The 57,671-nt window shown below is 63.1% G+C and carries 45 protein-coding genes and 4 pseudogenes (1 of these 49 running past the window's edge); 23 read left to right on the top strand and 26 right to left on the bottom strand.

Translation table 11 applies throughout. The annotated features are described in order from the left end of the window. Positions 1 to 276: the beginning of a glycosyltransferase family 2 protein gene (locus tag EU805_RS15765; RefSeq protein WP_165351992.1), read on the bottom strand. 1,563 nt of this gene lie to the left of the window's left edge; 276 of the gene's 1,839 nt are visible here — the first part of the coding sequence; it begins with the start codon at positions 274 to 276; its stop codon lies beyond the left edge, outside the window. Between the two features lie 176 nt (positions 277 to 452). Between EU805_RS15765 and EU805_RS15760 the strand changes: the two genes are divergently transcribed. Further along, a complete protein-coding gene (locus EU805_RS15760) occupies positions 453 to 1,793 on the top strand; it encodes a hypothetical protein (RefSeq protein ID WP_129764938.1) in 1,341 nt (446 codons plus the stop codon). Between the two features lie 89 nt (positions 1,794 to 1,882). Next, positions 1,883 to 4,147 (top strand): glycosyltransferase, encoded by a 2,265-nt coding sequence (locus EU805_RS15755; RefSeq protein ID WP_165351991.1) that lies wholly within the window; start codon positions 1,883 to 1,885, stop codon positions 4,145 to 4,147. 306 nt (positions 4,148 to 4,453) lie between these two features. On the opposite strand, the gene EU805_RS15750 is transcribed toward EU805_RS15755, so the two are convergent. The 4 genes from EU805_RS15750 to EU805_RS15735 all read right to left on the bottom strand — a co-directional run bounded on the left by EU805_RS15750 (position 4,454) and on the right by EU805_RS15735 (position 9,490). Beyond that, positions 4,454 to 5,605 (bottom strand): NAD-dependent epimerase/dehydratase family protein, encoded by a 1,152-nt coding sequence (locus tag EU805_RS15750; RefSeq protein ID WP_129764936.1) that lies wholly within the window; start codon positions 5,603 to 5,605, stop codon positions 4,454 to 4,456. 13 nt (positions 5,606 to 5,618) lie between these two features. Next, the gene (locus EU805_RS15745; protein WP_129764935.1) at positions 5,619 to 6,701 is read right to left on the bottom strand and encodes a polysaccharide biosynthesis protein; all 1,083 of its coding nucleotides are present in this window, start codon (positions 6,699 to 6,701) and stop codon (positions 5,619 to 5,621) included. Positions 6,702 to 6,735: 34 nt separating this feature from the next. Next, positions 6,736 to 7,086 (bottom strand): hypothetical protein, encoded by a 351-nt coding sequence (locus tag EU805_RS15740; RefSeq protein WP_129764934.1) that lies wholly within the window; start codon positions 7,084 to 7,086, stop codon positions 6,736 to 6,738. Between the two features lie 130 nt (positions 7,087 to 7,216). After that, a complete protein-coding gene (locus EU805_RS15735; RefSeq protein ID WP_165351990.1) occupies positions 7,217 to 9,490 on the bottom strand; it encodes a glycosyltransferase family A protein in 2,274 nt (757 codons plus the stop codon). A 445-nt stretch (positions 9,491 to 9,935) separates the two neighbouring features. Here EU805_RS15735 and EU805_RS15730 point away from each other — a divergent pair, with 445 nt between their 5' ends. Beyond that, complete coding sequence (locus tag EU805_RS15730; RefSeq protein ID WP_165351989.1) at positions 9,936 to 11,045, top strand: DUF2793 domain-containing protein; 1,110 nt, start codon at positions 9,936 to 9,938, stop codon at positions 11,043 to 11,045. Here EU805_RS15730 and EU805_RS15725 read toward each other — a convergent pair. Then, a complete protein-coding gene (locus EU805_RS15725) occupies positions 11,042 to 12,007 on the bottom strand; it encodes a replication initiator protein A (RefSeq protein ID WP_129764931.1) in 966 nt (321 codons plus the stop codon). The genes EU805_RS15730 and EU805_RS15725 overlap by 4 nt on opposite strands. Positions 12,008 to 12,425: 418 nt before the next feature. Between EU805_RS15725 and EU805_RS15720 the strand changes: the two genes are divergently transcribed. Further along, complete coding sequence (locus tag EU805_RS15720; RefSeq protein WP_165351988.1) at positions 12,426 to 13,805, top strand: AAA family ATPase; 1,380 nt, start codon at positions 12,426 to 12,428, stop codon at positions 13,803 to 13,805. Between the two features lie 130 nt (positions 13,806 to 13,935). Beyond that, complete coding sequence (locus tag EU805_RS15715) at positions 13,936 to 14,961, top strand: ParB N-terminal domain-containing protein (protein WP_129764929.1); 1,026 nt, start codon at positions 13,936 to 13,938, stop codon at positions 14,959 to 14,961. Between the two features lie 64 nt (positions 14,962 to 15,025). Here the strand turns inward: EU805_RS15715 and EU805_RS15710 are convergent, their stop codons facing one another. The 4 genes from EU805_RS15710 to EU805_RS15695 are packed head-to-tail and all read right to left on the bottom strand — an operon-like array spanning position 15,026 to position 19,173. Next, positions 15,026 to 15,697, bottom strand: a complete 672-nt coding sequence (locus EU805_RS15710; protein WP_129764928.1) for an ABC transporter ATP-binding protein — start codon at positions 15,695 to 15,697, stop codon at positions 15,026 to 15,028. Next, positions 15,694 to 17,004 (bottom strand): sugar transporter, encoded by a 1,311-nt coding sequence (locus EU805_RS15705; RefSeq protein ID WP_242494200.1) that lies wholly within the window; start codon positions 17,002 to 17,004, stop codon positions 15,694 to 15,696. Before EU805_RS15705 ends, EU805_RS15710 begins: the two co-directional genes overlap by 4 nt. A gap of 31 nt (positions 17,005 to 17,035) precedes the next feature. After that, the gene (locus tag EU805_RS15700; protein WP_129764927.1) at positions 17,036 to 18,028 is read right to left on the bottom strand and encodes a glycosyltransferase; all 993 of its coding nucleotides are present in this window, start codon (positions 18,026 to 18,028) and stop codon (positions 17,036 to 17,038) included. Then, positions 18,025 to 19,173 (bottom strand): UDP-galactopyranose mutase, encoded by a 1,149-nt coding sequence (locus EU805_RS15695; RefSeq protein ID WP_129764926.1) that lies wholly within the window; start codon positions 19,171 to 19,173, stop codon positions 18,025 to 18,027. The genes EU805_RS15700 and EU805_RS15695 overlap by 4 nt, the downstream gene beginning before the upstream one ends. 183 nt (positions 19,174 to 19,356) lie before the next feature. On the opposite strand from EU805_RS15695, the gene EU805_RS15690 reads away from it, so the two are divergent. The 10 genes and pseudogenes from EU805_RS15690 (at position 19,357) to EU805_RS15645 (ending at position 31,157) form a co-directional block, all read left to right on the top strand. Then, a complete protein-coding gene (locus tag EU805_RS15690; RefSeq protein ID WP_129764925.1) occupies positions 19,357 to 20,481 on the top strand; it encodes a polysaccharide biosynthesis/export family protein in 1,125 nt (374 codons plus the stop codon). A gap of 215 nt (positions 20,482 to 20,696) precedes the next feature. Then, positions 20,697 to 22,109: a CAP domain-containing protein gene (locus EU805_RS15685; protein ID WP_165351987.1), complete on the top strand. Its 1,413-nt coding sequence runs from the start codon at positions 20,697 to 20,699 to the stop codon at positions 22,107 to 22,109. A gap of 30 nt (positions 22,110 to 22,139) precedes the next feature. Beyond that, positions 22,140 to 22,976: an NAD(P)-dependent oxidoreductase gene (locus EU805_RS15680; RefSeq protein ID WP_129764924.1), complete on the top strand. Its 837-nt coding sequence runs from the start codon at positions 22,140 to 22,142 to the stop codon at positions 22,974 to 22,976. Beyond that, positions 22,973 to 23,587: a sugar transferase gene (locus EU805_RS15675; RefSeq protein ID WP_129764923.1), complete on the top strand. Its 615-nt coding sequence runs from the start codon at positions 22,973 to 22,975 to the stop codon at positions 23,585 to 23,587. The genes EU805_RS15680 and EU805_RS15675 overlap by 4 nt, the downstream gene beginning before the upstream one ends. Positions 23,588 to 23,785: 198 nt before the next feature. Continuing rightward, positions 23,786 to 23,950, top strand: a pseudogene (locus EU805_RS15670) (transposase); the annotation flags it as partial. A 95-nt stretch (positions 23,951 to 24,045) separates the two neighbouring features. Then, positions 24,046 to 25,248 (top strand): IS256 family transposase, encoded by a 1,203-nt coding sequence (locus tag EU805_RS15665; protein WP_129764959.1) that lies wholly within the window; start codon positions 24,046 to 24,048, stop codon positions 25,246 to 25,248. A 555-nt stretch (positions 25,249 to 25,803) separates the two neighbouring features. Further along, positions 25,804 to 27,699 (top strand): nucleoside-diphosphate sugar epimerase/dehydratase, encoded by a 1,896-nt coding sequence (locus EU805_RS15660; protein ID WP_129764958.1) that lies wholly within the window; start codon positions 25,804 to 25,806, stop codon positions 27,697 to 27,699. Positions 27,700 to 28,077: 378 nt separating this feature from the next. Next, positions 28,078 to 28,797, top strand: a complete 720-nt coding sequence (locus EU805_RS15655; protein WP_165351986.1) for a capsular polysaccharide synthesis protein — start codon at positions 28,078 to 28,080, stop codon at positions 28,795 to 28,797. A gap of 229 nt (positions 28,798 to 29,026) precedes the next feature. Further along, on the top strand, positions 29,027 to 29,848 hold the full coding sequence (locus EU805_RS15650) for an ABC transporter permease (RefSeq protein ID WP_129764921.1): 822 nt from the start codon (positions 29,027 to 29,029) through the stop codon (positions 29,846 to 29,848). A 142-nt stretch (positions 29,849 to 29,990) separates the two neighbouring features. Further along, positions 29,991 to 31,157: a nucleotide sugar dehydrogenase gene (locus EU805_RS15645; RefSeq protein WP_129764920.1), complete on the top strand. Its 1,167-nt coding sequence runs from the start codon at positions 29,991 to 29,993 to the stop codon at positions 31,155 to 31,157. Positions 31,158 to 31,214: 57 nt separating this feature from the next. Here EU805_RS15645 and tagD read toward each other — a convergent pair whose 3' ends face one another. Further along, on the bottom strand, positions 31,215 to 31,610 hold the full coding sequence (gene tagD / locus EU805_RS15640) for a glycerol-3-phosphate cytidylyltransferase (protein ID WP_129764919.1): 396 nt from the start codon (positions 31,608 to 31,610) through the stop codon (positions 31,215 to 31,217). A 238-nt stretch (positions 31,611 to 31,848) separates the two neighbouring features. Between tagD and EU805_RS15635 the strand changes: the two genes are divergently transcribed. After that, on the top strand, positions 31,849 to 32,640 hold the full coding sequence (locus EU805_RS15635) for a sulfotransferase family 2 domain-containing protein (protein ID WP_129764918.1): 792 nt from the start codon (positions 31,849 to 31,851) through the stop codon (positions 32,638 to 32,640). A gap of 65 nt (positions 32,641 to 32,705) precedes the next feature. Here the strand turns inward: EU805_RS15635 and EU805_RS15630 are convergent, their stop codons facing one another. Together EU805_RS15630 and EU805_RS15625 are read right to left on the bottom strand one after the other, a co-directional pair. After that, positions 32,706 to 33,986: a hypothetical protein gene (locus tag EU805_RS15630; RefSeq protein ID WP_129764917.1), complete on the bottom strand. Its 1,281-nt coding sequence runs from the start codon at positions 33,984 to 33,986 to the stop codon at positions 32,706 to 32,708. 151 nt (positions 33,987 to 34,137) lie between these two features. Beyond that, complete coding sequence (locus EU805_RS15625) at positions 34,138 to 34,632, bottom strand: hypothetical protein (RefSeq protein WP_129764916.1); 495 nt, start codon at positions 34,630 to 34,632, stop codon at positions 34,138 to 34,140. Positions 34,633 to 34,936: 304 nt separating this feature from the next. Here EU805_RS15625 and EU805_RS15620 point away from each other — a divergent pair. Then, positions 34,937 to 36,084: pseudogene (locus EU805_RS15620) on the top strand (IS3 family transposase). Positions 36,085 to 36,330: 246 nt separating this feature from the next. Here the strand turns inward: EU805_RS15620 and EU805_RS15615 are convergent. From EU805_RS15615 to EU805_RS15605, 3 genes and pseudogenes are all read right to left on the bottom strand, one after another. Then, positions 36,331 to 37,104 (bottom strand): phosphoadenylyl-sulfate reductase, encoded by a 774-nt coding sequence (locus EU805_RS15615; RefSeq protein WP_242494199.1) that lies wholly within the window; start codon positions 37,102 to 37,104, stop codon positions 36,331 to 36,333. An 89-nt stretch (positions 37,105 to 37,193) separates the two neighbouring features. Further along, positions 37,194 to 37,748: pseudogene (locus tag EU805_RS15610) on the bottom strand (IS3 family transposase); the annotation flags it as partial. A 241-nt stretch (positions 37,749 to 37,989) separates the two neighbouring features. Continuing rightward, positions 37,990 to 41,385, bottom strand: coding sequence for an AAA domain-containing protein (locus EU805_RS15605; RefSeq protein WP_129764915.1), 3,396 nt, complete (start codon positions 41,383 to 41,385; stop codon positions 37,990 to 37,992). A 402-nt stretch (positions 41,386 to 41,787) separates the two neighbouring features. On the opposite strand from EU805_RS15605, the gene EU805_RS15600 reads away from it, so the two are divergent. Together EU805_RS15600 and EU805_RS15595 are read left to right on the top strand one after the other, a co-directional pair. Beyond that, entirely contained in the window at positions 41,788 to 42,393 is a 606-nt protein-coding gene (locus EU805_RS15600) for a site-specific integrase (protein WP_129764914.1), read from the top strand. A 5-nt stretch (positions 42,394 to 42,398) separates the two neighbouring features. Beyond that, the gene (locus EU805_RS15595; protein ID WP_242494198.1) at positions 42,399 to 42,614 is read left to right on the top strand and encodes a WGR domain-containing protein; all 216 of its coding nucleotides are present in this window, start codon (positions 42,399 to 42,401) and stop codon (positions 42,612 to 42,614) included. 21 nt (positions 42,615 to 42,635) lie between these two features. On the opposite strand, the gene EU805_RS15590 is transcribed toward EU805_RS15595, so the two are convergent. The 9 genes from EU805_RS15590 to EU805_RS15550 all read right to left on the bottom strand — a co-directional run bounded on the left by EU805_RS15590 (position 42,636) and on the right by EU805_RS15550 (position 52,240). Continuing rightward, entirely contained in the window at positions 42,636 to 42,896 is a 261-nt protein-coding gene (locus tag EU805_RS15590) for a hypothetical protein (protein ID WP_129764912.1), read from the bottom strand. Between the two features lie 317 nt (positions 42,897 to 43,213). Next, entirely contained in the window at positions 43,214 to 44,701 is a 1,488-nt protein-coding gene (locus EU805_RS15585) for an aldehyde dehydrogenase (NADP(+)) (protein WP_129764911.1), read from the bottom strand. A gap of 179 nt (positions 44,702 to 44,880) precedes the next feature. Further along, positions 44,881 to 46,095: an AGE family epimerase/isomerase gene (locus EU805_RS15580; protein WP_242494197.1), complete on the bottom strand. Its 1,215-nt coding sequence runs from the start codon at positions 46,093 to 46,095 to the stop codon at positions 44,881 to 44,883. A 32-nt stretch (positions 46,096 to 46,127) separates the two neighbouring features. Then, positions 46,128 to 47,042: a 5-dehydro-4-deoxyglucarate dehydratase gene (gene kdgD, locus EU805_RS15575; RefSeq protein ID WP_129764909.1), complete on the bottom strand. Its 915-nt coding sequence runs from the start codon at positions 47,040 to 47,042 to the stop codon at positions 46,128 to 46,130. An 11-nt stretch (positions 47,043 to 47,053) separates the two neighbouring features. After that, the gene (locus tag EU805_RS15570; RefSeq protein WP_129764908.1) at positions 47,054 to 47,809 is read right to left on the bottom strand and encodes an ABC transporter ATP-binding protein; all 756 of its coding nucleotides are present in this window, start codon (positions 47,807 to 47,809) and stop codon (positions 47,054 to 47,056) included. Next, complete coding sequence (locus tag EU805_RS15565; RefSeq protein WP_129764907.1) at positions 47,806 to 48,651, bottom strand: ABC transporter ATP-binding protein; 846 nt, start codon at positions 48,649 to 48,651, stop codon at positions 47,806 to 47,808. The genes EU805_RS15570 and EU805_RS15565 overlap by 4 nt, the downstream gene beginning before the upstream one ends. 3 nt (positions 48,652 to 48,654) lie before the next feature. Further along, positions 48,655 to 49,467 (bottom strand): ABC transporter permease, encoded by an 813-nt coding sequence (locus tag EU805_RS15560; RefSeq protein ID WP_242494202.1) that lies wholly within the window; start codon positions 49,465 to 49,467, stop codon positions 48,655 to 48,657. 110 nt (positions 49,468 to 49,577) lie between these two features. Next, entirely contained in the window at positions 49,578 to 50,606 is a 1,029-nt protein-coding gene (locus EU805_RS15555; protein WP_129764906.1) for an ABC transporter permease, read from the bottom strand. A 26-nt stretch (positions 50,607 to 50,632) separates the two neighbouring features. After that, the gene (locus EU805_RS15550; RefSeq protein ID WP_129764905.1) at positions 50,633 to 52,240 is read right to left on the bottom strand and encodes an ABC transporter substrate-binding protein; all 1,608 of its coding nucleotides are present in this window, start codon (positions 52,238 to 52,240) and stop codon (positions 50,633 to 50,635) included. 101 nt (positions 52,241 to 52,341) lie between these two features. On the opposite strand from EU805_RS15550, the gene EU805_RS15545 reads away from it, so the two are divergent. Further along, on the top strand, positions 52,342 to 53,094 hold the full coding sequence (locus EU805_RS15545; protein ID WP_129764904.1) for a FadR/GntR family transcriptional regulator: 753 nt from the start codon (positions 52,342 to 52,344) through the stop codon (positions 53,092 to 53,094). A gap of 38 nt (positions 53,095 to 53,132) precedes the next feature. Beyond that, the gene (locus EU805_RS15540; RefSeq protein WP_129764903.1) at positions 53,133 to 54,092 is read left to right on the top strand and encodes a mannonate dehydratase; all 960 of its coding nucleotides are present in this window, start codon (positions 53,133 to 53,135) and stop codon (positions 54,090 to 54,092) included. Positions 54,093 to 54,476: 384 nt separating this feature from the next. On the opposite strand, the pseudogene EU805_RS15530 reads toward EU805_RS15540, so the two are convergent. After that, positions 54,477 to 55,245: pseudogene (locus EU805_RS15530) on the bottom strand (IS5 family transposase). A 798-nt stretch (positions 55,246 to 56,043) separates the two neighbouring features. On the opposite strand from EU805_RS15530, the gene EU805_RS15520 reads away from it, so the two are divergent. Next, positions 56,044 to 56,592, top strand: a complete 549-nt coding sequence (locus tag EU805_RS15520) for a hypothetical protein (protein WP_129764900.1) — start codon at positions 56,044 to 56,046, stop codon at positions 56,590 to 56,592. 118 nt (positions 56,593 to 56,710) lie between these two features. Further along, a complete protein-coding gene (locus EU805_RS15515) occupies positions 56,711 to 57,652 on the top strand; it encodes a hypothetical protein (RefSeq protein ID WP_129764899.1) in 942 nt (313 codons plus the stop codon). Positions 57,653 to 57,671 lie beyond the last annotated feature (19 nt).

The following is a 57,671-nucleotide window of genomic DNA, read 5'->3' as shown; positions in this document are numbered from 1 at the left end:
TGCCGCCTCGATCACCAACGCGTCTATCAGGCCGCCCTCGATCATCTGGCGGGCGTTCCGAGGCGTCAGTGCGAAAGTCGGGGCCTCGAAGCGTAGCAGGTCGAATCCGGCCCGCGATCCGATGAAACCGAAGCGTACCGGCAACCAAGGCGCGCGCTTGGATGCCGGCCAGGCCGGAACTTCGAACTTGGCGCTGGCCTCGATCTGTCCCGGCCTGAACGGCCTGTTGGTCGATCCCATCGTCAAGTGCTGGTAAGGCATGTAGAAGACACTCATGAATAGTTCGCAGCGAATGTTAGAGCAATCCGTATCGAGAGACCAACTATATCTTGCAATACGGGGTCGCTCACCTGAGAACACGCCAATTGCAAATGTCGCCATAACCAAGAGCGGGGAAACAGATGTCACAGGTACCTAAGAGCGCGCGCAGCGGCACTGCGGACGGACAGCGGGTGGTCGTCGTCATCGGCTCCGGTCGCAGCGGGACATCGCTTTGCGCCAAGATCCTGGGCCGGCTCGGTATCGACATGGAGGATACGCTGAACCGCGCCAACGAGATGAACCCCGAAGGATACTTCGAGGACGCCAAGCTGGTGGAAATCAACAAGAGCCTGATATCCAAACTTCTGCCCGTTCCCAGAATGGGCCCCCGCGAGACCTACCCCGCTTCATTGATCTCGGCCGAGGTGGAGGAATTGAAACAGCATTTTTCCGATCGGATTTCCGATGATGACAGGGTCTGGGGCTTCAAGGACCCTCGGGTTTCCCAGTTTCTTCCGATTTACCGCCAGGTATTCCAATCCCTTGGGATCGTTCCGGTTTACGTGTTCTGTGCAAGATCTGCCGACGCAGTCGTGGAATCAATTCGGCAAGCCGGCAACGGCAAACGGGACGTCTCGGAGCAGATATATTTCATTCGCAGTTTTCTGGCCCTGCGGGACTGCGCGGCGAATGCCCATGTCGTCCATTACGAAAAACTTCTGTCAGATCCCGTGGGCGAGATCGACGCGCTGTGGCAGCATGTCGGAGAGCCTGGCAAGCCCTGCCCCCTGAGCGAGGCGGACAGGGCGGACCTGGTGGACGAAAGGCTCAACCGCTCTCAGCTTCGCGCCGTGCCGGTCACCAATCCGATGGCCCTGCGGATCGAGGCCCTTCTCGACACCATGAACGGCACCGATTTCGATCGTGATATGGTTATGTCCGAATTACGGGAAATAGATGGAATTCATTCGGTCTATCAATCATGTCTGGACAGATTCATCGAAATCGGAAAATCCGAACAAAAAGACCAAGACCACACCGCAGAGTTGCAGAAAAACAAAGACCGCGTCAAAGAACTGCAAAAGGACCATGCCGCAGAGCTGCAAAAAAACGAAGGCCGCGTCGAAGAGCTGAAAAAAGACCTCGTCCAGCAAGAAGAACGTCACAAGGCGGCAACGGCTGTCTTGACTGTGGAGTTGTCACATCTGCAGGCCGAAAATGCGCAACTCAACGAAGAGCGTAACAGCGCGATTTCACGCATCCGCTCCGGTGAAGGCCCTCTTTCGGTAGATAAGGATCAAGCTGCGCACATCGTAAGGCGGCTTCGCATGAAACTCGTCAAAGCCCGCGCCGCCCGCGACAAGGCCGTGGAGCGCTCGAAAGCCTCGCAGGCCAAGGCGAAGAACATCGCCAATTCGACAAGCTTTCGAGCTGGTCAGATCCTGGCTGATTCTATCCGACGTCCGGGTCTGCGCACCCTGGCCATGCCACTGCGTCTGGCACGGCTCCGTCGAAATCAAGGATCGAAATGATGTTAGAACCTATGCCATCCGAACACGCGCCCGCGACGCGGCTCCGCATTGCTATTGTCGCCCGTAATCTGGCGATAGGGGCCGGTGGCATGGAGCGCACGGCGGCGAACCTGGCCAATCACCTGGCCGCGCAGGGGCACGTGACAGGAATCGTATTCAAAGGGGACACAGCCTTCCAACCGTCTTATTCCATCCGAGAAGACGTGATCCGCTGTCCCGTCGCCGGGACACCACCCGACTATGTCCAGGAGATCGAGCAGTTCCGCCCCGATGTCGTTGTCGCTCTCTATGCGTCAGCCACTGAAGCGCCTATCATAGTCTCCATTTGCCAGACCGGTATACCGGTCGTCCTCCGCGAAGGCTCCAACCCTGATCGGGTCGTCAATACGAACTGGGCCGGGGTGAAAGGCATCACACCGGAACAGGCCCGTCTGGAGCGGCTGGCCATGATGGCCGGCTGCGCGCGGATCTGTTTCACCCTGCCGCAGTATCGCGACAGCCTGCCGGAAGAACTGCGCGAGGCATCGGTTGCCTTTCCCGACGCTTTCGCCCCGGCTAACCCCGCAGACATCGCACGGCGGTCGGACACCGGGCGGCGGATCTTCCTTAACATCGGGGGGCTGGAAAAGATCAAGAACGTCATGGTCGCCATTCGGGCCTTCGCGGCGATCGCGCAGGATGTGCCGGACTGGGATTTTCACGTTTTCTCGGCCAGTACCCGGAGCGATTCCATTGGCTCCGAGGTCGAGGATTTCATCGCGCGCCATGATCTGGTGGATCGGGTAAAGCTTTTCGAACCCACCTCCGAGATCGGTCGCGAATACGGCCGGTCCCATGTTCATGTGATCGCCTGCAAGGAAGAAGGCCTGCCTGACTGCGTGGCCGAGGCAGCCCGCCATGCCCTGCCCTCGATCGGCTTTGCCTGTTGCGCAGGCACGAACGCGATGATCGTGGACGATCACAACGGCTTGCTGGTCGACTGCGGGGAGGGCGAGATCGACCGCCTGGCCCAGGCCATGCGCCACGCCGCCCTCGATCAGGACGCGAGGGAACGTTGGGGACGCACAGCCTTGGAAGAAAGCCATATCTACGATCCCGAGACGGTGTTCACCGAATGGGACGCGGTGATCGCGGCTGCGGCTGCAGATCGTGCGACCCCCGAGGAGCGGATGCGCAGCCGGTTCGGTGAGGCGGATGCCTGGCGCCGGCTGCGCGCGATCCAGCGCGCCTCCTTCGAAGCCGAACCCTGGCCCGCGCCGCAGACGTCGGATTTCGATTCCGATCCTCCTCTCGTCAGCATCATCGTGCCACTCTTCAACAAAGGGGACTACATCGGCGAAACCCTGTCTTCGATCGCCGCCTGCCCCTACCCCGCCAAGGACGTGATCGTGGTCGATGACTGCTCGACCGATACCTCCTTGGAAATCGCGGCCGACTATTGCGACAGACATGGCTGGTCGCTGATCCGGCACGCGCATAACCAGGGCCTCTCGGTATCACGCAATACAGGGCTCGAGGCCGCGCGCGGGGACTACGTCCATTTCTGGGACGCCGATGACATCTACGCACCGGACGGGATCGAACAGCTGTTGCGCAAAATGCACAACAACGCCGCCGACATTGGCACCGGGCTCGCCACGCGCGACGGTGAGGTCATACCGGGTTATGTCTCCTCCCGGCGCGACGTGGCCTGCGTGACCTACGCGCGTCAGCCCGAGTGTTTCGCCACCGCTTCGTCCTGCTTCAAGGTCTACCGCCGCGCTTTCCTGATCGACAACGACTTGCGCTTCGAGCCGGGCCTCTTCATGCAGGATACGGCCTTCAACCTCTGCGCCTTTCCACTGGCCGAGCGGATCACGATGACGCCCGCCATTCTGGGCGAATACCGGCGCATCAAAAGCTCGGGCAGCAAGCAGATGAACGACGCCCGGTTCGCGTCGGCACTACGGCTCGCGGATATCACGCGGGAGTTCTACACCCGCCAAGGCCTGCATGCTCTCGAGGCGCATCGCCAGACCCGCATCGTAGCGATGGTCTGGGAGGCATTCGTCAGGCGCGCGAACCTCAAGCGTACAGTGATTGCGAACACTCTGACGGTACCGCTGGATTTCAATTTCCTAGGGCAGCTGCGGGACCGGATGGCCGACATGTCGTTTGGCTCAATCATGGATGGACACATTCCTGAAGATATCCATCTCCCCTGTTTCGCGATCCGTGAGGGATATATGATCTGGCTTCCAGAACTTCTGCATGGCCTCAGACCCGAAACCCTGCGCCCCGAACTTCTTGCCAAAACCCCAGACGAGCTTGAAGTGGTCACCAAGCTCTCGAGCGTTCTGCGCCAGCGCAGCTGACCCGGCGATCGGCACCGGGCCGGTAAACCGACAGAACCTATTGATCGAGCGGCTTCGTAACCGGTCGAATGCTCAGCAGGTCAACAGGCTGCACACCCATGGATTGGACAGGTCGGTGCCGTGGCCGTGCACGGTGTAAATCGATGGACCGTACTTTCTGAGGCTCTTTGAGAAAGACCCGGGGACTAAAGTCTCCGGGTCAGCTGTGTGCGTTTTGTCGATGTGACCTATCTGTTCCAGCTCCGGGCTTAGGACCGGATGCGAACGGGGCCGCGGGCCGCCGGTGTCAGTAAGACAGGCCGACGGTCACTTCTTCCACGCCACCCCGCGGAAGATCCGTTCCTGCACGATCTGTTCGCGGTAGCACAGCACCAGCTGCATCATCTCGTCCATGGTCGCATCGGTCAGCTTGTTGGGCTGCAGACCCAGATCGAGAAGACCGGTATGTACGGGATTGTAGTAGTGGTCCTCCATCTCCTTGCGCGGGTTGGGCAGGCTCTTGACCGTGACGTCGAGTCCCAGCCGCTCGCCGGAGGCGCGGACCCGTTCGGCAAGGTCGTTGACAGAGAAGGTTTCGACGAACTGGTTGAGCACGCGCAGCTCGCCTTTTTCGACAGGGTTCTCGACGGCCAGCTGCACGCATTGCAGCGCATCCTTGATATGCAGGTAGCCGCGGGTCTGACCGCCCTTGCCGTAGACGGTCAGCGGATAGCCGGCCGCCGCCTGCACCATGAACCGGTTGAGCACCGTGCCGAAGATCTCGTCGTAGTTGAGGAACGGGAACAGCTGGTCGTCCTCGCCGGTCTCGTCGGTGGACAGGCCATAGACCGGGCCCTGCATCAGGTCGGTCACGCGCAGGCCCCAGACCCGGACGTAGAACCACAGCAGGTCGGTATCGAGCACCTTGGTCGTGTGATAGAGCGATCCGGCGGCGCGCGGGAACAGGAACCGGCCCGAGCGGCCCTTGTGCTCGATGTCGATCCAGCCTTCCTCAATGTCGATGTTGGGGGTGCCGTATTCACCCATCGTGCCCAGCTTCACCAGGTGCGCGTCGGGGGTGTATTCGGCCATCGCCTGGATCACGTTGAAGGTGACGCCCAGGTTGTTGTCGAGCGTCAGCCGTGCGGCGGTGCGGTCCATCATCGAATAGGGCGCAGAGGGCTGTTCGGCGTAGTGGATGATCGCGTCGGGGCGGAAATCCTCGAAGACCGACGAGATGAAGCTCCAGTCGTTCAGGTCGCCGATGCGGACTGCCACATCGTTGCCGGACCGCTCTTTCCAGAGCCGCGCGCGGGCGTCCAGGTTGGGCACCTCGAGCAAGGCCTCACAGTCCACTTCGCGCATCAGGCGACGGCGCATGTAGTTGTCGACGGCCAGGACCTCGTGGCCCGCGGCCGAAAGCTTCATGGTGGTGGGCCAGCCGATGTAGCCATCGCCGCCTAAGATCAGAACTTTCATGTCGTCTTTCGCTTTATGTTGTCTTTTGGGCCAGAAGCCGCGCCGTCGCGGCGGGCAGGACGCCATCGCGGTTCAGCATGTCGCGGATCTCGTTTGCATCCATCAACGGCTGACGGTCCGAATGATAGACCACCTCCGAGGCTGCCATTTCGATGTCGTCATAGGAATAGGTCTGCGCGCGCTGGGACTGGGTATGGCCTGCGGGCAGCACGATGAGGAACTTCTCTCCTTCAAGAAGCCGTCCGGCCTCCTCGTCGGTCGACAGCTCCTCCCACAATTTCTCGCCCGGGCGCGCGCCGGTGACCTTGGTCTCCACCGTTTCGGGATCGACGTCATGCAGTGGTGCCAGATCGGCGATCATCGTGGTTGCCAGATCGACGATGCGCAGCACCGGCATTTTGGTGATGAAGACCTCGCCGCCCTTGGCCAATACCATGCTTTCGATCACCAGATCGGCGGCTTCTTCCATGGTCATCACGAAGCGGGTCATGCGCTCGTCGGTAATCGTAACCGGCCCGCCTTCGGCGATCTGGCGCGTGAAAAGCGGCACAACCGATCCGCGTGACCCCAGAACATTGCCGAAGCGCGTGCAGGCGAACTTTGTCCGGTTCGACTTGGCCTTGAGGAAGTTCATCGCGGTAAACAGCCGCTCGCCCATGAGCTTGGTCGTGCCCATGACGTTGGTAGGGTTCACGGCCTTGTCGGAGGAGGTGAAGATCACCTTCTCGAGGCCATTGGCGATGGCCGCCCGGCCCACGACCTCGCAGCCGCGGATGTTGACGTTGAGCGCCGAGAACGGGCTGCGCTCGCACGACGGGACGTGCTTGAGCGCCGCGGAATGAAAGCAGACGTCCATCCCCGTGAAGGTCCGGCCGATTTCGGCTTCGTCGGTAATGTCGGCAAGGTAGAACTCGAGGTCATTGCGACCTGAGTATTCCATCTCCATGTCGAAGAGTGCGCTTTCGTTGTTGTCGATAACACGGACCATGGCCACGTCGAGCTGCAGCAGCTGCTCCACGATCTCGCGCCCTACGGAGCCCACGCCGCCGGTCACGACAACGCATTTGCCTTTGAAATAGCTTTTCTTATCAATCATCTGGCGGGTCGACTTTTTCATGTTAGGGCTATTATCAGCGTTTGAGGATCCTTGAGAGATTCCGGAGCGGAGCGGTGATCCGCCACGACGTACTGGTCGTCAGCGCCTTGAGCCGTCTCTCGGCGGCTATCCTGGCGGTCTTTTCGTCCTTCAGCTTGTCCTTGAGGCCCTCGACACGTTGCCGGACCTTTAACAAAGTTGTTTCAGCCGTGTCTAGACGGTAGCGCAGCCCGGCCTCGACCCGTTCCTCCAGCGCATCGCGCTCGCGGGCCAGCCTTGCATAAGCCGTGCGTAGATCCGCCGGGCTCGTGACAGGATCGGGATCCGCAGATGGCAAAGTGGCATCATGATCGTGCGCGATGGCGTCCGTCTCTTTTATCGTCATTGGGTTCTCCCGGTATTCTGACAGGGGACCGGACCGCGTACCACGCCGCCATACGCCCCCGGCAGATCGAAGCGGTCGGGACATGTGGCCATGGTGCCTACCCGCCCGTGGATCGTGATCGGCACCAAGCTCATGCGTTCAGCCTGTCGCTCAGGCGGCCGGTCGTGACGGGCCGCAGATCGTCCATGATGATCCGCGCCGCGCTCAGCTTCCAGGTATGCGACGCCTCGTCGGCGCCCCGCTGGACGACCATCGAGATCCCGTCACCACTGAACATCCGAAAGCCGCCCGCGCGCAGTCGCTCCTGCCAGTCGCCATCGGCGGTATTCTTCATCGCCATCGAGAACGGCGGCAGACCCGCTTCGGCATCGCCTGAAAGACTTGCGCCCGAAACCGGCACCGGACCGGCAAGCAGGGAACTGCAGCGCGCAGTCACGCGTTCGCGCCAGACCGTCTCGTCAGGCCCCTCGAAATAGAAGGCTGCCGCCTGTCGGCCAGTTGCATCCGCCTGGCTCGCGCGAAAGTAGCCCGCCGTCTCTTCGAGGTAGGTATCGGCGTAGAAATCGTCGTCGTCCATCTTGACCCAGTAGCGCCCGGTCGCGTCGGTGATCCCGCGGTTGAGGCATTCGCCGACCGTCGCGGTGATCGGCAGGGCGTGAACGTGTTCGTTGTCACGCAGCGCGGGCAGGTCCCGGGGGATCCCGCCGGTATTGAAGACGACGATCAGCTCGGCGTCCGGCCAGCTTTGTCGGCGAAAGTTTTCCAGACAGGCCGGGAAAAGATGCGGTCGGCGCGTGGGCAGCACCACGCTGACACGCGGGCGGTCGAAGCTTTTCGGGAAAGGGTCGCGCCCAAGCAGTGCCGTTCGGTCGGCGCTCGTCCAGACACAGTCCCGCGTTACCTGCCGCCAGAGTGTGCGCCAGCGTCTCTGGCGGACCCAGGACACCCGCATCAGGGTCTGCAGGCGAAGCAGGTCGGGGGCGGAGGCGACGGTATCGAGTCCGGAGAGGATCGGTTCGTTCCCCTCGTAGGCGCCGAAGAGCACCGGGATCGCCCCGGATGCGATGGCGTCGATGGCAATCTGGGCGAGGGCTGCGTCACTGCGCACCGACCGCCCCGGCAAGAGCACCAGGCGCGCGGCCTGAAGCAGCGCGCGCGCACGGGCCGGGATATGTTCGGCTACGATCTCGAGGTCCGGGTTGGTCAGGCGCTTGGACAGGGTCGAGCTTTTGAAACCGTAGGTGAAATCGCACAGCAGCGTGTCGTAAAGCGCCCCCCCGTCGACAAGATCGAAAAAGGTGGGCGACTGCGATATATCGGTCGCGGCGGGCACCAGCATCAGATCATCCGGCCGGTCACCGGGATGTGCCATGGAAACAGAGGCGGGCTCCACCCCGCGCGCGACGATGGCGTCGGGGGCGAGGTCCGACCAGTCCTGCCCCTGCCCTTCCGCGATCACCCGATCCGCGCGGTCTGCCGCCCCGCGCCAGAGCGGCGCCACGTCCGGCAGACCCGTGACCCACAAATGAACCGGGATGCCGCGCGCGCCGGCGGCCTCGAACAGGGCCGCGCCACGCGCCGGCAGATCGCCCCCGAAACCCGCCGAGAACGCCATCTGCCAGTCGTCGCGCGGCGCCGGCGTATCTGCCCCCGCCTCCACGACCACCACGTCCGGCACGAACATGTCGAGCTGATCGTGGACCTCGGACTCGCGGATCCAGATCGTCTCGGCGATGGCCCCGAGCCTGTCGTATCCACGCGGCGACCCGATGAACCCCACCTTGACCGGTGTTTCCGCCCCGGCCCGCTGGCGCGCCGTGCGCAGCGCATGATCGCGCAGTTCCGTCTCCATCGCGTCCAGACCAAGCGCGGCGGACCAATCCCCGCCCCGCGTATGGGCTGCGATCAAGGCCTCGGCCTGATCCGCAGGGGTCCGGATCGGACCGTCCCAGAGGGCAGGCAGATCGCCGGCGTCCTGCCAGACCCGCGCCGCCAGATCCAGCCTGAGCGCGACCTGCCGCTTGAGGTCCCCGAGCAGACGCTGCCCCTCGTCGGCGTGCCAGAGCACCGACAGCGGATCCAGGTTCACGCGATGCAGCGCGACGCCCTCGGGCGGATCCCCGATGGTCAACCGCGCCGCGTCGGGCGGGGCGACCAGAAAGCGGATCGCCGTTGCCGCAACTCTCGCGCTGTCTTCAAGCGGCCCCGCCGGGGCGACCTCGATGTCGAGCGGGCCCGGATCGGTCAGCGCGAGTGCGCCGCAGCCCAACCGCGGATCGAGCGGCCGGCCTTGCGCGTCCGAAAAGACCACGGGCATCTCGCAGATACCGCCGGCGATGTCGGAGACTTTCTGCAGCAGCAGGGTGAGCTGATAGATTTCCCCAGGTCGGACGTCGAACTCCACCGGCACGTTCAGACCGCGTCCCCGGATATTCCCTGGACGGGGCCAGACGAAAAAACGCGGCTCCGGATCCTGGCACTTGAGAATTTCATACCCCCGCTTCCCGGCTTTACGACGATCACCTCCCGAGACCCGATCCCGGTGATATGTCTGTATAGTGGCACAGAACGATTTGCTATCCCGCCAAGGCGGACGTGCGCGGACATTCACTCGGCACAAGCAAATCCCCGTTGCAGCGTCATCCGTGCGCCTCGGATGCGGATGGAAGGAACCGTGGGCGGACCCGTTTGCCAGGCTAGCCGGGTACATCGGGTTGCTTCGGATGGGCTAGACCCTCCCTTCAAGAACGCCCTTGGCGTTGCGCCCGCAGCGCGCGGCACCCTCATCTGCCGTTATCCCCTTTCGACCGACACCTTCGCGCATCCTCACCCCAGCGGAGAGCATGCCCATGACCACCTTCTCCCCTCGTCTCGATCTGCCTTTCATCGAAGGGACACAGGCCCAGAAACACGTGACCCACAACGAAGCCCTCGAACGGCTCGACATTGCCGTGCAGGCCAGCGTGCAGTTGTGGGACGCCACGACGCCCCCCGCCAGCCCGCCCGAAGGCCAGTGCTTTCTGGTAGGGGACGCGGCGTCGGACCCCTGGGCCGGGCACGCAGGCGACATCGCGGCCTTCGCGGGCGGCGGCTGGCTGTTCCTCACGCCACAGACCGGCTGGCGTATCTGGGACGCAGAGGCGGGCGTGCTGAAGCTGCGCACCGCGCAAGGCTGGACGTCCCTGGGCGGTGCGCTCGATCTGCAGAACCTCGACGGGATTGGGGTCAACGCGACCTCGGATGCGACCAACCGTCTGGCGGTGGCTGCGGATGCGACCTTGCTCGACCACGACGGCGGCGGGCATCAGCTCAAGATCAACAAATCCGATACGACCCAGACCGCGAGCTTGCTGTTCCAGTCCGATTTCGCCGGCCACGCCGAGATGGGTCTGGCGGGATCGAACGACTTCAGCGTCAAGGTCAGCGCCGACGGATCCACCTTCACCGAAGCCTTGCGGATCGACGCTGCCACGGGACAGGTCAGCCTGCCCGCGACGCCCACCGGCCCCGCGATCTGCCAGCTGCGCAACAGCGACACCACGACCAACCTGCTGTCGGCGAATTTCACGGATGTGCCGATGAACGGAGTCGAGGACCTCCGCGATACCGCGACGTTCGAACGCGCGGGCGATGGGATCCGGTGCCTGACAGGCGGACGGATCAGGGTCCACGGCCAGGTCATCGGCTCGGGAACCGGCATCGACCGTGCGGCCTTCGACCTTGCGGTGGCGATCAACGGGGTTCGGCATCCCGGAATTGGCCAGTCGTCCTATGCCCGTGGCAACAGCGGCCATTATACCGGCACCAGTTACGTGACCCGCTGGGTGACCGTCGCTGCCGGTGACATCGTCACGCTTCAGTCGCGGCAGGCCGCCACCGACCCCGGACCGCTGGTCATGCTCGACGGCGAATGCCTTCTGGTCACGGAACACCACGTCCAGGCAGCCGGATCCTTCTAGCGCGCCACACGGCCTTTCAGCCAACCCAGGAAGGCCGCGTCCGCGGAGCGCAGGCGCGGCTGACCGGAGGCCACCCAGAAGCCTCGCCACTCCGCCTCCAGCGCGTAGACGTCCGCGCCGGGGGCCAGGGCCCGGGCCCGTTCCAGCGTATCCGATGACAGCGTCGCCCCCGCCTCGGCCGGCACGCCGCGGCGGGTCACCCGGATCAGGTCGCCCGGCTCTTCGGCCAGCGCGTAATCCGGCAGACCGTCGGCCTCGATCATTCGGCGCAAGGCCGCACGGAATACCCGCAAGGGCGCGTCCGAACCTGCCTTTTCATGCAGCGTGGCGACGCTGGCCACCCAGGTCCGCTGGTGGCCGCAATGCTTACGGGCCAGTTCGTAGATCCGCCGCTCGAGCGGTTTGCGCAATCCGAAGTACTCGCGGCTGAGTGTCAGCACCGACTTGGACTGTACCGCGCGGAACAGCCACTCCGACAGGGTCACCCGCACGCTTACCATCCGGCCGCCACGGTTGCGGCGCACGATCTCCCAGGCGTCGATGAGGCCGAAGCCGCTGGTGGTCTCGATGTCGCCGGTGGCGATATTGGTGGTGATGCGCGTACCCGCCAGCCGCTCGAAGGCGTCGCGCAGGCGTGTGTAGCTGTCGCCGCCCGTATCGCGCCGGGTGGCGATCAGCAGATCGTGCGCGGTCAGCGTCAGCGTGCGCGCGATGGCGCGGCCCGCGTTCAGCGCGGCCATCAGCTGGCTGATGCAGTAGATCACGATATCCTTGTCGTGGATCGTGGCGCGCCCGCGGACGGAAGGCGTCACCGTGACCGTCACGTCGCCGCGGGTGTAATGCCGGATCGTCCGGTCAGGCCGGGTCGAGAGCGAGAACATCGGATGCTCCATCGACCCCAAGTCTCCCTTGGGGGCGGCATCGAAAAGATCGCAGACGAAGAAGTCCTGTGCCGTGCTCATGAATGTGCCTGCCGCTCGTGCCGATCGTTGCCAGCCTTGGATTCCCGCTTCGGGGTTTCAGTGACACCCTAGAGTTATCCACAAGCATCTGTAAACGCCCCGTGACGGCGGATCGGAGTCGCAGGCTCGGGGGATCGGAATCGCGCCATCGGGGGATCAGAGTCGCACCAGTGTTTCGGTGACGCCCAAACCCACGAGAATCCAGCGGGTTGCAGAAAGTGCCCAAACCCATAACGACATTCTAACCATATTTAACCCCATGTTTTTTTTTTCTGTCTGCCCACCCCGTGGTAGTAGGATGGTAATCCGCCTTGTTTTCTTGAGAAAAGCACTGCCATGTGCAACCTTTTCTTCCATGTGCGGCGTTTTCGCGTATATTGACCGAAAGCCCGCACATAAGGGTGAACCAGAGGTCCATATGACAGGCACGCTTCCCCCCTATTTCCGCATCAACCCCGATGCCGCCATGGCCGAACTCGAAGGCTCCGTGACGACCGAAGGCTTCGCACAGATCGCCGCCGCCGCCCGGTCGGGACGCGATGATCTGGCCGGTCGCGGTCTAGCCGAAGACGGGCGGCGGCACCTGCGGCTTTTTTCCACCTGGGAGATCACGCGCTACCTGATCCCCGTGGCGCCCGCGCATTTCCGGCGGGTGCTGAAACAGAACCCCGACCTGCCGCAGGGCACTTCGGAGACGGCCGGCGGGGCCAAGTGGTTCACCCTCGACGAAGTGCTGCGCCTGCGGGCCCACTTCGGACGCGAGGGATCGAAGGCCAAGGAATACATCCCCTACCGGCCCGAGGGTCTGCCCGCCAAGATGATCGCCGTGGCGAACTTCAAGGGCGGGGTGGGCAAGACCTCGACGGCGGCGCATCTGGCGATGTCGGCGGCCCTCGACGGCTACCGGGTGCTGGTGGTGGACCTCGACAGCCAGGCCTCGATGACCTCCGTCTTCGGCGGCCGCGTGGAGGACGAGTGGCAGACGGTCTTTCCGCTGCTGGCGCGTCACTATGCGAAACATCTGCAATCCGACAACCAGCGACGGCTGGACCGGGGCGACGCCCCAACCCCGCTGGACGACACGTTGACGGAAAGCCTTGGGATCACCGCGCAGAGCCTCGTGCAAAAGACCCACTGGCCCAACATCGACCTGATCGGCGCCCAGCTGAACCTGTACTGGGCCGAATTCCAGGTGCCTGTCTGGCGGATGCAGGGCCGTGGGTGGAAGCTGTGGGACGCGCTGACCCACACGTTGGAAGCAGACGGGATCCTTGACGAATACGATTTGGTCTTTATCGATACCCCCCCTGCCCTAGGTTACCTCACCATCAATGGGTTGGCGGCGGCGGACATCCTGCTGGTGCCGGTGGGGGCGTCGTTCCTTGAGTTCGATTCCACCGGCCGCTTCTTTGACATGCTGCACACGACGTTCCAGTCCATCGAAGAGGGCGAAAACCTCGCAGCGCGCGCGCTGGGTCGGGAAGAGATGGCGTTCCAGTGGGATGCGGTCCGCGCCATCGTCACCCGTTTCGATGCGGGACAACAGACAGAGATGGCCGGACTGATGCAGGCCTATCTTGGCAAGACGCTGTCACCGCACCGACAGGATTTTACGGCACTCATCGGTCAGGCAGGTGAGCACGTGCAGGGGATCTACGAAGCGGATTACCGCGATTTCAACCGAGAGACTTATGCCCGCGGACGCGAGACCTTCGATGCCACCTATGCCGCCTTCAAGACCCTGTTGTTGGGGGCCTGGCGGCGGGACGAGATTGCGCAACGGGACGCCGCGGAATGAGTTCTATATTACATAATATGTTTCGCATGCGAAACATCATGGATTCGAGATATAATTTTCGCGCACCGCACGGTGGGGTCGGAACGCATTTATTTTGCGGCCCCAAAGAGGCGCAAAAGGAGGACCCGGCATGGCAAAACGCAAACGTCTGACACCACCGGACCCGGCGCAGGGGCGCACCGCCCCGGCATTGGAAACCAAGAGCGCTCTGCCCCGCGGCATGGGAGCGTCTCGGATGCCGATCGCGGATGTGGCACAGGATGCCTCGGCTTCGGCTGCCTTGGCGGAGGTGGCACAGACCCTGACGGATGCGCGCAACGAAGGGCGTCTGATCCAGCGGTTGCCGCTGCACCTGATCGAAGCAGATCACCTTGTACGCGACCGGATGGCGGCGGATGCGGACGAGCTGCAAGTGTTGAAGGACAGCTTGCGCGAGCGTGGCCAGCAAACGGCGATCGAGGTGGTCGCGCTCGAAGGCGGACGTTTTGGCCTGATCTCTGGCTGGCGGCGTCTCGCCGCGATGCGGGATTTGACGTTAGAGACGAAAGACCTTGCGTTCGACACAATACTGGCGTTGGTACGGACACCTGCCGATGCCGCGCACTCCTACGTCGCGATGGTCGAGGAGAACGAAATCCGCGTCGGCCTGTCGTTCTACGAACGCGCGCGGATCGTGGCGCGGGCAACGGATCGGGGGGTATTCCCATCGGACCGTGTAGCGTTGTCCACATTGTTTGCAGCAGTGTCGCGGTCGAAGCGGTCGAAGATCGGCAATTTCGTGGGGTTGGTGCGGGCGTTGGACGGGGTGCTGCGGCACCCTACCCATCTGACCGAGCGCACCGGTCTGGCGCTGGCACAGGCCTTAGGCGTGGATCCCGGGCTGGGTGATCGGTTGGCGACAGCGCTGGAGACCTTGCCAAACCGCGATCCCGGAGAAGAGACAGCTGCCCTGTTGCGGACCATGAACACTCCACCGGCCACTCCGCCGCCTTACGCGCGTGAGGATCGCCCCAAGCTGCCCAGTCAGCGCGAAACGCTGCCGTCGGGTCTGAGCATCCGGATCGAGGCCAACGGTGACATCCGCCTGTCGGGGATCGCGCTGCAAAGCCCGTCCTTCGTGAAGCGGTTGATGGCCGTGATGCGGGACGTGGAATAGAGCCGCATTCAGAACCTTGCGGCAGATACTAACACGCCCATCAGAGCCTGTTTCGCAGTGAAACCTATTCGTCTTCGTCAGAGCCCATGTTCTGGTGGTGCTGGTCGATGGCATCATTGATGTCTTCGAAGTAAGTCATCTTGCCGTCGTCCAGAACGACACCCGACTGGCACAATTTCTTCAGCTGCCGCATCGAGTGGGTGACCACGATGGCGCCGGACCGTTCCATGCGCGCAAGGAAGGCTTCGCGGCTTTTGCGCTTGAAGGCGGCATCGCCGACGGCCGTGACCTCGTCCACGAGGTAGGTATCGAAGGGGATGCCGATCGATAGCCCGAAAGCGAGCCGCGACTTCATTCCAGACGAGTAGTTGCGTACGGGGGCATAGAAGTGGCCGCCCAGTTCCGCGAAGTCCTGCACGAAATCCATCAGCTCGTCGGTGTCGACGCCGTAGATGCGCGCCACGAACTTGGTGTTCTGCGCACCGCTCATGGCGCGGTTGAAGCTGCCCGCAAAGCCTACGGTCCAGCTGACTGTACCACTTTTGGAGATCACGCCTGCATCGGGTGCGACCGAACCGCCGATCATCTTGAGCAAGGTCGTCTTGCCCGCACCGTTACGGCCCAGAAGCCCCACCGAGCGTCCGGTGGGAAAGGTGATGTTGGCGTTCTCGAAGATGGTCTTGCGCCCGCCGCCGGGGGTGCGGAAGACCTTCGAGACGTTTTCGAAGCGGATCATTTTCGGTCGCGGAAGGCGTAGTACACGAGACTGGCAATCGCCCAGATCAGAAAGCAGAAGAGCGCGATCAATCCCAGGATCAGAAACCGCTGGGGGTACTGCGATCTCTCGGCCAGCGTGGGCGTGATGTAGGGGGCCAAGTAGAACGACTGGCGGGCGGCGTCCGCGCGCGCAGTGTCCAGCGCCGTCAGGGCCCGCGCATAGGCGGCCTCGACGTATTCGCGTTCGACGGTCAGCCCTTCGAATTCGGCCACGGTGGTGGCGTATTTCACACCCTCGGGGTCGGTCGATCCGCCGCCCGATCCGAACTTGCGGCGTTCCTCTGCGATACGCGCCTCAATCACGTCGAGCCGGCGGCGGGCCTGTTCGACCCGCGGGTCGGAAGCCCCCGCGGTTTCCGAGATCAGGTCGTATTCGATCAGCGCCGCAGCCTGCTGGGCCTGCAGTGTGTTCAGAAGGCCCATCTGCCCTTGGATGTCGGCGTTGAGGTCCACGATCTGGTTTTCCAGCCGGAAGGCGGTGAAGGCCTCCCGGACTTCCTTCAGCCGTTCGAGCGCCACGTCGAGATCTTCCTGGGCATAGCGGGTGGCATCGGTGCGGGCGATCGAGGAAAGCTCGTTCACCAAGTTGGAGCTTTCGGCGAAGATCGCCTCGGCGATGCGGGTGGCGTCGGCGGGGTCGTAGGCCAGCACCATCAGTTCCATCAGCCCGGTGCCACTGTCGTAGGAGACGCGAACCATACGCTGCCAGAAGTCCACGAGGTCCTCGATGGTGGCGCCGTCGGGATTGAAGGACATCAGCGGGTCGGTGTCCGCGTGCACCGAGTATATCTGCCTGAGATCGAGGGCCACATCGACCTTCCGGACCATTTCCTGGCTGGAGATGTATTCGTAGAGGATATCCGTTTCGCTGCTGGCGGACCCGCCGCCCAGGCCCGCGCTGAGCCCGCCGATCAGATCGGAGGCTGAGGCGGAGTCCTCGCTTCGGACCGTGAAGCCCAGGGTCGAGGCATACTGGTCTGCGGCGCGGGTCCAGAGATACCAGCCGGAAAACGCGACGGGGGCGACGACCATCAGGAAAAAGACCACCAAGAGTCCCCAGTGCCGCGCCTTGGCGCGGGCGGGACGCGCCACGGGGCGGGTTCCGGGCAGGGCAACGCCTGCTGTCTGTTGCGGGGATGCCTCGTCCGAGGTGGACTTCGAGTCTTGGTCCTGTGGGGCCTGCTGGGCATTCGAACTGACCAGGGCCAGTCGTTCGGCGCGGCGTTCGGCCTTTTCCTTCTTGGTCGGTGGGGTCTTGTCGGTCATCGGCGTTGGGCCTTTTCTGCTCGGGCGCAGTCTATGCTGAAATACTGGCCTTGTCAGCGGCTCTTGCAAGGTCGTGTGCGGGATCGTGACGGCCGCGGCGGCCCAGAAGGCCATCGCGGATGCCGCGGCGCATGAGGGTGTAATAGGCGTCGCGCTGCGGACCCTTCGGCGCGTGGCGGCCGCGGCGGGTCCACTGGACGATGTAGAACGCCAGGGCGGCGGGGAACAGCAGGCGGCCCGCGGCCTGGCGGGCGACGGCGACGCCGTTGCGGGTCAGGTAGTAGACCTTCCACACCGGGCGCACCATCAGCCCTTCGGTCAGGGACCGGCAGTCGTGCTCGAAGCGCACCGCGGGGGCGAGCACCACGTCGAGCCCCGCCCGGCGCAGTGCCAGCGAATAAAGCACGTCGTCGCCGTAGATGAAGAGCCCGCCTTCGGGCAGGCCGACCCTGGACACCGCGCGGCGGTTCACGAAGTAGCCTACGAAGGAAGCCACATCGATCTCGGTCGCGGCGGCCTCGGGGGCCAGCGCGCTGTCGGGGACGTGGAAGCTGGAGCGGGTGTCGCCGAAGAGGGTCTTGAGGAACAGGCCCGCGTGCCAGAACGGGTTGCGCGACGGGCGGTTCATCTCGCACACGTCCCCGTCGGGGAAGGTGACGGCGGCGGCGATGCAGCCGAGGTTCGGAAATTGCGTCTCCAACACGGGTGTTTCGCGGCGAAACGTCTCGATCGCGCGCGGCAGGGGGCGGGCGTCGTCGTCCATCAGGACCATCCAGTCGGGATCGAGCGCGTCACGGGCATGGGCCATGCCCGCCTCGAAGCCGCCGGCGCCGCCGGTGTTGTCGTCGAGCGTCAGCACCCGGACCCGGTCGCCGCCTTGCGTGGCGAGCCATCGGGCCGTGTCGTCGGTGCTGGCGTTGTCGACGACGACCACGTGGTCGAGCGCTTCGTCCAGCAGGCGGGGCAGGGTGATCCGCAACTGCTCCAGCCGGTTGTAGGTGACGACGATGGCACAGATTTTCATAGCGGGGCCTGCGAGAAAAGCGGCGGCGTGTCGCCCGACTGGTGCGCGGCAAGGAAGGCGCGCGCGGTGTCGAGCGCCTCCCGGATGGTGACGTCCATGTCGAGGTAGCGGTAAGTGCCCAACCGGCCCATGAAGGTGACGCCCTCCGTTTGCCGGGCGCGGGCGACGTAATCGGCGAGCAGGGCTTTCTCCTCGACCAGGCGGATCGGGTAGTAGGGGGTATCCTCTGGGCCGCAGGCGCGGGCGTATTCACGGTAGAGCACGGATTTCTCGTGGGTTTCCCAAGGGGCAAAATGCTTGTGTTCGGTAATGCGGGTGAAAGTCACGTCAGGGTCGGGATGGTTCATCACCGCACAGCCCTGCCAGTCGCCCACCGCCCGGAATTCTTCGAAGTCGAGCGTGCGGTAGCCGAGGCGCCCCAGCGCGTAGCCGAAGAACCCGTCAAGCGGGCCGGACCAAAAGACATGATCCCAAGACCCCGTGTCTGCAGGGTCGAAAGTCGTCTCCAGTTTCACGGTGATCAGCGGATGGTCGAGGATGTTGGCGACCAATTCGGTGTAGCCGTCGCGCGGCATCCCCTGGTGCGGGTGGGCGAAGTAATTGTCGTCGTAGTTGAACCGTAAGGGCAGCCGCTTGAGGATCGAGGCGGGCAGGTTCGCGGGCGAGGTGCCCCACTGCTTTTCGGTGTAGCCTTTGAAGAAGGCGGCGTAGAGCTCGGGCCCGACGAAGGCCAGCGCCTGGTCCTCGAAGGAGCGCGGCTCGGGGATGTCGGCGGTGAGGGTGGCGACATGGGCGCGCATCTCTTCGGGGCGCAGGGCGGTGCGGAAGAACTGGTTCATCGTGTGCAGGTTGACCGGCAGGGTGTAGACCTGGCCCGCGTGGGTGGATTTCACGCGGTTCTTGTAAGGGTGAAACGTGGCGTGGCGCCGGACGTAGTCCCAGACCTCGTCGTCCGCGGTGTGGAAGATATGCGGCCCGTAGGTATGGACCATGACCCCGGTGTCGGCGTCGCGGGCGGTGTGGCAGTTGCCCGCGACATGCGAACGGCTGTCGACGACCGTGCAGGGCAGGCCCGCATCCGCCAAGTGGCGGGCGACCACGGCGCCGGAGAATCCCGCGCCGACCATCAGGTATCCGTTCGCCATTCCGCAGCCCTTCTCGATCGGTTTGCGCGGCTTTACAGCACCTTGTCGCCGGGGCAAAGGCGGGCTTTGGCAATGCGCGATTGACCCGGAGGTTTGGCCTTGTATCTTGCGCCTCGACCGCTGGGGGCTGGATCGGCACCACCCAAGCCTGTCGGCGGGGACATTTCGGGGGATCCCATCGCGATGAAAGCCATACTGCGTCTTGTGGTTCTGGGGCTCGGCTGCCTGGCGCTCGCGGCCTGCAACCTGCCGCGCGGCGCCGGGTTCCAGTCCGAGGTCCTGGCCGCGCGCGAGGTGGCCATCGACGCCAACGGCGAGCCGGTCTACGACTTTTCCGTCTACAGCGTGACGCGCGACAGCCTGCCCTTGATCGCGAACTGGCCGGGCGGCACCCCGCGGCTGCCCTGGATCGGCAACCAGGCCCAGCCGCAAAGCCTGCTGATCACCCCCGGCGACACGCTGGCGATCACCATCTGGGACGCCGAGGAGAACTCGCTTCTGACCTCGCCCGGTCAGCGGGTGGCGCAGCTCGACGCGGTGCAGGTGGGCTCCGACGGGCGGATCTTCATTCCCTTCGTGGGCAACATGCGGGTGAGCGGCATGGCCCCCGAGACCGCGCGCACCCGGATCCAGGAGATGCTGGTGCCCACGGTGCCATCGGCCCAGGTGCAGCTGAGCGTGGACCCCGGTCGCGGCAATACCGCCAACCTGGTCTCGGGCGTGCGGGCCCCGGGCGTCTATCCGCTGCCCGATCGCAACGTGACGCTGCTGACGCTGCTGGCCCTGGGCGGCGGCGTGCCGGACGACATGGCCAACCCGCAGGTGCGCCTGTTCCGGGGCAGCAGCTCCTACGGGATCGGGCTGGAGCGCCTCTACGAGACGCCGACGCTGGATACCGTGGTGCAGGGCGGCGACCGGGTGCTGGTCGAAAGCGAGGAGCGCTACTTCCTCTCGCTGGGCGCCGCGACCCAGCAGGCAATGCATCTCTTTCCCAAGGCGGAGGTCACGGCACTGGACGCGCTGGCGATCATGGGCGGGGTCGAGGCCTCTCGCGCCAACCCGCAAGGGGTATTGATCCTGCGCGAATACGACCCCTCTGAGGTCGTGCCGGGCGCGCTGCCCACCGCCGAAGGGCCGCCGCAGGAGCGGGTCGTCTTCACCATCGACCTGACCACCGCCGACGGTCTGTTCAGCGCGGGCAAGTTCCACATTCGCGAAGGCGATCTGGTCTATGCCACCGAAAGCCCGCTGGGGGCGGCCAACAACGTGCTGCGGCTGGCGGCCTCGACCCTGGCCCTGGGGCCGTAGGGGGCAGACCGCGGCCTTCGGGCGCGGGCGGAGGGGGCCTGGATCCCGGTCAGATTGTCGCCCATGGCGCAACGGACTGTCCTGCACGGACGGGCGATTGTCAGATTTGCGCCAGATCGCCGCCGCTGACGGGGCGGCTTTGGGCGCTCGGATAAGGCAAGGCGATCCCGGACTGCTGCGGTCCGTGGGTCCCGACCTGACCCGAAGGCTGCCCCATGGCACTGACTGCCGCCGAACAATACCTGCTGGAACTGATCAACCGCGCCCGCCTCGATCCCCTGGCCGAGGCGCGCCGCCACGCGCTGGACCTGAACGCGGGCCTGGCCCCCGGCACCATCGCGCCCGACACGCTGCAGGTGCTGGCCCCCGATACCCGGCTGGAGGAGGCCGCCCTGGGCCACAGCCAATGGATGCTGGATACGAACGCTTTCGGCCACGACGGGGTGGACGGCTCCGACGGCCAGGATCGGATCCAGGCCGCGGGCTACGAGTTCACCGGCCTCTGGAGCTGGCGCGAGAACCTGTCCTGGCGCGGGTCGAGCACCGGCACGCTGGACATGGACGCCGCGATCGACGTGCACCACGAAGGGCTGTTCCGCAGCCCCTCGCACCGGGCGAACACCTTTACCGCCCAGCTGCGCGAGGTCGGCATCGCCCAGGTGTCGGGCCGCTTCACCGAAGACGGCACCGACTATCACACCTCGATGGTGACGCAGAACTTCGCCGCCTCGGGGCCGGAGGTCTTCGTCACCGGGGTGGCCTTCGCGGATGCGGATGGCGACCTGTTCTACGATATCGGCGAGGGGATCGCGGGCCTGGGCATCGAGGCCGCGGGCGCGCGCACCCTGACCGCCGCCGCGGGGGGCTACGGCCTGGCGGTGACGCCCGAAAAGGAGACGGAGGTTTCGGTCTTTGTCGACGATGCGACGCTGGCGGAGCTCGTGATCGACACGCGGCCCGGCAACGTGAAGCTCGACGTGGTGGAGCAGGCCGATGGCGGTCACGCGCTGTTGCTGTCGGGGTCGGCGCAGCTCGGCACCCATGCCTTCGACGCGGTGCACCTGCTGGGGCAGGACGACCTGGCGCTTGGCGGCGGGTCCGGGCGCGACACGCTCTTCGGCAACGGGGGCGACAACCTGCTGTCGGGGGGGGAGGGCTCCGACCGGCTGTCGGGCGGCGCGGGCGATGACACGCTGTGGGGGGAGGCGGGCCGCGACCGGCTGGCGGGCGAGGCGGGGGACGATGTCCTCTACGGCGGTGCGGGCGAGGATATCCTCTACGGCGGTGACGGCGACGACAGGCTCTACGGGGGGGACGGTGACGATCTGCTGATCGGCGGCGCCGGGGCGGACACGCTCTGGGGCGGCGCGGGCGACGACGTGCTGATGGGCGGTGCCGGGGCGGACACCTTCGTCTACACCGAAGGTCGCGACCGGATCGTCGACTACGAGGCCGGGCGCGACGAGATCGTGCTGGATGCGTCCCTGGTGGGCAGCGTCGCGGAGGCGCTGAAGCTGGCGGAAGTCCGCGACGAAAACACGGTGCTCGACTTCGGAAATGGCGACAGGCTGATTGTCGAGAGCCTGACGGACGTCACGGTGCTGGCGGAGGATATCTCTTTTCTGTAGGTCTGCGGACGGCCCGGAGGAGGGGTCCGCATGGCAGATCGCGCGTCTATCCTGATCCTTGGCAGCACCGGCAAGCTGGGCCGCGCGTTGGCGCGCGCCTGGCCCCGGGGCCGGCCCGCGCTCTGGCAGCACCGGCCGGGGCGCGCGGCCCCCGCAGCCCCCGCGCTCGAATGGGACATCGCCAAGGTATCAGCTCCATTGGGCGCCGCCGACCGGGACCGGATCGCCGGCATCGTGATGCTGGCGGGCCCCACCGGGGATGCGTCCGATCTGGAAATGCAGACGGTGGAACTGGCGCGGGCCGCGGCGGATCTGGGGGCGGCGCTGTCCTGCCGGGTGCTGCTGGCGTCCAGCCAGGCGGTCTACGGGCCAGGTCGCGATCCCTTGTCCGAGGACAGCCCCTGCGCCCCCGCCAATGCCTACGGCCGCGCCAAGCTGGCGATGGAGCAGGCGATGGCGGGCGAGGATCACGTCACCTGCCTGCGAATCGGCAACGTCGCGGGCTGCGACGCGCTGGCGGCGGGGATCGCCGGGGCCACGCCGGACGATCCGGTGACGCTGGACCGGTTCGCGGACGGGCAGGGGCCGCGGCGCGCGATGATCGGGGCCGCGGACCTGGCCGCGCTCCTGCCGGTCCTGCTGGAGGCGCCGGAGCTGCCGCGCGTGCTGAACGTGGCGCGCGCGGGATCGGTGGGCATGGCGGAGGTGCTGGCGGCGCTGGACGTGCCTTTCGCCTGGCGGCCCGCGCCGCGCGCGGCACTGCCCGACCTGCAGTTGGACGTGTCCCGCCTGGGCGCGCTCTGGACGGTTCCGCAAGGCGACGCCGCTGCGATGGCGCGGCAAGGCTGGCCGGAGGGGACGGCATGACGGCCTCCAAGCGAGCGCTGGACCTGGTGTTGGCGGTGGCCCTGGGGCTGCTGCTTCTGCCGCTGCTGGGGATCCTGCTGGCGGTGATGTGGATCACCGAAGGCCGGCCGCTCTTTTACGTCAGCGAGCGGATGTGCCGCCCCGACCGCGCCTTCGGCCTGATCAAGCTGCGCACCATGCCGGTGGGCGCGGACCGCGTGGGCGGTGTCACGGGCGGCGACAAGCAGCGGCAGATGAGCCGGTTGCACCGCCTGCTGCGCCGCTCTCGCGCCGACGAGATCCCGCAGCTGTGGAACGTGATCCGCGGCGACATGAGCCTCGTCGGTCCGCGCCCGCCCCTGCGCCGCTACGTTGAGGCCTACCCGGAGATCTACGGCGCCGTGCTGGCCTGCCGTCCCGGGATCACGGGACTGGCTAGCCTAATTTATCACGGCCACGAGGAACGCCTGCTGGCCGTTTGCGACACCGCAGAGCAGACCGAGGCCACCTATCGCCGCTGCTGCATCCCCGCCAAGGCGCGACTGGATTTGATATATGCCCGTAACCGGACCCTGTGCTGGGATCTGGCGCTGATCTGGCGGACGGCGCGAAAACCGTTCCAGCGGGGCTAGACGAAGGAAATCGCCGTAATCAGCGCCTCGGTGTCGGTTAGATACTCGAACCGCAGGCTGTTGCCCCCACCGCCGTCGAGGTTGCCCAACCCTCCCTTGAGCTTATCCGGTGAACTGGCCCCTTTTTGACCGGACACTTAGGCATGACCATGGAGGCTTAGGGATATACCTAAGCACGTGCTTATGTCTGACTAAGAGATCATCACCGATGGCGGTCGCCGGCGCCGCTGGACTTCATCTGAGAAGCTACGGATCGTCGAGGAGACGCTGGAAGATAACGCCAGCATCTCGATCGTGGCACGCCGAAATGGCGTAGCACCGAACCTGCTGTATCGTTGGCGGCGTCTGATGCTGAAGGGAGGGGTGACGTCCCCGGGCGTGGTGTAGCTTGCGGTGGCCATCGGGTTTCTCGGTAGGGTCGGGTTGTGACCACCAACCTGAACCGAGAATTGAACCCGATGACCAAACAGATGATGGACCTGCGCGCACTCGTGGAAAAGAGCGCCGATGCCGACCTGCTCCGCGAGATGATCGGCTTTGCAGCCGAACGTCTGATGGACCTTGAGGTCGGCGCCAAGACGGGCGCCGACTATGGCGAGAAGAGCGTCGAGCGTTTGGCGCAACGTAATGGCTACCGCGATCGGGACTGGCAGACCCGCGCAGGCAGCGTCGAGCTTCGCATCCCCCGGCTGCGCACGGGCTCCTACTTCCCGTCCTTCCTCGAGCCTCGGCGGGCCGCAGAGAAGGCGCTGACAGCCGTGATACAAGAAGCCTACGTCCACGGTGTCTCGACACGGTCCATGGATGATCTGGTGTTGGCCATGGGCGGCACAGGCATCTCCAAGAGCCAAGTCAGCCGGCTCTGCGAAGAAATCGACGAGCGGGTCGATGCGTTTTTGACCCGGCCGATCGAAGGGGAGTGGCCCTACCTGTGGATCGACGCGACATATCTCAAAGTGCGCCAAGGTGGCCGCATCGTCAGTGTCGCCGTCACCATCGCGGTCGGGGTGAACACGGACGGTCGCCGAGAGGTCCTGGGCATGGCAATTGGCGCTTCTGAAGCCGAACCGTTCTGGACCGAGTTCCTTCGCGACCTTGTCCGTCGCGGCTTGAACGGCGTGAAGCTTGTCATCTCGGACGCACATGAAGGCATCAAGGCCGCAACGGCGCGTGTGTTGTCCACGACCTGGCAGCGCTGCCGCGTTCACTTCCAGCGCAATGCCCTGGCTCACGCTGGCAAGAACAGCCGACGGGTCGTCTCAGCATTCATCGCTACGGCCTTTGCTCAACCGGACCACGCGGCGGCCAAAGTGCAGTGGCGCCTGGTCGCCGACCAGATGCGGCCCAAGCTGCCGAAGCTCGCAACGCTTATGGCTGGAGCCGAGGAAGACGTCCTGGCCTACATGAGCTTTCCGCAACAACACCGGACCAAGCTGCACTCGACAAACCCCATCGAGCGCCTGAACGGCGAGATCAAGCGGCGCACCGATGTCGTCGGAATCTTTCCCAACGAGGCCTCGATACGCCGTCTCGTCGGCGCAATCCTGATGGAACAGACCGAAGAATGGACTGTGCAGCGTGGTCGATACATGACGCTGGAAACGCTCGCCCCTCTCTGCGATGATCTCACCGTCAGCCTGCCTGCAGCACAGTGCAACTGACCAGCTCGGCCCGCCCAGAAGTGCGAGGCCTATCGTGAGCTACACCACGACACGGGACACCATCAAGGGAGGGGCCGTGGCCGTGGCCGTGTCGGGAGACGATGACGTCACAAGCAATCGCGCCGTCCGACAGGTAGAGCCCGCCGTCGTAAAGCCTGGTCGCGTAAAGGATGTCGTTCACCAGTTCCAGATCGGTGATCCGAGACAACTACCTCAGCTTGGACTGGGTCGTTACGGCAATACGCTCTCTGCAGTGGGATCCTCTGCCTGGTCCTTGGGGGGCGCAGAGGGATGTGGCTGGCCTTTACCGCCAAAAGGCGGTGCAAAGCGGGCGGGATTAAATTTAGTAATATCTGTCAGTGATTTATCTAATGGTTTTAGGGAAACCCCGTTGAACTGAATTCGTATCTCTATCAAATGCGACCGATCCGGCCGCTGCCGTCCAAAGGTCACAGGGACCGGGCAAACGCCGGGTGGGGCTTGATAGCCGCCCCCGGCGAGGCCTAAGACCGATGCAGCCTTGCGGGACAGGCCCGCGACCGGAACCACGACATGATGTACAGATGGGTCAGTCTCTTGCCACGGCGCGCGAAGCGCGGTGTGCTGCTGTGCGTGGACGTGGCCCTTGTGCCCGTGGCGATGGCGTTGGCGCTGATCTTGCAAGGCAACGCCGTGGGCGAGATCGAAACGGTGGCCGACCACTGGCTGGTGCTGCCGGTACTGATGGCGATCGGTGGCCTGCTGTCCAGCGTGCTGGGCCTACCGTCCGTGCAGCTAAAGGCTTACGAGAGCCACGCGATCGCGCTGACGGCGGGGCACGCGGTGCTGATGGGCGTCTCGGCGGCGGTGATCTATGACGTGGCGGGGTTCGCAGCCCCCTTGGCAAGCTTCATCAACTTTGCGCTGGTCTACTTCCTGATCTCGGTGGCGGCGCGGATCGCGATGCTGAACCTGCTGATGCGGATCTACCGGCGTGGGCATAATGTCAGCCGTGTGCTGATCTACGGCGCAGGCCGCACGGGTCGCCAGCTGGTCGCCGCCCTGCGCGGGGATGAAACCGTTCTGCCGGTGGCCTTCATCGACGACAATCCCAATTCCCAAGGGATGATCGTGCAGGGCCTGCAGGTCTATCCACCGATGGCGATCCCCAAGCTGATCGCGGATCACCGCATCGATCGGGCACTACTGGCGATGCCGTCCGCGCCGCGCGCGCGTGTGGCCCAGCTGTCACGCCGGCTGGAGGATATGGGGCTGGAAGTGCAGACCGTCCCTTCTTTCGCCCAGCTGACCGGTCGCGAGGCGCCTCTGCTGGAGCAGTTGCAGCCCGTGGTGCCGGGGCGCTTTCTGCGCCGTGCGGCGCTCGACGAGGATCTGCCGCGCGCGGGTGCGACCTACGCGAGCCGGGTGGTGATGATCACCGGGGCAGGCGGGTCCATCGGGTCGGAACTGTGCCGCCAGGTCCTGAGCCGCAAGCCTGCGGTGCTGGTGCTGTTCGAGGTAAGCGAACTGGCGCTCTACACCATCGACATGGAATTGCGCGCGCTCTTGCGCGACACCCGCGTGCAGATCGTGCCGGTGCTGGGGTCGGTCACCGACGAGGCAGCGGTGTTGCGCACTATGACCGCCCACGGGGTGCAGGTCGTGTTGCACGCGGCGGCCTACAAGCATGTGCCGTTGGTCGAATCGAACCCGCTGGTGGGCATGTCCAACAACGTGCTGGGCACGCAGGCCCTAGCGCATGCGGCGCAGATGGCAGGGGTCGACCGGTTCATCCTGATCTCGTCCGACAAGGCGGTGCGGCCCACCAACATTATGGGGGCCTCCAAGAGGCTGGCCGAGATGGTGCTGCAGGACATGGCCTCCCGCGCGAAACCCGGCGGGACGATCTTCACCATGGTGCGCTTCGGCAACGTGATGGGGTCGTCGGGATCGGTGATTCCGCTGTTCCAGGACCAGATTCAGAAGGGCGGGCCGGTCACGCTGACGCATCAGGACGTGACCCGCTTCTTCATGACGATCCCCGAGGCCGCCGCATTGGTGCTGGTGGCGGGCGGGTTCGCGCAAGGCGGCGACGTCTTCGTGCTGGACATGGGGCGCGCGGTGCGGATCCACGACTTGGCGGTGCAGATGATCGAAAGTGCGGGCTACACCGTGCAGGATGCCGCCAACCCCGAAGGCGACATCGAGATCCGGGTCACCGGCCTGCGCCCCGGAGAGAAGATTCACGAGGAACTGCTGATCGGCGAAGGCCAGCTGACCACGCCGCACCCCAAGATCCTGCAGGCCCGCGAGGCGCACCCTTCCGAGATCGAGGTCGCGGCCGCCCTCAAGGCGCTGCGAAAGGCTCTCGAAACCGACGACGAGACCGCCCTGCGCCAGCTGGTCGCTCGCTGGGTCGAAGGTGGCGATCAGGTGCTGCGACCGGTGGCAGCGAAAATACCCGAAGTCTAAAAGGGGATCCGCTTTGCGGACCCTCATCGGACCTGCGCCTGAGTTTCTGGTTTGTCGAGCCGTATGACAAAAGCCGATTTCCTGGCTTGGCCATCAAGATCCGGATTGGGATTGGAGACAGGGAAACATACGAATTACACGGGAATCATGATAAACTTCCTCACGGCGAGAGTGGCTCGGCATTGGTATCGGCGTGCTAAGCTCGCCGGGGCCAAAGGTGACAAGAAACTTCAACATGAGTACCGGTGCAGGGCCGTCAGGCTCGATCCCAAGTTGAATGAAACGCATCTACATGTCGCACAGAATTGGCCAGGGCGGTTCTCAAGCCGTATGGCTGCAACGAGTTGGGTGATATCTCGGTCCGACGAAATCCAGGCCATGCGCGCGCGTCTTTCCGATCCAATCGGTGGGCCGAGGAAGGTTTACTCCTTCTGGAATTCCGGAGCTGCGCATGCACCCGAGATCGTTCGCAGGTGCTTCGAAGCCTCCCGCGCCCAGCACGGCGCAGACCTCACGCTCCTCGATGACCACAATCTGGCGGATTTCTGGGATGTGCCGACAGGCTTACCGCCCCAGCTCGTGGCAAACAAGGCATGGTATTCCGATGTCCTGCGCGTCGGGCTCTTGTACAGATACGGCGGTGTCTGGCTGGACGCCACATGCTACCCCGTCACCAACCTGCTGGATACCTTTCCCGACGACCGATGCGTCTACTTCGCCAGACCCAAGGCCAAGGCGCTGATATCCAACTGGGCGCTGTCCGCGCCGGCAGGCAACGTGATCATGAGTACGATGTACGCGGCGTTGCTGGTCTACTGGGCGGAAGAAGAGCGTCCCAATCTGGGCTATTTCATGTTCCACAGCATATTCGAAGCTCTTGCTTTCGCCTTCGAAGACTTCGGTCGTGAGGCGCAGAAAGCAGTCGTATTGAAAAGGTCTCTGCCGCATTTCCTACAGCGTTCATTTCACAAGAAGCTGAGCCCGGAGAAGATCAGCAGTCTGCTCGACAAGGCTCCGGTCCACAAGTTCACGCATAAACATCAGATCCCGAAGCCCGATACGGTTCTGGACAAGGTGCTGAGCGGTTCTTTGAGCTAGGCGTTCGACCGACGGTTCCGTGGAGGCTCGTTTTCGGATATGCGCAAACCGCCTTCCGGATTTTCGCAACTTCGTTTTGGGGAAAGGGGTGAACCTATCCGGCGCCTTCATCGGGCGAATATCTCCCTGTCGGTTCGGCATCGGCTGCGATCGATCCGTAACGGACCCTCGCATCGTGCCGCCGGTGCTGCCCCTTGCGCCCTTGCCACAATCGTCGGACAAGGATCCCATGAGCTACGTCACCCTGCCAAATGACCGCGAAAGCGTCAGTCTGAAGCCGCCGCGCTTTCAGACGCTACGTACCATTGTGGCGCTGATCCTGCGCGAGATGTCGTCGACCTACGGCAACAATCCCGGCGGCTACGTCTGGGCGATCCTGCAGCCGCTGGGTACGCTGGTCGTGCTGTCGTTCGGCTTTGCCCTGCTGCTGCGCTCGCCGGCGCTGGGGACGAACTTCATGATGTTCTACGCGACCGGCATGCTGCCATTCCAGTTCTACGGTGAAATGGCACAGAAGAGTGCGCAATCACTGAGCTATTCACGTGCCTTGCTAGCCTATCCTCGGATGACCTGGATCGATGCCGTTCTGAGCCGCGCGATCCTTGCCATTCTGACGCAGGTGGCTGTCCTGTGCATCGTGCTGACAGCGATAATCTGGTTCTACGACCTGCATCCAACGATCGACGTGGTGCCGATGCTGCACGCGATCTCGATCGCGGCGCTTCTAGGGATTGGCGCAGGGCTGAACAATGCGGTGCTGTTCGGTCTCTTTCCGGTCTGGAAGACGATCTGGGGGATCATCACCCGACCATTGCTACTGGCTTCGGCGGTTCTGTATATTGTCGAGGACCTCCCCCCAGGGGCACGGGAACTCATGACGTGGAACCCGCTGGCACATGTCACCGGTTTGGGGCGTGAGGCCTTCTACGCGACTTACAATCCGACCTATATTTCCCTGCCATACGGCTACGGATTAGGGCTTATTCTGGTCTTGTCGGGCCTGATCTTCATGCGGGCTAACCATATCGCGGCGATCGAGGACGATAACTGAGACAAGGCTTGCGCGGCCCGATCGTGACTGCGCGATACGGGACAGGTCCGCGGCACCGGGAACGATGACCTCTGCAAGGCCCGCGATAGACATTCCGGAACCTCGCGGCTAGCTAGGCCATTGGTTCACGCAAGGGCAAGACATGAAGATTGCAGTCATCGGTCTGGGCTATGTGGGTCTGTCGAACGCGGTTCTTCTGGCGCAGCACAATGATGTCGCGGCGGTGGATCTGGCGCAGAACCGTGTGGATGCGGTGAACGTGGGGCGCAGCCCGATCGAGGATCCGGAACTGTCGGAGTATCTGGCCGACCGTGACCTGAACCTGCGGGCCACGACGGACCTGTCCGAGGCAATTTCGGACGCAGCCTATGCCATCGTGGCGACGCCCACGGACTACGACCCGCGCGAGAACTTCTTCGACACCAGCTCGGTCGACGGCGTGGTGCGGCAGGTTCTGGCAGCCAACCCCGACATCCACATCGTGGTGAAATCGACGATCCCCGTGGGCTACGTGTCCCAGGCCCGCGCCGCCTTGGGCACCGACCGGATTCTGTTCAGCCCCGAGTTCCTGCGCGAGGGCCGCGCGCTGCACGACAACCTGCATCCCAGCCGGATCGTGGTGGGCGACAGCACCCCCGCCGCGCGCCGCTTCGCCGACCTTCTGGTCGAAGGCGCCCTGTCGCGGGACGTGCCGGTCCTGTTCACCGGCCCGGACGAGGCCGAGGCGATCAAGCTTTTCGCCAATACCTACCTCGCGATGCGGGTGGCCTATTTCAACGAACTCGACAGCTACGCGATGGCCGGCGGCATGGACAGCCGCCAGATCATCGAGGGCGTCTGCCTGGATCCGCGGATCGGGCAGCATTACAACAACCCGTCCTTCGGCTACGGCGGCTATTGCCTGCCCAAGGACACCAAGCAGCTGTTGGCGAACTATGCCGCAGTGCCGCAGAACATGATGCAGGCGATCGTGGACGCCAACCGCACGCGCAAGGACTTCCTGGCCGAGCGGATCGTGGAGCGCGCCCCGCGCGTCGTGGGCATCCACCGGCTGGTGATGAAGGCGGGGTCCGACAACTTCCGCCAGTCCTCGGTCCAGGGGATCATGAAGCGGATCAAGGCCAAGGGGATCGAGGTGATCGTCTACGAGCCCGAGCTTGCAGAAGACACGTTCTTCGGCTCGCAGGTCGTGCGGGACCTGGCCGACTTCAAGGCGCGGGCGGACCTGATCGTGGCCAACCGCCGGGTCGACGAGCTGGCGGACGTGGCGGACAAGGTGTTCACCCGCGATCTGTCCGGGGCTGATTGAGGGAAGCCGGGCAGGCCCCTGTCGGCAGTGTCCCCGGAAATGTCTTCCCGCGCGGCGTCAGGATTTCGAGGTATCCAAGCCGCCGCGGATCATGGTGCTGGAAATGCTGTCGGTCCGCGGCAGGTAAGTGACCTCGCACAGGTCGGATATGAAGTCGAATTCGCCTTCCCAGTCGCTTCCCATCGTGAAGACGTCGACATGATAGAGCGTCACGTCGGCGCGTTTCTGATCCCAGTCGTTCTCCGGGATCACCAGGTCGACGTAACGCAGCGCTTCAAGGTGGGCCTTGCGCTCTTCCCAGGAATGGAAGGCCTGCTTGTTCTTGATGCTGTTGAAGGCGTCCGTGGACAGCCCGACGATCAGGTAGTCGCCCAATGCCCGTGCCCGTTGCAACAGCCTGATATGACCGTAATGCAGCGTGTCGAACGTGCCGTAGGTCAGCACTCTTTTCATGCAGATCGCCCTCGAATTCTGTCCGATGGGACACGGTGCCGTGCCACCCGATCCCGGACCGCCCGACTGAGGGCATCTGTTACAGGCTTTGGCCTGGCGTCACAATCGATCTGTCGGAAGAGGTACGGCCCGGGTTTGGCGTAGACCGGGCAGGTGGCATCGTCTATCGACAGGGTCGTGTCATCGGGACGGTGTACGCCAAAGCATCAAGCATCATGGATTTCACAAAGGATTTTTCATGTCGGGAAACGCGACGGAAAAGGTCGGCAAGACGAAAGCCAGGCCAGGCAGCAGACTTGCCGGGACCGAGGAGTTTCTCGAGACTGACATCCATTTCCTGCACATTGGGAAATGCGCCGGCACGCAAATCCGCAACGTATCCAGACAGCTCAAGGAACAAAGCGCGGATCGCAGGATCGTAAAGCACGGTCATGCGATCTTTCTTAGGGATCTGCCGCCGCAGGCGGATTATTTCTTCAGTATCCGTGACCCCATTTCGCGCTTCAGGAGCGGGTTCTATTCGCGTAAGCGCAAGGGAGCGCCGCGTCTTTACAACAAATGGTCGAAGTACGAAAAACCCGTTTTCGCGGAATTCCCCCACGCGAATGATCTTGCTGAAAGCCTGTTCGCCGAAGGGCCTCTGGGCCCCCGCGCCTGGGCTGCTATAAAATCGATGGGGCATACAGGGCAGAACCAGTCAGACTGGTTCTGCCCCTGCGGCACGTTCCTCGATATCCGCCCGCCGCTATGGATCATCCGGCAGGAACGGTTCGACGAAGACTTGCAGACGTTTCTTCAGGTGACAGGGCTTGCTGCGCATGGCGCATCCCTGACGGTCAGTCGCGACAGTCTGCAAGCCCATGCGAACGATTACAGCGACGTTCCTCCGCTGTCGGATCTGGCGAAGGCGAACCTGCGCAAGTGGTACGTGCAGGACTTCGAGTTCTATCGCATGTGCGATGCCTGGCTGGACGAGATGAAGGACAAGCCGGCAGGGACTGTGAGCGCGATGCGGTTCGAGGCAAGCTGACGGTTCTGACGAAGATGGTCTGTCCGGACGGGCGCGACCGGGTTCTCGCCGTGACTTTGCGGGGCTTACCCCGCACCGTCCCGGCTGGCCTGTTCTGCGAATAGATCCGGTGCGATGGTCCAGCCGTCCTCCCCGGACCGGGTGATGAACCCTGCGTCCTTCATCTGGTCGAGCAGGCGGTCGAACTGGGCCGCGGGTCGGTCCGTCATCATGCCAAGCCGCCAGATCGCGAGCGCGGCCGACAGTGGGCTGTCGAACAGCACCATGTTGGGCGTGTCGATGGCGACCTGGAACTGCTTTTGCGGGGTCTGCCAGTCGCCGTAGTTCTCGGTCAGGTGCAGGGCGGGATCGTCGGGCTCCAGCACCTGCGTTCCGGCCAGGGTCCGCTCTTGCAGGCCGAAGTCCGCATTGGTCCAGCGGAACTGCGAGGACCCGTGCCAGGCCTGTCCGGCCTCGCGGTAATGCACGAAGATGTCGGTCACGATGCCGGTGGGGTGGCGCAGCTTGTAGATGATGGGCAGCCGCTCCAGCCGCAGCGCGCCCGATGGCGTTCTGGTCAGCACTGTCTGGTCGGCGGTGACAATGCACCGGAAGGGCGGGCTGTCGTGCAACAGGGCCGTGAGCCGATCCAGGTCGATCTCGTCGGCGAAGAGGCCTAGGTCGACGTCGTAGTCGTGATCGAGGATCTGTCCTTCGCGCACTGCGCCCAACAGGGTGCCGGACAGGATGAAAGGCGCGAAGCCGTTGTCGCGTAACAGGGCCACGGTCTCGCGCAGCGCGTCTTCGGCAGCGGTGCGGCTGAACTCTTCGCGCGCGGTGGATGCGTTCCGGGGTTTGCGCGTGTCGCCTTTCGCGGGGCCGGTCGGGGATCCGCGATGCGCGAGCCTGTGTTGCAGGGCGGCCTCGGCATCGGCGTGGAACACCGACAGGGCTGCAGCATACTCGTCGGAGCCGAAGGCCTCCAGCAGGTCGATGGCCGACAGCAGGGCCATTTCCCCCGAAAAGACCCCGCGCGGCTGTTGCGCTTTGCGCCGGTTCAGGAAGCGCCGCATGGCGACGAGTTCCCGGCGATCCAGACCGTCGCAGAAAAGATAGAGCGGATCGGCCGAGAGATCGAGGCCGGGCCACCCCCGCCGCAAGTACCAGGACAACCGCCGGAACCCTGTGTCGAAACGATCCTGAACCATGCAGCGGACCTGTTCGCGCGCCAGACGCGACTCGAACGTGATGGCAAGGGTGGCGGCCGCCGCCGCAAGTGCAAACCCGTATCGCTCCAGCGGCCCATGGCGATCGGTCATGTGCTTGTTGGTAAAGATCCCGCGCAGGATCTTCTGTGGATGTATCATGATGGGTCGATCCATTGGGCCGGCGGGCGGGTCGGTCCGCGCGAGCGCGCATTGCGCCACGGACCTGCACCTTTTGGGGACCATCCACGGCAAGCGATCCGTGATGTCCATTGCGGATGTGCCGAAAGGTCGTCGCACAGTGACATCCCGATCACGATGGGTCCGTCGATGCGCCCGTCCACGTGCGTGCATGCGCCAGGCCGCGGTCCAGCAGGTCCTGTGCCGCGCCCGTGTCGCCCGCATCCACGTAGACCCGCAGTTCCGGCGCGTTGCCGGACAGGCGCAGGTGCAGGATGTCGCCGCGGGCGTCGATCATCCGCACTCCGTCGGTGAGGTCGAGCGTCACGTCCTTGCCATCCCACAGAGTTGCGCGGGCGGTGGCGTCCCGGGCCAGGGCCGAGATCCAGGCTTCGGCGCGGGTGCGATCGATCCCCTGCAGGCGGTCGGCCCGCGTGACGCGCGTGGGCAGCCTTGCCACCAAGACCGACAGCGACACGTCCATGGCGCGGGCCGCCACGAGCGGGGCTATGAGCGGCAGCACCGCATCGCGGGTCGGCAAGGCGGGCAGGGGGCCTGCGTCGAAACCCAGTAGAAACTCTCCGTTGGCCTCGAACCCCGCGACGCGGGTGCCCTCCAGTGCCTGCATCCCGGCGATCACGTAAGGAGAGCCGACGCGCGTGGACCTGTCGCGCTTTCGTGCCGCCCCCGGTGCTCGTTTAGGCCACCTTCCTTCCGAAAGCGACTGGGCTTTTCCAGCCCAGTGCTGAATGGCGGCGGCGCGGATTGGACTCTGTTGATGGCGTGGATGCCCCTCCCGACGGCATCGCAATGTGCCATTGTGGTGAGTGTTAAAGCCATCACAAAAGGAAGGAGCATCCATGTCCGAAGTTATGAGGTGCCCCTAGATTTGTAGACGCTTCGCCGCCTAACTGTGAGGCGAGGAGGCCGACATGGGGACAAGCAACTACAGCGACGAGTTCAAGCGGGACGCGGTGCATCAGATCACGGTGCGCGGGTACCCGGTACGGGAGGTGTCGCGGCGTTTGGGCGTGAGCACGTATTCTCTGTACAAATGGTTGAAGCTGTTCGGGGAGCCGGTTCTAAAGCCGGGCGTGGACCATGAAGCCGAGAACCGGCGTTTGAAGCGTGAGCTCGCCAGGGTGACCGAGGAGCGCGACATCCTAAAAAAGGCAACGGCGTACTTCGCGCGCGAGTCCCAATGAAGTACGCCTTCATCCGGGCGCATCGCGAGGAGTTCGGCGTTCGGGCCATGTGCCGAGTGCTGCGCGTGCATTTCTCGGGCTTCTATGCATGGCTTAAGGAACCGTTAAGCCACCGCGCGCTGGAGGATGCGCGCCAGACCGAGCTGATCCGGCAGGCTTGGGCTGACAGCGGCAAGGTCTATGGCTATCGCAAGCTGACGGACGATATGCGCGACCAAGGCGAAAGCATCTCGGAGAACCGGGTCGCCCGGCTGGCGTCGCTGGCCGGGATCGTTGCCCAGGTGGGCTACAAGCGGCGTCCCGGCCAATATCGCGGCAAGCCCGCCATTGTGGCTGAGAACAGGCTGGAACAGAAGTTCGAAGCGCCCCGACCCGACCAAGTCTGGGTGACCAACATCACCTACATCAAGACCCACGAAGGCTTGCTGTATCTCTGCGTGGTCATCGACCTGTTCTCCCGGCGCGTTGTCGGCTGGTCCGCCCAATCCCGCATGACGACGGACCTGGCCTTGTAGGCCCTGCTGATGGCGGTATGGCGACGCAAACCCGATGGAAAGGTCACGGTGCATTCAGACCAAGGCTCCCAGTTCACCAGCCGCGAATGGCAGACCTTTCTCCGCCAGCACGGCCTTGAACCCAGCATGAGCCGGCGCGGGAACTGCCACGATAACACCGTCGCCGAAAGCTTCTTCCAGCTGCTGAAGCGGGAGCGTATCCGGCGCCGCACCTATCCGACCCGCGACGACGCGCGGAGAGACGTCTTCGAATACATCGAGCTGTTCTACAACTCAAAGCGCAAGCAAACGAACAACGGCATGCTGTCGCCCGTTGACTTCGAAATCAGACAGCTCAAACTGAACCAGGCAGGTGTCTAAGAAACTAGGGGCACCTCACTGCAAATCTCCTCGTCGTGTTAAGACTACCGTGCGAAGACCGCTCGCAGGGCGTCTTGGGTGGTATTGGCCTGAAATGAGGCAGGCAAACAACCAAGCTCAAAGATTAATGATATATATCTGGGCGCACCTTCGCAGTTTTTATTTGCAAGCCGCAGAGAATTACCCCACGGGTTCAGTCTAAGAACTCGCTTTGAAGACCAATCGTGTCACCGCCGATTCTCGCCCTCACTTTCCATTAGTGCGGCGCAATATTTTGCCGTCAGGGCTGATATGAATGCCGCATTCGACCTTGTCGGGCATTTGTGGCCATCTCCCTGCACGAGGATCCTCACCCTCGATGACAGCGCGAGAGCAGGTTTCGCAGCCTATCGAAGGAAATCCTTTCGCTTGGAGGGGATGGGCAGGAAGTTCATGGGCATGCGTATAGTCTCGAATATCTTCAGGCGACCATTGTGCAAGCGGATTAACTTTAATATGTTTTCTATCCCGCTCAATTATTGGGAGCGCAGCGCGGGTAGAACTCTGAAATCGTTTGCGACCAGTGATCCAACTATCAAATTCTGCTAGCGCACCATGCAAAGGGATCGTCTTGCGAATGTTACAACATGCATTCGGATCGCGCCGATATAGATTGTCCTCTGGGTCATGGTTCTCAATCAAATTAGTATCTGGTTTTACGTCAATAACCTCGATATCAAACTTCTTTTCTAGAGTCTGTCTGTAGGTGATAGTCTCGGAGAAGTGCATCCCAGTATCAAGGAAAAGTACTTTAATACCCGGTCGTATGGTTGAGACATAGTGGAGAAGCACGGCACTTTCTGCACCAAAAGAAGATACAACGACAAGCCGACGTAATAACGGATCCATCAACAGACCCGGAATATTTTGACTATGGAGATTTGGTAGGTATCGCCTTTGCAGACATTGTAACGCGGGATCATGGCCGCCCGGGGGCCAACTGTCCATTATTGACGGCGTACCCATCTTTCCAGACTTCATGACGTTTCTCCTGTTCGTTTAGCCGGTACTCTTTTCAGATACCGCTCCACTCCCCCTGTGTCACGGATGTTTGAATAGCCCCGCGTTTCTTAGACGCCTTCGCGTCTCAGTTTCTGCTGCCGCTCGAAGTCGACGGGCGACAGCATTCCGTTCCGGGCGTGCTTTCGCTTAGGGTTGTAGAACATCTCGATGTAGTCGAACACATCCCGCCTGGCTTCTTCGCGTGTTCGGTAGGTCCGTCGCCTGATCCGCTCACGCTTCAGCAGGTTGAAGAAGCTCTCCGCATCCGCGTTGTCATGGCAGTTTCCGCGGCGGCTCATCGAGTGTTCCAGATTGTGGGCCCGCAGGAACGCCGCCCAATCCATGCTGGTGAATTGGCTGCCCTGGTCCGAATGGATCAGAACCTTTCCCTTGGGCTTCCTTCGCCAAGTCGCCATGAGCAGCGCTTGCAACACCACATCCGTCGTCTGTCGGCTCTGCATCGACCAGCCGACGACACGACGCGAGAACAGATCGATGACCACGGCGAGATAGGCAAAGCCTTCCTGCGTGCGGATGTAGGTGATGTCGGTTACCCAAACGCTGTCCGGTGTCGCCACTTCAGACTGCCGGTCTAGTGTATTGTCGATGACCATCGAAGGTTTCGCGGACCTGCGCGAACAGGGCATCGCCATCGTGCTCGCCAGCCACGATCCGTGGATGCACGACAGGCTCGCGGCTCGCGGCTCGGGCGGTTGCCCTCAAATGACCTGTCGCAGTAGAGCGATTACTTCAGCCTTGGGCGTGCCGTGCTTACCCGACTTATTGAAATCCATTTTGTCGGCGCCAATAGCGGTGTCCGGACGTTCGTTTTCGGGTAGCCGAACGACCGCTGTGAGCCGACTGCTACTTCGCGCGTCGCGCGAGGCCGTCCCGGATGGTCTTGATTTCGTCTTCGAGATGCGGGCCGCGATAGACAAACGAGGTTTCGTGCCGGGCGTATTGACCGTTCCGATCCGCGCTAAGCCAGTTGAATGATCCGGCACAGAGAAGCGCCTTGTCGACAGTTACGATCTTGCTGTGGAGTTTCGGAACCCGATGAACTGCGACACCGATCGCGGAAAGCTGGCGTTCCACGGCTTCCATTTGGCTCTGCCCACCTGCCGCTGGGCCGGTGTTCAGCAGCGGATCTGCAAAGACGTCGATATCTGCCCCGCGCTGGCGAGCGGACGTCATTGCTTCCAACAGGCCAGACCGCTCGATCGTTCCGACAACGACCCACGGGCTGACGATCATGTATTTTCGCCCCTTGGCCTTGAGTGCACTCAAGAGGAAGGTATCGTGCCCGGCAGAGTGCTGAAGCATCTCGATCTGCGCTTCGCCGCGGGTCAGGTCTTCGCGCGGCTCCATGGCAAAATCCAACGCCTTGCCCTTGGCTGCAAGGAATTCGGACAGCAATGCGCGTGGAGAACCGCTGCGGGCGGTGGCCATGATGTCCATATCGCCGAAGACGAGGCAGCTATCCTTGGCGCGCGACACCGTCACGTTCAACATGCTGGGCGAGGCATCGATAAAACCACCATCCGCGTGTTTGGAATAGACTGGCGAGAAGATCACCACCGGCCGTTCGGCCCCTTGCAGCGCGTGCACGGTGCCGATGGTCATGCCTTCACGACCGGCCACTTTGATGCCGCGCGCGGTGCAGGCGTCCCGAATGGCGCGCACTTGCTGGCCAAAGGGCGTGACGACCCCGACAATATGCTCAAGTGGGGCGCTGTAATGCCCTTCCAGATGCGCACGGTTTTCCTCCAGCCACGCGGCGATGGTTCGGGCTTCGACGGGGTTGGCGCGGCTGCCACCATTCGAGAAGGCGCGGCCTTCGACATGTAGGTAACCCAATGCGGGAAGAGCCGCATCCGCCAGTGCGGGGCCGCGCATCGGGCGCAGTTTACCCTTGTAGCATAGGGCATTGCTGAAGCCGATGATCTCGTCATGGCAACGGCGATGTTCAAACAGGTAGAGCCCGCGATCCAGCTCGGGCCAGGGCGCGATCTTGCAGGCCTGCTGCGCAAGACGCATGGCGCTGCCGTCGGTGGACCGGATGCCGCTCGCGGCCAGGCAATGGGGCACCTTCTCGCCGTCGATCAACCCGCTGTCCTTGAGGTTGCCGATATCGACAGGGCCGGGCACCGCAGAGATCGGCTCGATCTGCTGCGTGTCGCCGATAACCAGCGCGCGTTTGGCCAGGGCGAAAGAGGCGCCCGCGACCTCCGGCAGGACTTGTCCAGCTTCATCGACGATCAGCAGGTCGATGAAATTGTATAGGCTTTCGGAAGCGAACTTGCCGCCGTGGTAGCGACTGCACGACAGCTTCCCCGGCAGGCTGGCAAAGGTGGCCACGGCGCAGGGCGTCAACATCATGCGACGTTGCCAGCGTGGTTCGACGGCCTTTCGCCCGGTTTTTTCGTGCGACGTGGTGATGGTGCCAAGATCGGCGTCCATCGCCATCAACCATCGTCCTTCCCAGTAGTGGGTCGCGAGAAGGAACAACTCAAAACGGGTTCCGAGATCAGCCTGCCGCTCGAGCGCGTCGAGGTCATCCGAGCCCCCGAAGGCCTCAGCCGCCTCGCGCCAAGCCAGGTCGCTTGCCTTGGCCTGTTGTGTCAGGTCCTCTGCTCGGGCCAAGAGCCGTTTAGCAGAGGCAAGGCTCTGCTGCCCTTGTCTCAGGGCGTCCCTGACCCGCCTCTCGATATCCTCGACACGGTTCATATCCTGCAACCCGTCTAGCCGATCTCCTACAGCCAGCCGCGCCTTCAAAGCGCGCTTGTGCTTGACCGAAGAAACGAACCCGAAAAGACCGGTGAGCCAAGATTCAGAGGCAAGATAGTGATCCAGCGCCGCGCGTGCGGCGGCCAGTCGATCCGCCTCTTCCTGACCGGCACGGAGAGTATCCGCGCGTCTGGCCTGCTCTACGCCCGGGTCTTCTCCCAGTTCCGACCGCAGGGCAGCAGCGCAAATTCTGTGGCGGTCAAGCGCCGTGTCGAGCTTTCGGAGCTTGCTGGCTTCCCCGGTCATCCGGTCTTGCAACTTCATGACAAATCCGGCGACGTCTTCGCCCTTTGCATCCGGGAATGCTCGACACGCAGCTTCCAGCCAGGCTGTCCGCGCGCGATCGACATAGGCCACGGATTCACAATTCGCCTGGAAGGCCTCTGTCTGATAGCGCTGCGCGGCCTCCATGCGTCGGGAATGCGACGGCAGGAACATCCCGAAGCTCTGGATGTCCGGCAACCAACGCCCGGCAAACACACCGTCGCCCGCTGCGAAATCCTTGCCAAAAGCGTCAATGATGTTGGTGACCGCTTGGTTGTTAGACGAGGCCGCGACGATTAGAGGCGGCTCGCCCCCTTCGAGTGCGGCCTTTACCCATAGCCCTGCCACAGCGGAGAGCAGCATGGTCGTCTTGCCGGTTCCGGGCGGACCGTTCACCGCGATAACCTCGCCCGGTTTGGCGACGTCCAGCCAAGCCAGGACCTGCCGTTGTTGTTCGGCCAAGGGGAAGTGCGGGTTCGAATGCCCAAGGCGTCGAGAGAATTCCTTCTCAATGCTGTGATCCACCGCATTCCCAGCGCGGTGAGGCGACGCAACTTGGCGTAGAAGCGGCGTATCCGGTTCATTGGCCAGCAGGTTGTCGTAAAGATCCAACATCCCGCGCACCGTTGCAGCGGCGCCTTCCGATGCCTCGATGAAACCGCTTCCAGTCGGCAAGTATTCCGTCTCCTGAGAGGGCCAGCCCGGGGCCAAGGCGTCGACCATCTGACGGCAATGCTGGCGATAGTCCTGCCAGCCTTCGGCCGACGTTATCTCGGGAAGGGGCGTCGTCGTCAAAAAATCGTCAAGCGCCTCCACCGATCCAAGGGCGAAGGCACCCCGGGGCAATGGCGTCAGCAAGTCGCGCGCAATGGCATTGCGAGTCGGAACTATCTGCCCCGCTCGATCCACGAAGCCCTCGGTGACCACGGGGGCGACAATCTCCGGCATCCCATCGGCGCGCGACGCGGCATGCGAGGCTTTGCGGGCTGTTACCAGGGGCCAGAAGCGAACCGATACTGTTCCAGAAGCATCCTTTCCCCAGAATAGGGTCTGGACCAGTTGCTTGGGAAGGCTGCCCGTCTTGAGCGCGTCATTCGGGAGCACCAGAAATCTCTTTCGATCCGCAGTCCGGAACGTCCCTTCGCCAAGCGCACCATCCGCCAGCGATGTCCGCCAATATTGCAGGACATTCGGTAGTGTTGCGGCCATGCGGGGATCACCGTGGGACTGTGGCGGGCAGAAAATTGAGCAAGCTCTGTGGCTTGCTTGAAGACTTCCTAAATAGTGACCTTTTCAAAATGGTAGGGCAAGTGCTACGCGCCCGTCTCCGGCAGCTTCGATCTTCAACTGCGAAAGCTTCCTCCGTCCGCTCAGTCGATCTCCAGAGGCTGAGCAACGCTGCATGTTTGCGCGAACGACCGCTGCGGCGAAGCCGCGGCGCAGCGAGCGTCTTCTGGTCGAAGGTCCGGAATGGGCCGAAAGCGGACTTAACACTATTAATAATAGTGTTAAGCGCCCGCGCCACAGGACCGGCATGAGGTCTATAAATGGGCAGGGCAGGAAGCCTGTTCAGGCTTCCGCGCTTAACAGTATTCACGTAAACTGTTCAACATGTCCGAAATGCGCCTCCATGACCCCGCCGGAAACCGGCTCTATCTGAACGCCGAGGAGCGAGCCGCCTTCCTCGCCGCCGCCCGACGCCAGCCCGCGCGCGACCGAACCCTGTGCGAGACGCTGCACTGGACCGGGTGCCGTCCCTCCGAGCTGCTGGAGATCACCCCGGCCAGGATCGACCTCTCCGGCGGCACCATTGCAATCCGCTCCCTCAAGAAGCGGCGGGACGGCGCAGGGCAGCAGAAGATCATATTCCGGACCGTGCCGGTCCCACCCGAGTTTCTCGATACCCTGAACACCGCCCACAGCATCCGCGAGGCGCAAGCCTCCCGCAAGCGGGCTGCGACCCCGATCTGGCCGATTGGCCGCGTGCGGGTCTGGCAGATCGTCAAACGCATCATGATCGAAGCCAAAATCCCGGACGCGCCGCATCGCAGTCCCAAGGGTCTGCGCCATGGGTTTGGGATCAACGCGACTATCAGCGGCGTGCCCTTGCATATGGTGCAGAAGTGGATGGGGCACGCCCAGCTCAGCACCACGGCGATCTATGCCGATGCGGTCGGTCGTGAAGAGCAGGACATTGCCGCGAGGATGTGGGGGTAGGGGCCATGCATCTCACCAAGACAGAACCCAACGCTAACTTGCACCGGTTCTATCGCCTGGAGATCGTACGCGGGCTCTTCGGCGATTGGGGGCTCGTGCGCAACTGGGGACGGATCGGAGGGTCCGGGCAGCTGCGGACCGACTGGTTCGATACCGAGGCCGCCGCAAAGGACGCTCGCTTCGCGCTACATATGGCGAAGGCCAAGAAGGGCTACGAGTAGTTCCAAGGCGAGGCATTTACCTCAGTGCAGGGTCGGAGGTGCCTCACCGGCCATGAATGCCTTTGCACCCATCGACCGCAGCTCTTTCTGTGCCTCCATCAAGGCTGACAGATCAGACGCGAAGGTGTCGTCCCAGACATGAGACGTATTGTCTTCATCCACGACCTCGAGCGTCCAGGACGTCTCGTGCCCCAGTCGGAAGATGTTGATCTCGAACACGTAACCATCGACCTCGATCTCTTGGGATAGGGCGGAGTCGACCAGAACGGGTTCATCATCCATCTTTGCGTTCCCTCCATCACGGCCCGCGACATGGTCTGAAACCTGCCAAAACCACGTCGGTTTTGCACGCGGTTTCTGGCATCACGAAATTCTTGATCTCGCGTCGCGACGTCCGGGCTGTCGAAAACGACCGTTTCCGGAGCTGGCTGAAGCCTGCACACTCATGAGTGCAACAGCCACTTTCAATTCTACACAAGACCGGCGCTAGGTCCTGCTGGGCCAGGACAATAACTATCACTAAGAACGCTCTGAATTTTGAAAGAGAGGCCTGCCGCGGTTCGGTCCTATTCGAAGGGACGGCGGGGGCGGTTCGGGCTTCAGGCCGTCTCGGCCAAGAACATCTCCGGAATGTCCTGATAACACACGGGTCGTAGGAACCGGCGAATGGCCAGGGTGCCCACGCTTGTCGCACCGAAGTTCGACGAGGCCGGCCAGGGGCCGCCATGTACCATTGCGTCCGAAACCTTCACCCCGGTCGGGAATCCGTTAGCAAGGATTCGTCCCGCCTTGCGCTCTAGGATCGGCAGCAGTTGGCGCACATGGTCGGCGTCCTCTTGCGTCATGTGCAGCGTAACGGTCAACTGCCCCTCCAGCGCGCGAGCGATCCGCTCCATCTCGTCGATGGAGGCGGCCCGCACGATCAAGCCGGCCGGCCCGAAGATTTCGTGCGAGAGCGTGTCGTTAGCAAGAAAGGTCGCGGCGTCGGTCTCGAACAGGACCGGTTGCGCGTCCCGGCCTTTGGGGTCGGATGTGACATGGGCGGTCACACCCTGCTGTGCCGACAGGGTCGCGATCCCGTCTCGATAGGCCTGCGCGATACCGGCGGTCAGCATGGTCTGCGCGCCGGTGGCTTTCAGCGCGGCGGCGCAGGCATCGCGAAAGGCGTCCGCATCCGGGCCGTTGAGAAGCACCGCGATCCCGGGGTTGGTGCAGAACTGGCCGACCCCCATGGTAAGCGATGCTGCCCAGCCGTTCCCCAGATCGGCACCCTTGCCGGCCAAAGCCCGCGGCAGCAGGAACATCGGATTGACCGATCCCATCTCGGCAAAGACCGGGATCGGCTCCGACCGGCTGGCGGCAAGGTCGAACAGCGCCTTCCCGCCGCGATAGGACCCTGTAAAACCGACCGCCTTGATCAGCGGATGGACTACCAAGGCCTGACCGACGTCGAGACTGCCGCCCTGCACCTGGTTGAAGACACCGGCCGGCATCCCACTGCGGTCAGCGGCGGCCTGGATCCCACGCGCGACTAACTCGCAGGTGCCCGCATGGGCCTCGTGCGCCTTGACCACGACCGGGCATCCCGCGGCAAGCGCTGCGGCGGTGTCGCCCCCGGCAGTCGAGAAGGCGAGCGGAAAGTTCGAAGCGCCGAAAACCGCGACTGGTCCGATCGGACGCTGAACGATCCGCAGGTCCGGCCCGCCTGCGTCCCGGCGCAGGTCGAGGTGGGCGTCATCGCGGATGTGCCCCGCGAATAGCCGCATCTGGTTGGCCGTGCGCGGCAATTCGATATCGCGGATCCGACCTTCGGGCAGCGCGCTTTCGGCCATGGCCATGGGCACGATCTCGTCGGCGCGGGCCTCAAGTTCTTCGGCGATGGCGGTCAGGAACACCGCTCGGACCTCTCGCGCGCTTGCCGCATAGGCATGAAAGGCTTCCTCGGCCGCCTGGGCCGCGCGGTCCACAAGGTCGGCGGACCCTGCGTGAATCTCTGCCGGTCCGCCAGTGGCGGGGTCGGTGCGGAATGTCGCCTCGCCCGGGACCCAGTCCCCAGCGATGAGGTGTTTGCCTGTCAAGTCAGTCATCGTGGTCCTTTCTGGAAGATACGTGCCGGTCCGAACAGGTCAGTCCCGGTTCACGACCATGTTGCGGGCGATGTCGAAGGTCCGCCGCATTGCGACGACAGTACCCCCGGCGCATCCACTCTTCCGCCTTCGGGTCTCGCAAATTCCGAAGCGGATCTTGATCTGGGGCGGCGCTTGAATCATGACCTCGAACCTTGCGTGTCGCTCAACGAGCCGCCGAGTTTGTTCCACATCTTCGAAACACTCGGGACAAGCGGGATCAGATCGGCCTGCAGGCTGTGATAGATGTCCGGCTTACCGGTGAACTGAGTTTCGGTTCTCTCTCCCTCTGAATCGATTTCGGGAAACCAGCCCCCACGTTCGGTGTCGATAAATCGCGCTTCCGCAAAGACCCACAAACGGCGATACCATTCCTCGTCACCAAGTGTGTGATCGATCTTGAGCAGCGTCGCCAAGGCTCCGATCGCTTCCGTCACCGGCCACCAGTAACGGTCGGCGATCGCCACGGCGCCTCCGTGGTTCAATGTGTAGACGAAGCCGCCATCCGGGCGCCAGGCATCCGATAGCGCGCGGTCCACCAGGTGACGAGCGGTTGCAACGGCAGAGCCTGAGGGGCGACCGCACAAGTCCCAATGCTGAAGCACCAGGCGGGCAAGTTCGAACGAATGGCCCGGTGTCGTTCCCGCCGGTCGGAACATTGGGTTGCCATCGTAGCTGTCATCGACACTCCAGTCCTCGTGGTAGTGTTCGGGAAGCCGCCAATCGTGGATCGGAGCGATGCGACCGGTCAGGAATTCCAGAATTCGACCCGCCCGGTCGCGCCAAAGCGTATCTCCAGTGGCCTCATAGGCGGTCAGCATCGCTTCGACGCCGTGCATGTTCGCGTTCATGCCGCGATAGGTCGAAAACGGCGTCCAGTCGCGGTTGAACTCGTCACGCAGCAAGCCCGCGCTCTCGTCCCAGAACCGGGTTTCGATCACATCTGCGACGTCGTCGAACAGCGCCTTTGCGGCCTCATGCCCCGCGATCCGGGCGGAGGAGGCGGCCAGAAGCACGAAGACATGACCATAGGCCAACTTGGTTCCGTCAATGACAGAACCGTCGCGCACGGCCCACAGATAGCCACCGTATTCGGTATCGCGGTGGGTCATGAACAAGGCACGGAGTCCGGCGTCCACGATGCCGTCGGCACCGGCCACCCCGGCAAGCTGGCCAAGAGCATAGGAATGAACCAATCGTGCGGCCGTATGCAGTTCCTGCAAGGTATCCTTCAGCGGCACGCCTGCCGCGTCCAGAACGGCAATCCGACCACCGGGACACAGACTCGCGCGGAAAAACTCGAAATGCGCCCGGGCGTCGTGCTTCAGGAATGCCCGGTGCTTCGGGTCGTCCATCCAAAACCCGGGCGCTGCCGACTTACCGACCCTCATGCAGCCTTGGCCATGTCGAGCGCCATGAGACGTTCCAGCATCCGCTCTTCCTCTGCGGTCAGATCGGTCAGGGGCGGCCGGACGGCCCCGGCTTTGATCCCGCGTAGCCGCACGCCCGCCTTGATAGCCGAGACGGCATATCCCGTTTTCCGGTCCCGGATCTGCATGAATGGATAGTAGAAATTCGTCAGAAGCTTTTCGCACTGGGCTGAATCCCCGCTCCGCAACGCCTTGTAGAAGCGCTGCGCCAACTCCGGCACGAAGTTGAAGGTGGCCGAGGAATAAGTCGTGAAACCCGCACTCAGGTAGGCCTGTGCGAACAACTCGGCCGTGGGCATTCCACCCACGTAAGTCAGCCGGTCGCCCAACTCGCAGGTGATCTGCCGGACGAGCCCGATGTCGCCAGAGCCATCCTTGAAGCCAACAAGGTTCGGGCAGGCTTCGGCCAGGCGCGCGATGGTTTCCGGACGGTAGATGGCATTGTCGCGGTTGTAGATGATCACACCAATACCCACCGCGTCGCAGATCGCCTTGGCATGCGCGAACAGGCCCTCCTGTGGCGCCTCAATTAGGTAATGCGGCAGGACCAGCACGCCGTCGCCGCCCGCGGCCTCGATCTGTCTGGCGGTCTCGACCGCGGTCGCGGTTCCCCAAGCCGTTCCTCCGACGATCGGGGTGGTCCCCGCTGCCTCCTTCGCGGCACCGACAATCTGCGGAACCTCGCCTGGGGTCAGGGAAAACAGTTCTCCCGTGCCGCCAGCGGCGAAGAGGACGCTCGCGTCGTAGTCATTGAGCCAAGAGATGTGGCGGCGGTAGGGTTCGGCGGCAAAGCGCAGATCTGCGTCGAACGGGGTCACCGGAAACGAAAGAAGCCCGGCTCCGAGCGCTGACTTGAGATATTGCGGGTCCATGATCGGCTCCTTCAGGGGTTGGTATCGTGACCGAGCAGGCTCGCGTCGATCAGATGCTGGGCGTAAGGGGTGGTGGCGCGGGCGGCCCCGATATCATCGGCCGTCAGCTCCTCCGAAAAGACGCCCTTCTCCATCACCAGAATGCGGTCGCACATGTGCGATACCACCGACAGGTCATGGGTGACGAAGAGATAGGTCAGCCCGCGCTCTTCGCGGCGGTCCGAGAGTAGGTTCAGGATCTCGGCCTGCACGCTGACGTCCAGTGCCGAGGTCGGCTCGTCCAGCAGAATTACCGGAGGCTCGACGATCAGGGCACGGGCGATGGCCACGCGCTGGCGCTGACCACCCGACAACTCGTGAGGAAAGCGGTCTGCGAAACCGGCAGGCAAGCCGACTTCCTCAAGGGCCGCGGCGATCCGGTCGGGGTCTGCGCGCAGTCCCATGCAGCGCGCGGCCTCGGACAGGGCCGTCCCGATCCGGTGGCGCGGGTGAAGCGAGCCGAAGGGATCCTGAAACACCATCTGCGCCAGCCGAAGATCGGCGATGCGCCGGACCTGTGGCATGTCGCGCCCGCCGATCTGGATCGACCCGCGCCAGCCCCGTTCCAGCCCGACGAGAGAGCGCAGGACGGTGGACTTGCCGCAGCCCGACTCGCCCACGATGCCGACGCTTTCTCCTTCGCCGATGGACAGGTCGATACCGCGCACGACATGATTGGCGGTCTCGCCTTCCCCGTAGGTAATATCCAGTTGGCGGATCTCGATCATATCCCGCCCTCCGATTCCAGTTTCGCAAGGGCCGCCCGGTCGGGTACCTTCAGACGGCGGACCGGAAGGCGTGGATCAGGCATCGCCGAGATCAGGCCACGGGTGTAGATGTGCTCGGCCTCTCCCAGATGGGCCAGTTCCTCGACCACCCGCCCTTTGTACATGACCGCGATCCGCTCGCAGAAAGCCGAAACCATGCGGATGTCGTGGCTGATTAGGATCAGTGCCGCCCCTTCCTGCTCGACCATCTCGTCCAGCAGATCCAGCACCTCGCCCCGGACGCTGACGTCCAGCGCCGACGTCGGCTCGTCCGCGATGACCAGCCGGGGCTTAGCCAGCAGCATCATCCCGATCATCACGCGCTGGCCCATCCCGCCCGAGATCTGATGCGGGTAGGCGTCGAGTACGCGACGCGGTTCGCGGATCCGGACCCGTTCAAGGATCGCTTCCGCCGCATCCCGCGCTTCTTTGCGCCTGTGACCAAGGTGCAAACGTGCGGCTTCGGCGACCTGAATGCCGATGGTCTTGACCGGATTCAGCGAATAGCGCGGGTCCTGCATGATCAGCGACATGCGCGCGCCGCGCAGCTTGTGCATCCGCCGCTCGGACAAATCCAGCAGGTCCTGCCCGTCGAAGCTCAGCCGGTCGGCCGTGACGCTGGCGAAAGGCGGCAGCAGCCGCATCAACGCGCGGCCCACGGTGGATTTGCCGGAACCGGATTCCCCGACGATGCCCAACTTTCCGCGACCCAGCGAAAGGTCCACCCCGTCGACCGCGCGCACGGCGCCGTTCGCAAAGCGGACGGTCAAGTTGCACACGTCCAAGATCTGATCGTTCTGCATGGTTCAGCCCCTCGTGTGACGTGGATCGAGTATGTCGCGCAGCGCATCGCCGGTGATGTTGAAGGCAAGGCTCGTGATTAGGATCGCGAAGCCCGGCATGACGGGCACCCACCAGTAATCCAGCATGAACCTGCGCCCCGATGAGATCATCGCCCCCCATTCCGCCAGCGGCGGCTGTGCGCCCAAGCCAAGGAATCCCAAGCTGGCGGCGGTCAACGTGATGACCGCCATGTTCAGCGTCAGACGAACGAGCACCGAAGGAATGCACATCGGCGTCACGTAGAAGAACAAAAGCCGCAGCGGTGACGCCCCGTACAGACGGGCAGCGGCGACGTAATCGGTGTTGCGCACCACCAGCGCTTCTGCACGGGCCAATCGGGCGACGGGCGGCCAGGATGTCAGAGAGATCGCGATGACGGCGGTGCCGAGCCCCGCCCCCATCGCCGCGGCGAAGGCCAGTGCCAGCACCAGCGCGGGAAAAGACAGGACGATGTCGGTAAAGCGCATCAGGATCGAATCCGTCCAGCCTCCGAAAAAGCCTGCGGCAACGCCAATGACCAGCCCCACCGGGCCGACGATAGCGGAAACGGAAAGGACCGTGCGCATCGTGATCCGCGCGCCCCAGATCAGACGGCTGAGTATGTCGCGGCCGAACTCATCGGTCCCCATGATGTGACCCCAGGACGGGGGCTGCAACGCTTGGGCCAGGTTCTGCCGGTTCGGATCGAAGGGCGCGATCCAGGGCGCCAGAAGGGCGACGAGGAGCAACAGCGCTAGAACGACGACGCCGACGACCCCCAGCGGCTCTTTCGCCATTTTGGACCCGAAGCTGCGCACCCTGTCCAGCCCCCGCAGTCGAGCGAAGCGGGACAGACCACGCGCTGGCACGTCGCCGCCGTCTGACATTTTGGTCGGGGTCGAATGGCTCATCGATCGGCCTCCTGCGTTCGCGGATCTAGAAACGTGTAGGCAATGTCGGACAAGAAATTCAGCACCATGAACGTAATCCCGATGGCGATGGTCGCCGCAAGGACGCCGTTAATGTCGCCGATCAGGAGCGCCGACGTCATGTACTGACCGATCCCCGGCCAGGAGAAGACGATTTCTGTTACAACGGCCCCCTCAAGAAGCGAGCCGTAGGAGATCGCGAGAATGGTCACGAGCTGGACCGCGATGTTGGGGAGTACGTGAAAGAAAAGGGTCCGCGTAGGCGAGACGCCCTTGGCGCGCGCCGCGATGACGTAGTCCTGGCCCAGTTGCTCAAGGGTGAAGGACCGCGTCATCCGCGTGATATAGGCCATGGCGGCATAGGCCAGCATGACGGCGGGCAGGATGATGTGCGACAGGGCATTGCGGAAGACCGCGTGTTCGCCGGCCAGCAGGCTGTCGATCAGGATCATGCCGGTCCGCGTCTCGACAAGGCCTTCGTAGTAGATATCGACCCGCCCGGGGCCGCCGACCCAGCCCAGCCAGGCGTAGAAGATCAAAAGCCCGATGATGCCGAACCAGAACACGGGGATCGAGTTGCCCACGAGGCTGAAGATCCGTGCGGTATGGTCGATCCACGTGTCGCGGTTGATGGCTGCGGCCAGGCCAAGCGGCACACCCACGATAAACGAGATCACGATGGCGAGCGTCGCAAGCTCGATCGTGGCGGGAAAGGCGCGGCGCAGATCCTCGGTCACCGGGTTGCCCGTAAGAGCGGCGATGCCCAGATCGCCCTGCACCATCTGACCAAGGTAGCGCCAGAACTGGACCAGAACCGGCTGGTCTAGTCCAAGTCGAGCGCGCATTGCGGCGTAGGCCTCCGGGCTTGCCAGCTCTCCTACGACGGCGCCGACTGGATCGGTGGGAAGAAGGCGGCCAATCACGAAGGTGATTGTGACCAGCACCAGCAGGCTGAGGACGAACTGAAGGAGTCGCCCTCCCAGCTTAGCCATGGTGAAACTTCGCATGTCGGTGCCTCCTTCCCTGGGGTCGATCAGTCGGTCTTTGCCACGTCTTCAAGACGCACGACCTGTTGCGGGTGCGGCTTGTAGCCCTGAACGCGCGTGCTGATCGCAAGCGGCAGAAACCGTTCGAACATCGGGAAGACCGCGGGGACCTCCTCCACGAACTGCTCCTGCATCTGCCGGAACAGCTCGGCCCGCACCTCGGGGTCGTTCTCCTTCATCGCCTGCGCCGTGATCTCGGTCAGACCGGGAATGTCCCAGGCGGAGCGCCAAACGAAGTTGCCCGCGTTGTTGGCCTCGCGCGAGTTGTCGGGGTTGGAGCTGAACTGCTCCATCGCACCCATCGCGTTCGGCATGTACGCCCCCGTCTGCGGGATCAGCAGATCGAAGTCGCGCGCCCGGTGCTGCGGAACGATATCCGCGCCTGACCCCTGGATCACGCTGGCGCTGATACCGATGTCGGCTAGTGCAGCCTGCACGGCGGTCGCAAGCTCGACCCTCGGGGTCTGCGCGATGGTCTTGATCGTCACCTCGAACCCGTCGGGATATCCCGCTTCTTCCAACAGGCGACGAGCCTCTTCGGGATCATAGGTCCATCCTTCGGGATCCGGAATGGCGCTGTCGTAGGAACTGGGCACGGGAATGTGGCGCGTGGTCCCGTATGGTCCAAGGATCGCCTGCTCGATGCCGGCATAGTCTATCGCCCGGAACAGAGCCTGCCGCACCTGCGGATTGGCCAGTTCCTCGCGCTCCATGTTCATGGCCAGCACATAGAAGCCACCAGTCGGAACCTCGACGATCTCGACGCCGTCCTGTTCGGTGAAGTAAGCAATATCGCCGGGGGTCAGCGACCCCGCGATGTCGATGTCGCCCCGCTCTAGCATCAGGCGTTCGACTTGGCTTTCGGGGGCATGCTGCATAACGACGCGGGCCAGTTCCGGCGCACCGTCCCAGTAATCTTCGCGCGCCTGCATGATGACGATCTCGTTGGGGGACCAGCGCTGCAAGGTGAAGGGGCCGGACCCGGCGGAGTTCGTGCGCAGAAACGCATTGCCTTGGTCGCCGTCGACCTCGTTTTCCATTGCGACCTCACGGTCCATGACCGAGGCGGCCACCTCTGCCAGACGGTAGAGCAGGAAATCGCCCGCCACGTCGCCCGTCAGATCGATGCGGAACGTCGTGTCGTCAACGACGTGCAGCATGTCGACGATGTTCTCGGCGGTGTAGCCGGTCGACTGAAGCTTCGCCGCCGGCGCCTGATTGAGCGTCATGAGTCGGGTCAACGACCAGACGACGTCCTCGGCGGTGACCGCCCGGCCGGATGCGAAAGTGGCATCGTCGCGCAGCTGAAACGTGATCGCGTCGTCCGTGATCTCCCAGCTTTCGGCCAGCTGCGGGCTCAGTTCGCCGTCTGCCGAAGAGGTCACAAGCCGGTCGTAGAGGTTGGCCATGATCTCCAGCGAGGTGGCTTCCTGACCCTGGTGCGGATCCAGCGAAATGACCTGCGCGAGCGATGTGCCGTAGACCAGCGTATCGGACGGTGTGTCTGCGAGGGCCGGGGGGCTGTAGGCGACGGCCGTCAGGGCCGTGGCTGTGACCAGAGCACTGGCAATTCGGTTACGTATTACGGAATTCATCGTGTTTCTCCTCCCATGGGTGCAGCAAACCTGCTACGATAAGGTAAATTCATAGGATGACATGACGACGTTTGTCAAACCTCAATCGCAAGGGATAGCCAATGAAAAAATCGGGACCGCGCAAATTGCGCCTTGCCGACACGATCGTCGAGCAGATCCGCGACGACATCGCCTCTGGACGTCTGTCGCCCGACGACCGACTTCCGACAGAGCCGCAGATGATGGAACAGTTCTCGGTCTCGCGTACAGTAATCCGGGAGGCGGTGGCGGAACTGCGCGCCGAAGGACTGGTGCGCACCGTCCAGGGGGCAGGCGCCTTCGTCACCGAGCGGCGACATGGATTCCGCCTGACGCTGACCCCGGACGAGGCGTCAGCGATCCCTCGCGCGCTGGAGATTCTGGAGTTCCGTATCGGGTTCGAAGCGGAAGCCGCGGCTTTGGCTGCCGTGCGTCATGGCCCTGCCGACGAGCATGAAATAACGGTCAGACATCGTCAGCTTTGCTTTTTGGTAGAGCAGGGAGAGCCCTCTGCGGAAGCGGATTTCAAATTTCATGTGGCCATCGCAGAGGCCGCTCATAGCCCCCTATATGTTCAGGCCATCAAGAACTTCGGACCGGAGGTGATTCCACGCTCGCACCTTCCCAACCAGCCACAGGCGCAGTCAAAAGAGTACCTCGCTTCGGTCCTCGCCGAACACGAGATCATCTCAAACGCAATCGGACGAGGCGACCCCCAGGTAGCCCATGCCGCCATGCGAGAACACCTCGAAAGCTCGCGCCTGCGATACCGCAAACTAGCGCGCCAGGCAGAAGACCTCTCGGTGGACGTGTCCGATAAATCATACTATGAATAACGTGGATCTTTTGAATTAGGATATGATAGGACCGGCCCATGAAGCTTGGAACACAACTCCCCGCCCGCGACGATGACGACTTTCGCGTCATGAAACAGCTTGGAGTCGAAACGATCTGTGCCGACCCCGAAGGGGTCTGGACGGACTGGTCACGCGACGCGCTGATCCGGCATCGCGAACACGTCGAAAGCTTTGGCCTAACGCTTGACATGATTGAGCTGCCCCTGCCGTCGGTGCCGCTGGAGAAAGCACTGTGCCCGGACGTGCTGTCGGCGGGACCGGACCGGGACCGCCAGATCGACGGGATCTGCAGGTTGATCGTCGCCTGCGCCGAAGCGGGCATCCCGGCGGTCAAATACAACTTCAACTACATCGGAATCCCGCGCAGTCCGGTCGAGCTCGGTCGTGGCGGGGCGCGCTGTTCGACCTTCCGCTGGGACTTGATGGATCAGAACGAACCCGGTCCCTTGGGCGAACTGGAGGAAGACGACATTTGGGACCGGGTTGACCATTTCTTGGGGCGTATCGTTCCCGTGGCCGAAGCCGCAGGCGTCCGCCTAGCCTGCCACCCACACGACCCTTACACGCCACCGGGCTACAAGGGGGTAACCCGGATCTTGGGCACGGTCGCGGGGATGGAAAAATTCGTCTCGATGCATGAAAGTCCGGTCCACGGGTTGAACTTTTGCATCGGAACCTTGGCCGAAATGCTGGACGATGTGAGTGAAGTTCCCGACATCACCCGCCGCTTCGCCGAGCGCGGAAAAATCAACAACATCCATCTGCGTAACATTCGGGGACGCAAATTGTCGTTCATGGAGGTCTTTCCGGACGAAGGCGATATCGATTTTCCGGCCGTCATCAAAGTTCTGAGGGATACGAACTACGAGCACATGATCATGCCTGATCATGCGCCAACGATCGACGGGCGAGACCCTGAAGGCCTCGCTTTCGCATTCTGCTACGGCTACATAGCGGCACTTTTGAAGGTGTCTTGATGGAATGCCCCCGCCGGAGTGGTTCACCTTTTGAATACACTTGTCCCGTTTTCAGGAGGGCAACGAGATGACAGGCAAATGAGGGAAGCCCGAGGATATCGTGCTGAAGCTACGGCAAGTTGGGGTCAGAACCAATTATCGGTGGCGTAAGCAAGACGGGGGCAGGAGCGGGAATCTGATCTTGCCGCGCGCTTGCGCGGCCTGAACTGCCGGTTTGAGCCACGTTCCGTTCGAATGCGGCGGGCTGCTCCAACTCAGTGCCAAGTAACCTCCATTGCCAGAAAAATCCCGAAATGGTCGGAATTGTCATAATCCTCATTCTAAGTAATTTTGGGTAAGTGCAAAGTTAGTGGACTGCCCCCATAGAGTGGTCCGGGTTGATTGTTAGTGCATCGTCGGTCTTTGGTTTATTGGAACGAATGTTTCTGGTGAGGGCGGGCGGTATCCCAGCGAGCTGTGCGGCCTGACTGTGTTGTAATGGCGGCGCCATCGCTCAATCAGGATCCGGGTCTCCCTGAGCGAATGGAAGACCTCAGCGTTCAGCAATTCGTCACGGAACCTGGCAATAGCATCGCGGCAATTGCGCGTGTCGTGGGCATCGTCTGCGGTCACGCTGCCGATCTCCTGCTTAAGTAAAATTTGACTGAGCAAATCGGGCAGCTTTGGCGCATCGCCGATGTGGTTTCTGGTGAACTAGACCGCCTGGATCTCCAGCGTATGCTCGTTAATTCCGAAGTGGATCTTGCGCCACAAGTATCGTTTCGAGCCGCTATCCTTTCGCGCGTGCCACTTGCCTTCGCCCTCGACCTTTATACCCGTGCTATCGACCAGAAGATGCAGCGCGCCTCTGGAGCCGCGATACGGGATGTTCACGGCGAGAGCCTTCTGGCAACGTAACAGGCTGCGGAAATCTGGCACCTTCCACTCCAGGCCGACCAGCTTCAACAGGTTTTCCACAAATGCCGTGGTCTGGCGTAACGCCACGCCGAACAACACCTTTATGGTGAGATAGGTCCGAACGGCGGCATCGCTATAGGTCTGCTGGCGGCTGCGTTTGCCGGTGGATGCAGCCTTCGACTTCATCTTGGGGTCGAGCCAAATTGTCCGCGAACTCCGGCGTTTTAAGTGCCTCGATACAGGCCAGCCAATTCATCGTTTTTTAGGTCGTGGGGGCGGGTTTGCTCACGCCTGTCAGCTACCACGGTGGATCCATAAGATGAACTCTTCACCTGTTTTGTGCAACAGGGCCCATTAACAGTCCACGTGCCTTTTCTGTCAGCCCATACCTTTGAGCATACTCGGCGAGAGCAACTTCAAGGTCAGCTATACGCGTCTGTTCATCGGCCATTTAGTGTCCTCCGGTTCTTAGACACTTTACCCGGTAAAATCTTAAGATTTGGTTACTAGATGTCTGCTTGTGGCGCTTGTGCCAAATTCAATAGCGAGTTCCGAGCAAGAGCTTGAGATACTGACCACTGGCTAGGCGAAGACTTGAATTTTGGCTTCGGACGGCAAGATTGAGACGTAGCTTTCATGCTTGACGATCAATCGAGGTCCGCGCTGTCTTAGTTTTTACTTGTTGAACGTTTTTACTAATAATTCGGGACTATCTTCGTATAGTAGATACCGTAAAGAACGCCCCTTCGCTGCTGCCAGGATTACTCGTCTTCTATAGGAAACCCGTTCTGGTCTAGCCACTCTTCCACCATGCGGCGCACCATTTCGGGTCGGTTCGGAAGGTCTGCAATTTCTCTCCTGGCGTCATCGATACGATCGACGGTTTTTTTTAGCATACGGACGTTTATAGCCAGTGTATCGACAACTGGTCGGCCCTTTTTTGACATTTTCTGCTCCATGGATTGACAGCGCTATCTAACCATGGCATACGTATGGATGCAAGAGTTGCAGCTCTCGCACCCATACTGAACACCTAGATCCTAAGGAGATCTCGATGTCTAACACTGCCTCTAACACGCCTGTCGGCGTGTCCAACACCCCTTCCATCACGCCTGTCGGTGCTCCGGGAGCCCCCTCCCCGCATCCGTCGCCGGAGCTTGCCCGCGCATTCGCGGCTTTCGCTGCCTGCCTCCATCTCACCCGTGCTGCCATCGAAGCCGAGGCGGCCGTCGAGACGCTGGGGTCCGACCCTTCCGTGATGCGGTTCGCGGATGCGGCCGCGGACGCCTGGGCCCGGGCGGACGAGGCCTTCTGGGCGTTCCGCTTTGGTAGGAATGCGCCGTCGGACCTCTCCGAAGCCGCCTGGGTGTTCCTGCTCCTGTTCGAGGACGACGGCGACGATCTTGCGCGGCTGTCACAGCGCGGGGGCGGCATTCGCCACCGTGCGCAGGTCTGCGCGCGCAGCCCGCTGCCGGGTGAGCGTATCCTGGCAGAGCCGCTGCATGCCGCGGCCGACCTGCTCGAAGAGATGATATGGATCGCGCTTGCGGATCACACCGCGCGCACCGGCCAGGAAGAGCCTTGGACCGACTGGGGTCTCTGAACCCGCCCGGTCTTTCCTCTCCTTCCTTCTCTGCCTGACCGTATTGGCACCCGAACCTTTCCGGGTGTCCCCGGTCGATCTTTGTCCAGGTTCATCTCTCTTCGAAAGGAGCGTTCCCATGAACGATCTTCCTAACCACTTTGTCATCGACGGGCTCGTCCACCCCGCCCTTCCCATGCCTCTCAAGCCGTCTTGGATCGAGGGCGCCGCAGACGACGGTTTCGACCTGCTCGGCCGCGCCCGGGACCGCTACCACGGTGTTCTGCGCTGCCGCAGCTGCGAGACCCTCTCGCTCACGCGCATCAACGTGTTCCGTGACCACACCGCGCCGTGCCGTGCCTGCATCCGGGACCGGCGGGAGGCTGACGCCGCGACCCTCGGCGCCGAGTTGCTCGGGCCCGATCCCCGCGACCGGCACTACGGGCACTACCGGCTGTCCTGCGGCCACACCGTGCGGCGTCAGTTTCATCGCATGACCACCGCTGCCGCGGGTGGCCATGCCATCGACTGCGAGACCTGCCGCGAGGTGCGCTATGCCGATGAGGCCCGTGCTTTCGGGTGGACGCTTGTCGGGCCGGCCACCAGCGGCCGCAGCGGCTACCGCCGCTACCGGCACGGCTGCGGGCACGGGCAGGACATCAGCATCGGCAACATGGCCTGGGGGGACTGCTCCTGCGGCGGCTGCGGCACCGACTGGTCCGGGCAGCCGTCCTTCGTCTACCTCTTCCGCATCGACCTCGCCGGCCTGCCGGTGGTGAAGCTGGGCTACAGCGCCCGGCCCGCGAAGCGGCTGCGGCACCAGCTCGGGATCGACCGGGCGGTCCGCACCGAGGTCCTGCGGGTGGTGCAGATGGCCTCCGGCAATCTCGCGGTGCGCGACGAGAGTGCGTGCCACCGCCACATGCGCGAGGCACACCCCGGCGCGATCGTGCCGAAGGCAGTCTTCGGCGACGCGATCAACACGCAAGGCGAGATCTACCACGCCACCGCCCTGCCCGTCCTGCAGGCCCTCCTCGACCGGATCGCGGCGCGCCACGGCGGCCCGGATAGCTCCGGCTGACACCAAGGGAGGGTCCCGT

Origin of the sequence: Salipiger sp. IMCC34102 (assembly GCF_004145405.1) — a bacterium.
In the GTDB taxonomy this organism is placed as follows: domain Bacteria; phylum Pseudomonadota; class Alphaproteobacteria; order Rhodobacterales; family Rhodobacteraceae; genus Loktanella.
This window is presented reverse-complemented; position numbering and strand designations above follow the sequence as displayed.

Bases quoted from the DNA above. Each gene is read 5' to 3' on its own strand.
- EU805_RS15700 (WP_129764927.1), bottom strand. From the start codon at position 18,028: ATGAAAATCTGTGCCATCGTCGTCACCTACAACCGGCTGGAGCAGTTG.
- EU805_RS15580 (WP_242494197.1), bottom strand. From the start codon at position 46,095: ATGGACGACCCGAAGCACCGGGCATTCCTGAAGCACGACGCCCGGGCG.
- EU805_RS15650 (WP_129764921.1), top strand. From the start codon at position 29,027: ATGAGCTACGTCACCCTGCCAAATGACCGCGAAAGCGTCAGTCTGAAG.
- EU805_RS15695 (WP_129764926.1), bottom strand. From the start codon at position 19,173: ATGGCGAACGGATACCTGATGGTCGGCGCGGGATTCTCCGGCGCCGTG.
- EU805_RS15540 (WP_129764903.1), top strand. From the start codon at position 53,133: ATGAAGCTTGGAACACAACTCCCCGCCCGCGACGATGACGACTTTCGC.
- EU805_RS15690 (WP_129764925.1), top strand. From the start codon at position 19,357: ATGAAAGCCATACTGCGTCTTGTGGTTCTGGGGCTCGGCTGCCTGGCG.
- EU805_RS15515 (WP_129764899.1), top strand. From the start codon at position 56,711: ATGAACGATCTTCCTAACCACTTTGTCATCGACGGGCTCGTCCACCCC.
- EU805_RS15710 (WP_129764928.1), bottom strand. From the start codon at position 15,697: ATGATCCGCTTCGAAAACGTCTCGAAGGTCTTCCGCACCCCCGGCGGC.
- EU805_RS15665 (WP_129764959.1), top strand. From the start codon at position 24,046: ATGACCAAACAGATGATGGACCTGCGCGCACTCGTGGAAAAGAGCGCC.
- kdgD (WP_129764909.1), bottom strand. From the start codon at position 47,042: ATGGACCCGCAATATCTCAAGTCAGCGCTCGGAGCCGGGCTTCTTTCG.
- EU805_RS15585 (WP_129764911.1), bottom strand. From the start codon at position 44,701: ATGACTGACTTGACAGGCAAACACCTCATCGCTGGGGACTGGGTCCCG.
- EU805_RS15720 (WP_165351988.1), top strand. From the start codon at position 12,426: ATGACAGGCACGCTTCCCCCCTATTTCCGCATCAACCCCGATGCCGCC.
- EU805_RS15750 (WP_129764936.1), bottom strand. From the start codon at position 5,605: ATGAAAGTTCTGATCTTAGGCGGCGATGGCTACATCGGCTGGCCCACC.
- EU805_RS15560 (WP_242494202.1), bottom strand. From the start codon at position 49,467: ATGGCGAAAGAGCCGCTGGGGGTCGTCGGCGTCGTCGTTCTAGCGCTG.
- EU805_RS15715 (WP_129764929.1), top strand. From the start codon at position 13,936: ATGGCAAAACGCAAACGTCTGACACCACCGGACCCGGCGCAGGGGCGC.
- EU805_RS15675 (WP_129764923.1), top strand. From the start codon at position 22,973: ATGACGGCCTCCAAGCGAGCGCTGGACCTGGTGTTGGCGGTGGCCCTG.
- EU805_RS15630 (WP_129764917.1), bottom strand. From the start codon at position 33,986: ATGATACATCCACAGAAGATCCTGCGCGGGATCTTTACCAACAAGCAC.
- EU805_RS15745 (WP_129764935.1), bottom strand. From the start codon at position 6,701: ATGATTGATAAGAAAAGCTATTTCAAAGGCAAATGCGTTGTCGTGACC.
- EU805_RS15565 (WP_129764907.1), bottom strand. From the start codon at position 48,651: ATGCAGAACGATCAGATCTTGGACGTGTGCAACTTGACCGTCCGCTTT.
- EU805_RS15685 (WP_165351987.1), top strand. From the start codon at position 20,697: ATGGCACTGACTGCCGCCGAACAATACCTGCTGGAACTGATCAACCGC.
- EU805_RS15625 (WP_129764916.1), bottom strand. From the start codon at position 34,632: ATGCAGGCACTGGAGGGCACCCGCGTCGCGGGGTTCGAGGCCAACGGA.
- EU805_RS15545 (WP_129764904.1), top strand. From the start codon at position 52,342: ATGAAAAAATCGGGACCGCGCAAATTGCGCCTTGCCGACACGATCGTC.
- EU805_RS15595 (WP_242494198.1), top strand. From the start codon at position 42,399: ATGCATCTCACCAAGACAGAACCCAACGCTAACTTGCACCGGTTCTAT.
- EU805_RS15615 (WP_242494199.1), bottom strand. From the start codon at position 37,104: ATGAAGTCTGGAAAGATGGGTACGCCGTCAATAATGGACAGTTGGCCC.
- EU805_RS15570 (WP_129764908.1), bottom strand. From the start codon at position 47,809: ATGATCGAGATCCGCCAACTGGATATTACCTACGGGGAAGGCGAGACC.
- EU805_RS15520 (WP_129764900.1), top strand. From the start codon at position 56,044: ATGTCTAACACTGCCTCTAACACGCCTGTCGGCGTGTCCAACACCCCT.
- tagD (WP_129764919.1), bottom strand. From the start codon at position 31,610: ATGAAAAGAGTGCTGACCTACGGCACGTTCGACACGCTGCATTACGGT.
- EU805_RS15680 (WP_129764924.1), top strand. From the start codon at position 22,140: ATGGCAGATCGCGCGTCTATCCTGATCCTTGGCAGCACCGGCAAGCTG.
- EU805_RS15590 (WP_129764912.1), bottom strand. From the start codon at position 42,896: ATGGATGATGAACCCGTTCTGGTCGACTCCGCCCTATCCCAAGAGATC.
- EU805_RS15645 (WP_129764920.1), top strand. From the start codon at position 29,991: ATGAAGATTGCAGTCATCGGTCTGGGCTATGTGGGTCTGTCGAACGCG.
- EU805_RS15600 (WP_129764914.1), top strand. From the start codon at position 41,788: ATGTCCGAAATGCGCCTCCATGACCCCGCCGGAAACCGGCTCTATCTG.
- EU805_RS15555 (WP_129764906.1), bottom strand. From the start codon at position 50,606: ATGCGAAGTTTCACCATGGCTAAGCTGGGAGGGCGACTCCTTCAGTTC.
- EU805_RS15755 (WP_165351991.1), top strand. From the start codon at position 1,883: ATGGAGCGCACGGCGGCGAACCTGGCCAATCACCTGGCCGCGCAGGGG.
- EU805_RS15605 (WP_129764915.1), bottom strand. From the start codon at position 41,385: ATGGCCGCAACACTACCGAATGTCCTGCAATATTGGCGGACATCGCTG.
- EU805_RS15725 (WP_129764931.1), bottom strand. From the start codon at position 12,007: ATGAGCACGGCACAGGACTTCTTCGTCTGCGATCTTTTCGATGCCGCC.
- EU805_RS15550 (WP_129764905.1), bottom strand. From the start codon at position 52,240: ATGAATTCCGTAATACGTAACCGAATTGCCAGTGCTCTGGTCACAGCC.
- EU805_RS15740 (WP_129764934.1), bottom strand. From the start codon at position 7,086: ATGACGATAAAAGAGACGGACGCCATCGCGCACGATCATGATGCCACT.
- EU805_RS15730 (WP_165351989.1), top strand. From the start codon at position 9,936: ATGACCACCTTCTCCCCTCGTCTCGATCTGCCTTTCATCGAAGGGACA.
- EU805_RS15655 (WP_165351986.1), top strand. From the start codon at position 28,078: ATGCGCGCGCGTCTTTCCGATCCAATCGGTGGGCCGAGGAAGGTTTAC.
- EU805_RS15705 (WP_242494200.1), bottom strand. From the start codon at position 17,004: ATGACCGACAAGACCCCACCGACCAAGAAGGAAAAGGCCGAACGCCGC.
- EU805_RS15660 (WP_129764958.1), top strand. From the start codon at position 25,804: ATGTACAGATGGGTCAGTCTCTTGCCACGGCGCGCGAAGCGCGGTGTG.
- EU805_RS15635 (WP_129764918.1), top strand. From the start codon at position 31,849: ATGTCGGGAAACGCGACGGAAAAGGTCGGCAAGACGAAAGCCAGGCCA.